A 57,671-nucleotide genomic window follows, 5' to 3' on the forward strand; every position below is an offset into this window, starting at 1 on the left:
CCAGAGCCAGTCAATGGTGAAACCGCGCGGCTACTGGCAACCCGTGATGGGGTCCGCTATTTCGTTGCGGAAAGCGATGATTCTAAGACTGCTTGCCTCGCCGTAGTTCCACCTGGTGAGCCCCCGAGTTGGTTTGTGGGATGTGGCCCGAATACCGGCACTGGTCAGATTGTCGAGTCAGCTGGAGCAGGCGTGTCATCGGCAAGACTCCTGGCGGATGGTTCGGATACGGCAAAGCTAGAACCTGGATGGACCAAAGTTACGGAAAACATTCTCGTCTTAGATCCGTAAGAGCCCATCAGCCTCGGCAACATTACACACGAAAACAGTAAATCGAATCTGTTGCCGCAAACCGAACGCTCACTGTGGTCTCATCTGCGTTCTGGCCGCGGGCACTGGCACGTTCTTATGAAGGCACTAGGCTTGTCTTACGCAACTTTATTGATCGACAAAAAACACCCAACAGCATCTAATAAAACGCGCTTGAGCAACTAGGGCAAGAGCGACGGCTCGTCCCAATCATGCAGTGATGGACTATAGACCTCTGGCCGTTGTCGTTATCTAGGGCGACAACGGACTGAGCTGGACGTATTCACCTACACACTCACTCTCCCCCGAGCATTGGCCGGAATCCGGCTGTGGTATTGGATTCAATGTGGCCTCCTGTTTAAGGGAATTGATGCTTGCTGTAACCGGGAGGTTTTCGCTGCATCCTTTGGTCCACTGTTCATCTGGAGAGACTATAACTAGGCAAGTCATTTTCGCAGAGGAGTTCTCGGTCAATGTCTGAGCAGCAAAGTAATCGACGCCGTTCTTGCTCCGCCCGAGGTACCTACTGCTTGCACTATCGATGTCATCAGCTGTGACGATCGAGGGCATAGTATCTGCTTGCTCTTGGACTTGCTCGAAAAGTGGCAACGTCTCTGCACTCGAACAGCCACCCAGTGACAAAGTAATCAATCCTCCCATCACTAGGGCGATAGAACCTTTTCTAAAATCCCTGACCATAATCTCATTCCCTCTCGACGCTGAAACACATCCGTAGTTAGAGATCTACCTTACTTTGCCCGGCCCTGCGCCACATCGTGCCACGCAGTACCCAGCGAGACTGTTCTTGGTTTTGTTTGTTCTTATATTCAAAAGACGCCACAGAATCCAGCACCCATCTGTAACTGCGCTATCGGGCTCCGCAGGAAGCGGTGAAACGAGATTGTTTCGAGTTCGACGGGCCCACATAGACGCTTTCGAGCCGTTATGTAGGAGGGGACTGAAACGGAGCCGAGGATTCATGTACGCACCGAAGCTGAAAAGCCGCATCATGGCGGTTCCAGAGAGGAAGGAACTGGGAGACTTACTTGGTTTGCATCTTGGGGAACTTTCTAGGCAGTTAGCTGCTGTCTGCGGGAATAAAAACGAGGTGGCTAACCACTGGCACGGTCAGCTCTGCTCAGCTACCTCTTCTTTACTTTTATTACCGGTCCCCCCGGCTGAACCTCCAGGCAACACGCCAAATCCGGCATGTTCTTTAGAATTGGCCATCGGACGGCTAAATATTTGTTTTGCAAACTGTTCCCTGAGATTTTGAGCAGTGTCCTCTTTCATGTTTGCCAAAAATGGCTCCAAGGCATTTAGGTCCAGCTGCATCCGCTTTGCATCTCTGGCGTCCTTGCGGTGTCCGGCGGATTCACGCCCCATATAGGTTGCAATAGCAACGGTCAACGCGGAAAGGCTGGTTTTCCAGATTGCTTCCGCAGGAGTGATGTTCTCAATGCCACTCATCATGGAGAAGAGCGCAATCAGTCCCGTCACTGCCACGGCAACTGCGGCAATACTCCATTTGTTTGCTGACGCACTTAGTTTTTGGGCGTGAGCTCCATATTCCGTCGAAATACTGTGTTGAGCTGTTGCTTCCGTCAGTTTGCGTGCCTGTTTCTCTAGCTCTTTCAGCTGGGCAATGTGTTGTTTTGCCTCGTTTTGACTTACAGCAAGATGCCGCTTGGCCATCCCCCTCGCTTCCTTTCGGTCACTCTCAAAAGAATCCTGCCACTCTGTCATTTTGGTAGTGAGCGCCGTGCTGTTCGTGGTGAGTGCTGTGTCTAAGCGGGTAGCCTGAGCCGAAACAGCCGCTTTCTCGACCCCAATGGTGTTTTTTAGATCTTCTATCTGTTCAGTCAAAGTGGCGATGGCGGCGTCCTTGGCGGTAACCACTTTCTGAAGTTCCTCTTCGGCTTCGACAGTGAACCCGCGCGCCAGATCTATGGCCTCAGAGATTCCGATTCTGTACTTCTCAGTTACGGCAGCCGCCTCGACCAAGTGATTAGGAGACGTAATCGGGCTGGGACAGTTCAATAAATGGGAAGAAATCTGCAGCAGGTGCGCCTCAATCGAGTCTGCAATAGATACCTCGGGGTTTTGGATCAAATTCAAAAGTGGTGACTTAACTGATTCCAATTGGGTGTCTAGTGCCTGGGGAGCGCCAGCGTCTGGGAAACGCCATGCTGAGATATGGCGGAGACTGGCGATTTCAATTACAGCTTCTGACAGGCGGTGGAGTGAAAGAAATTCCTGTCCATTAACATTCTTGATGGTCTGAGTGATCAGACTCTGAACCTCTTCACACCTGCCCCAAAGAGCGTAAGCCTCAAAATCCTCTTGCAAAACTGCCACTGTTACCTCCGGTTGATGTTCTCCCTACTTCACCTACGTTAAAGCGCTTGGGGCGCGGTTCAGTAGCGTGTCGCATCTTGATCCTATGGCTTCAGGAAGTAACACCAGCGTGTGACTCAAATCTAAGAAGTGAAACGGGGCACGACGGTTAAAGCCATGAGACCTACGCCGGTAAAATCGGAGCCAGCCGTTAAGTAACTGACGGGGCTAGGGAGCGGGCTGTCGAAAAGGACGATTTGCTATAGGAAATAAGGTGTAGTGGGAGGATGGGGCTTCACCAGGAGAACATCGATGCGGACATGGTTAGGACTCTTTTGAGAGAACAGCATCCTGACCTTGCCGAAGAAGCGCTATCTCTCGGAGCGCTGGGCTGGGACAACCAAATGTGGCGACTCGGAGAGCACCTCGCCGTAAGACTCCCGTGGGCGACTGACGCTGCAGATGATCTAATTTTGAAAGAGAACTCTTGGCTCCCTCGGTTGACGAGGAATTTGCCTCTTGCAGTGCCAATGCCGCAGCGAGTCGGGAAGCCGTCGGAACTATTTCCGCGCCCTTGGAGTATCACAACATGGGTAGTAGGTGAGCCAGCAGATAAGGCCCCCATCCAGGGGAGCGCAGGAGGCGAAGCCTTGGCGGCTTTTCTGACCGCCTTCCACCAACCTGCTCCGTCGAATGCACCCGTGGGCCGTGACAGGGCGGGGGCACTTGTCGAAGTGGCGGATCGATTTGTTGGTTCTTTATCCTCAGCTAGTGACCTGGGATTGATACCGGAGCCCAGAAAGATTCGGGCCATTTGGGACGATGCAGTGTCAGCTGAATATTGGTTTCTGTGGGCTCCGCCGGCGGTGCGGCTGCATGGCGACCTCTATCCGGCTAATGTGATAACGACAGATAGCGCGTTGACCGGAGTCATCGATTTCGGCGACCTATGCGCCGGTAATCCTGCCTTTGACCTCGCCGCGGCGTGGATCTTACTTCCCGATCGTGACAGTATTGGGCGCTTTAAGGAGGCGTACTGTCCATCAATCGGAGACGAGACGTGGCGTCGAGCTAGGGGTTGGGCTATTTGGCGCGCAGTTGCGAGTATCTTCATTTCCGAAGCCGGTAAGCGGGGCGAGCCGGGCGGGAAGGTAACATGGGGGGCGCCGGCTCTGAGATCACTTCGCCGACTCGTAAATGAGCCGATTTGACGTGGGACGCGGAGCCATTCACTAATTCACGGGTGCATCATAAAAATTTTTGGCGCAGTCCTTCCACTAACTCAGGATGTCATTTCTGGCTGCACTTTGGTGTGATATCTAAAAGTCTTACCATGGGTTGATCATGACCTGCAGCTCCTGCTCTTTCCCCACCAATCACCTGTAGGGCTGCGTTGCCGAAAGTGGATCTTATTGCCGGATTTCTCCATCCCGCGCTGTGAACCTGTCAGAGGTCCGATAAAGTGCAAGGGAAGTTCGGTGATCATAAAGGCCAAGCTGTTGCCTACACCCGCAGCTATGGCCTCATCAGAATCATCGAGAAGCGCGGTGTGACCACGTTGGAGTGGCACCCCGCCGCAAGCATCAAACAAGTGAACCCCATAACGACTTAGCCGGCTCTTCATAGGGCTTCAACGGGTAAGTTTCCCATGGTCCAAGACAAGGCGATGCCGAGTCACCAACCAGCGGGGCCAGTTCTTTTCAGCCGATGACAACCATAGGACGGGGAGCGGGGGAGTCCACGAGCGCCCGGTCACATTCACCAGGTGGTGAGTTTTCATGCGCCTGTGGGGATTCCCAGCGAGCTACTATCCGTTCATACACCACACTCACCGAGCACCAACGCCCACCAATTCTAGACAATAAATACCTAAAATTTCTCTATATCTAGAGACAAAACATCTATCTATTCATATGAATAAATAGTATAATTGAGGTATAAGCACGGCAGATCGAACCTAACTAAAACCCATACGTAACCAAAAGGATCTGAACCCGATGACTATCACCATCTACACCAAACCAAGCGGCTGCTTTGGATGCAAGAAGACCAAAGACGTCTTCGATGCCGCAGGTATCAGCTACGTAGAACTCGATATCACCACGAACCAGGCAGCGCTTGAATACGTCACCGAAGAACTCGGATACTCACAAGCCCCCATCGTTTTATACGAACGTGAAGGCACCCTCAATCACTGGTCAGGGCTGAACCCCACCAAGATCAACCAGGTCATTGCACTAGAGCTGGCAGCGTAGGGGAGTGGACGCCATGAAGCCCAGGATCACCCGCCTTGAAGACGTCAGCTACTACCTTCCCCTCTATGACGAGGACGGAGAGCAGGACTACGAAGCTTTCTACCACCGGAACCTGCTAGCCCTAGGCCGCGACTTCGGCCTGACAGGCGTCAGCGATGGAGCAGCCTCCGAAATTCGAAGTATCTTCCCGGAGATTGAGAACGCCGTCGATACCACCCCAGAAATCCGCACCGCTTTGATCGCGATAGGCAAGCTCATTGAGCAAGAGAACCCCGAAGATCCCCGTATCCGGGATCGCATTGAAGTCGCTATCGCGGAACTTCGCGATCACCTCACCATCAAGTAGAACCTACACACAAGGAGCAAGATCATGGCCGGAGAAACAACCATCACCGTCATTGGCAACCTCACCGCCGATCCTGAACTACGGTTCACACCGAGTGGATCTGCTGTAGCTAACTTCACCATCGCCTCAACCCCGCGCACCTTCGATCGGCAGTCCAACGAGTGGAAAGACGGAGAAACACTGTTCCTCCGTGCCTCGATTTGGCGTGAAGCTGCCGAGAACGTGGCCGAGTCACTCACCAAGGGAACCCGCGTGATCGTTTCGGGCCGGTTGAAGTCCCGAACCTACGACACCAAGGAAGGCGAAAAGCGCACCGTGATGGAGCTTGAAGTCGATGAAATTGGCCCCTCGCTGCGCTACGCCAACGCCACAATCAACCGCACCCAACGCACCACCAACAACCAGAGCAACCCGGCAGCCGCACCGGCACCCGGTAGGCAAGGAAACCAGGGCTTCCACGCCGCAGGGTCTAGCGCATACGCCCCTTCGTCCCATCCAACCGCGAATGACCCATGGGCCATTCCGCCAGGAGAAGGCAATGATGGCTGGGGGAGCGGACCCGATCAGTCCGAACCACCGTTCTAGAAAAGATGTTGCGGCGTGGCCAGTCAAGACACTGGCCACGCCACACGCTCTTTAATTCTTCTTTCAGAATCAAGGATGTTTGAGATGACATATGAAAAAAGCGATGAACGCTAAGCGAACACCCCCAAGTTTCAGCGTCACCCTCCCGGATGATGTGGCGAATCAGGTGCGCGCAGCACTGCAAGCCACCGGTATTCAGGAAGGCTACGCCTCCGTGAATGACCTGATGGAGGGAGCGCTACGTAGGGAGCTGCGCAGACTCCAACGTAAACACAATGCAGGTAAAACATGGCCCGGAATTCCCGCCGGGATACTCCGCACAGGACGCCGCACAAAAGAAGAAACACGATCAGGTATAGCACCAGAACCGGCACAATTCCCAGACGCCCAAAAAGGGAGACTAGACCATGAGAGATAAGCCCTATGCAGGGCCCAGTGACACCAACGACTTCGACGGCCTTAGCCCGGATGAAATGGCTAAAGCCATGTATGAGTACCAGTTGCTAGGGGAGTGCTTTCGAAATAGTTAGTGACGAGGACATGATGGGGAAGGGGTGGGCGATTGACGACCCCCTCAGCCTGGTCAAAGGCCACGGCGATAATATACGCCGGCAGAGCGCGATGATTGCAATCATCAGATATGTCTTCGCAGGTCAGAAGGCCACATGCGATCCTCCCGATTGCATACATCGAGGTGTGTCCGACAAGGCGCCAAGGTAATCAAAAAATCAGCAAACTCACTGGCCACGACCGTAAGGGAGGGACTTTAAAGAAGGTCTCCGAAACTTCACTATGTGCGCCCGCCGCACATAGAGTAACTTTTACTTTACATAAGGTAAATTATCGGCGTTAAATAATGGCTACTTTGAGCTAATGCGATAACTGGCAAATCAGTGACATTTTCCAGAAAAACCAAAGCATCCATGTTCTGTCTTACGCGCCGGGAGTGATCGTGGGTTCCTCGTGCTCTAGGGCTGCGCGGATGGCTGCTGGAGATGGCAGTGTGGCCTGTTCATCGGCAGGAAGTGCCTCGTAGGTGTATGAGGTGACGGTGAGGGGCTGGGTTGACCCGTCCAGTGCGTAGCGTACGGTGCGTTCGTTTTTTGATCCGCAGACGAGGATCCCGACGGTGGGGGTTTGGCGGGGCAGTTTGAGCATGTCGTTGACGGCTGCGACATAGAAATTCAGTTGGCCCAGGTGTGCGGGTTTGAATTTGCCGGCTTTGAGTTCCACGACGACGTAACGGTCGGATGGCACGTGGTAGAGCAGTAGATCGATGAAGAAGTCATCTCCATCGATGTCTAAAGGATATTGGCGTCCGACGAAGGCGAACCCGGATCCGAACTCGGCCAGAGTCTGTGCCATGCGCAGTGTCATGGCTTCTTCCATGGCATGTTCCTGGGCTTCTTCGCTTAGGCCGAGGAAGTCAAAGATCAGGGGGTCTTTGGCGATCTCCTTGACTAGGTCGGTGCCTTCTTGGGGTAGTCGTGCCTGAAGGTTATTCGGGGCCGCTCCGGTGCGGCTGTGGAGGTTGGTGGAGATCTGGTGTTCGAGTACGGCTACTGACCAGCCATGTTCGAGGGCTTTGAGGGCGTACCAACGACGTTGTTCTTGGTTATCGAGTTTGTTGAGGAGCGCGATGTTGTGACTCCAGCTCAATTGTCCAGACGGTGTCTGGACAATTGGTTCGGTATCAGTCCATGCGGCGGCGAAGGCTCGCATGTTGTACATGTTGGTTCGTGAGAACCCTTTCATGTGTGGGAATTCTGTGCGCAGGTCGTGTGCGAGTTGGCTAAGAACGCTACTGCCCCACGGTTCGTTGGCTTGCCTGGCGAGAATGGTCCGTCCGATGTTCCAGTACAGCTCGATCATGGCTGTATTGACGACGCGCTGTGCGCGTTGTTGAGCTTGGCGTACGAGGTCTTTGAGGGTCGTCAGTGCGGCGGCGTACTCTGCGGTGCGGTCCGGTTCGAGCTCGGTCATAGATCTACCCTAGTTCCCGGAACCTACTCCCCCACACTTGATGGGCCAGGGGCCTTCGGGTTTAACAGGAGTAAATGGCATGGGTGGGTTCCGGTTCATCGATAGTTGAGAAATTCAATCTGATTGGGGCCCACTTTGGGGTGGAATCGCAGTTTGATTGGGTACCACCCATGACGTCTTGTTGAGCTTCGGATGTTGATCAGATTTGAGTCGTATATGTTTCGTGGGATTGCGACAGATGACCATCTAGACGGGGCACTACGTAAGTGCATCCGCTTCCCAGTTTGTCTGTGTGATCGATTGCGAGTGCAGTGCGATTATGCGGGGCACTGTCCGCAGCGCCCGAAGATTTCAAGGATGTGGCGGGTGACGGTGAATCCGTTCTTCTTCGCGGACGCGTGTATCCAGCTCTCGTCAGGCGGATCGATCTCAATGGCCATGCCGCAGCCCTGGCACACTAGATGGTGGTGGTGTTCCTCAGGTTGGCACGCCCGGAAGAGCTGTCCACCAGGCACTGGGATTGTGTCAGCGTGTCCAGCTTCGGCGAGAGCATTGAGTTGCCGGTACACAGTAGCCAACCCGACCTCGTGCCCGTCTTCAATGAGTCGTTTGTGGAGCTGTTGAGCTGAGATGAAACCGGAAGTCTTCTCCAACCCGCGCAAAACTGCCTCTTTCTAGGTAGTACTACGCGGGTGGTTTGTTTTTGTGGTGGTTACATCACAATCCCCTCAGTCGGAGCGATTTGAGAACGTATCTCAATAGTATAGTAACATTGCAATATGTTTATGTATGTGTTGAAATGTTCCTATGGAACTAGAGCCCGGCCTGCCCGAGGCGGCACAGCTATTCAAGGTCCTTGGCAGCGAGTCGAGACTGAGGCTGCTGCGATCAATTGAGAAGGATCCTCGAACGGTTGGGGCCTTAGCGAGAGCAGCAGGTCTGTCGCAGCCGTTGGTGTCGCAGCATCTGCGGACATTAAGGCAAGCCGGTCTGGTGGTCACGGACCGGCAAGGCAAGGAAGTGACGTACCTGGTAGCTGACCGGCATGTAACGCATATGATCTCCGATGCTCTCACCCATGTCTTAGAGCCTGCCCGTGCAAGTGCGGAAGAATCACCATTATGGAAGGAAGCATTATGACCACCACCGACGTCCACGCAGAGCACACTACGAGCGAACATGAGCATGGCGCCTCCTGCGGTCACGAGGCTGTCAAGCATGGCGACCATGTCGACTATGTCCACGGCACGCACCACCATGCCCTGCATGGAGATCACTATGACGAACACGAGTCCGTCGCTGAGCACACCTTGTCCGATCACGAACATGGCGCGGACTGCGGTCACGCGGCGATCCAGCATGAGGACCACGTTGACTACGTGCATGACGGACACAAGCATGCTGTCCATGAGGGACACTACGACGAGCACTGAGACTGCACCGGCTTTATGTCGTTGGGATGCGTGAGAACTCACAGCCATCCCAATGGCACCGCCTGCCACTAGGACGATTTTCTGGTCCCCATGACGTACGTGTCATGCAGCTTGTCTTCAGGGGGCGGTAGTGACCCCGCGCTGGGAAGTCCGCGGACCCGATGAGGCAGGTCTCCGGCGGAACGCCACGGTATTGACCGTTTCAGGGGAGATAGGGGTCGGCGAAGAGCGTTGTGGTGTCGTTGCCATCGCAAACGGGCGCCTGCCGCACTGGACGCAGCGGCGAGAGCGGCTGATCTAACCGTCGCATATTCGACCGGCGAACACCCGAGATCATGAAAAAGTAGCGCCCCCAGCCCCCGCTCGCATCGAGATCTCGAAAAGTTCGAAACGATGGGCAATGTTGTGCAAAAAAATGGATTCAATCAATAACGAACCGATGTCGCTCTTAATGATAATGATTATCATTTAAGATACGATGTGAAGCATGAACGCTTCCCCTCGCACTATCCCAACCCTGCCACGCCCTGTCGTGGCGCTTGCCCCGGCGCGAAGAGCCACTCTCTGGCGGAGGTGCGGCGCGACAGCATTATTGTCTGCTGGCATTGTGGTCGTCATTCTTCTTTCGGCAAGTACCGGGCCGTTGACTACGAGCCTTTCGGACGCCGCGAAAATCATTTCCGGGCACTTTCTCCCGGGAATGGTGTGGATGCAGGACGGCACCATTTCGGTCTCGCAGGATCAGGCCGTCTGGAACTTCCGTCTGCCGCGTACCCTGCTGGCCGGCATTGCCGGGGCGAGCCTTGCTTTGGCCGGTGCGTTGTTGCAGACCAATGTCCGAAATCCGCTAGCCGAGCCCTACATTCTTGGTGTCTCGGCCGGTGCCGGGGTCGGGGCGGTGCTGGCGATTGTGTCGGGATCCACCGCGGTGGCCGGGCTTGGCCTGAACGCCGCCGCCTTCGTCGGGGCCGCCGGGGCCACGGTCTTGGTATACCTGCTGGCCCGGCAGGGTGGGGTAATCGCACCTTCCCGGTTGATCCTGGCTGGCGTGGCCTTGGGCTCATTGTTAGCCGCCATCACCAACTTCCTGACCATCACCACTGAGGCGCAGAACGTTTACAGTGTGCTCTTCTTCCTGCTCGGTAGCGTCTCCGCGGCTAGTTACCCGCAGCTGATCCTACCCGGGATCGCCTTGGCGGGGGTAGGACTGTATGCCATGTTGCGCTCGAGGGCGCTGAACGCCATGCTCGCAGGGGATGAGACGGCCATCGCGCTGGGTGTGAATGTCACGTCCATGCGCCGGACGTTGCTGCTGGCCACAGCCTTACTGACCGCCACCACCGTTGCGGTGTGCGGCGGCATCGGCTTCGTCGGCCTAGTGGTGCCGCATGCGGTGCGCATGATTGTCGGCTCGGACCACCGGCGGATGCTGCCGCTGGTCATCTTGGGCGGTGCTCTGTTCCTGATGATCACCGACCTGTTGGCCCGCACCGTGGCCCAGCCCGCGGAGATCCCTCTGGGCATCCTCACCGCAGCTGTCGGTGCCCCCTTCTTTCTCTGGCTCATGCGCTCTTCCGGCGCCCGTGCGGCGGGGGTTGATCGATGAACGTCTCCTTTGACAACGTATCGGTCACCCTCGGGGGCCAGCGGATCGTGAACCACGTTTCCCTGACGGTGCCCTCTGGCACCGTGCTGGGTCTGCTGGGTCCCAACGGCTGCGGTAAGTCCACTCTGCTGCGCACCCTGTACCGCGCCCAGAAGCCATCTTCCGGGGTGGTGCGTGTGGACGGGGACGATGTCAGGTCCCTGGGCGGGCGTGAAGTGGCTCGACGGATCGCCGTCATGGCCCAGGAATCCACCCAAGAATTTCCCATCACCGTGCGCGAAATGGCGATGCTGGGCAGGGTGCCGCACCAGCGCGGATTCGGAGCCGACTCCACCGCTGACCACGAACTCATCGACACTGCACTTCGCGAGGTTGGGGCCGTACACCTGGCCGAACGCTACTTCGCCGGACTCTCCGGCGGCGAAAAGCAGCGCGTGCTGCTGGCCAGGACCCTGGTGCAGCAGACGCCGGTGCTGGTGTTGGATGAACCCACCAACCATCTGGACATCGCCTTCCAACTTGAACTCATGTCACTGGCCACTAGCCGCGGGCTCACCGTGCTGACCGCCCTGCACGACATGAATTTAGCGGGTGAATACTGCCAGAACGTGGCCCTGCTGAAGGCGGGGGAACTTCAGGGATTCGGCCGCCCGCACGAGGTGTTGGAGGAGAACGTCATCCGAGCCGGATTTGGTGTGGATTCACGCCGGCTCGAGCATCCACTCACCGGCCGGCCGCTGATTGCCGTCGCCCGACTTGACCCGCAGCCCGCGTCTGCAGCGCAACAACAACATATTAACCATGAAACCGACACAGTCAAGGAACACGCATGAATATCAAACCCCTCTACCTCATCTCCGGCCTGCTGCTGGGCGGAACCCTGCTAACAGGCTGCGGCCAGGCAGTCTCGGCCACTGGGTCCAAGGAATCCGCCGGCGCCGCGGCAACCATCGAGAACTGCGGCCGCACACTGTCCTTCCCCGCTACCCCACAGCGCGCCGTGGCGATGACGCCGGGCCAGTCCGAGATGCTGGTGCGCTTGGGGCAAGCGGGCAAGGTCGTAGCGGAGGCCCAAAGTAAGGGACGGGAGCTCCTGCCAGAACTTGCGGATCTGGGCACAGCCAAGCAGTTGAGCGAACAGGGCCCACCCTCGCGCGAGGTATTGCTGGGTGTTGCCCCGGATCTGGTCTACTCGCCCACCAGCTACGAGTTCACCTCTGAGCAAGGTTTCGCCAGCATTGACCAACTCAAGGCCGCCGGCGCCGAGGCCTATGTCGCCACCGCTGGCTGCCCGGAGCGGCGCAGCAGCGCCGAGGTAACGGACTTACTTACCGACCTCAAGAACATGGGAACAGTTTTCGGCGCTGCCGAGCAGGCCGCTACGCTGACCGGCGAGGCGCAGGGCACGCTAGATGATGTGAAACGGCGGGTCTCCGGACTCACGAAACCATCCGTGGCCGAGCTTTTCGTGGAGGGCAACACCATTGCCGCGATCGGCGCGGGCATCGAATACAACATGATCGAACTCGCCGGGGGCGACAACGTTTTCAGCCCCGATGACAAGGCCTTCGCCCAGTTCTTCTCCTCGGTCATCTCCCCGGAAACCTTGGTCGCCAAGAACCCGCAGGTCATCATCTTCACCACGATCGACAAGGCCCACGAGCAGGCCACCCTCGATTACCTACGCACGAAGTTCGCGCAGCTGGACGCGGTGAAAAACAACCGCCTGGTAGCCATCGACTCCGACGACGTCATGCCGGGCACCTGGGGCAACATCCGGGCTGTGGAGCAAATCGCCAAGGGGCTTCACCCCAACGCGTTCTAGGGCCGTCGCGTACACATTTGCCATGACTTCGAGGTCCGCCGTGTGGCGGACCTCGAAGCATTTTCCGACCGAAACGTATCCGGGACTGCGTACTGCAAGTACCAGAACGCAAAGATGTAGGCGCAGCCTGCCCGCGATTGCGGTCTGGCTGCGGCCTATTCCCGTGTTCTCCCGCCGCTATGCTGGCAGGGATAGGGGCTGGGCGTGCAGGTTGTCCAGCTCGATGCGGCGGTCGCAGCGTGCCAGTGTGGATTCCCGGTGCGAAATCGTGATCACCGTAGTGTCCCCGGCCAGCGCCGCCACGGCGTCCAGCAGGATCGCTTCGGTGGCTGCATCGAGCGACGCGGTGGTCTCATCTAGCACCAGCACGCGCGGCTGCACTAACAGTGCACGGGCTAGGGCGATGCGGGCGCGTTCTCCTCCGGAGACGCTGGTGCCGGCCTCCCCGATCATGGTGTGAACTCCATCAGGCCAGCGCCCGGCGTCCAGCACAAGCCCCGAACGGCCCAGTGCGTCCAGAGCCTGTCCCTCGGTGGCCCCGGGGACCGCCAGGCGCATGTTTTCCAGCACTGACCCATGGAAGATTATGGCGTCCTGCTCCACAAGGGTGACCAGCGAGCGGAAAACCCGCAGGTCCACGGAAGCGGCGTCCACGGACCGGCCGGTGCGTGAGATCAGCTCGATGGAACCGGCATCCGGAGCCCAGAGCCGGGCCAAGAGACGGGCCAGGGTAGTCTTTCCTGCCCCTGAGCGACCTGAAATGCCCACATGCTCACCCGGTGCCACGGACAGCCAGCAGGGCTCCAAAGCTGGGGCACCATCGGCATAGGAGAAACACGCCCCACGGACGTTGATCCCCAGGGGCCCCGTCGTGGCAAAGGGAAGCACTGGTGCCGCGGATAGATCCTCCGCGGCCATGGAGATTCCCTCCAGCACCCGGGCCGCACTGGCACGGTGGGGCTGCAATTGCGTCAATACCGCGACGGCATCCATCAGGGGGGAGAGCAGCGTGAGGGTTCCGGCCACCACAGCCGGAACCCACAGCGGATCCAGGTCTGGCTGGTTCCACGCCGCAAGGAAGACAACGAGCAGGATGGCCAGGGAACACAGCTCACGCACACTGGCGGCGGCAGCCTCACGCACCTTTAAGTGCCGTTCGGCCCGGGCCACGACTTCGGTGGCCTCGGCCAGCTGACGCTGCACCTGCTCCTGCAGCCCGAAGCCCAGGATTTCACGGGACCCGGAGAGCAGGTCAACGGCGAGGGCCGATTGGTTGGATTTGGCACGTTGCACAGTCTCTCCCAGGCGGACGTTGGTGCGCAACCACGGCAGGGTCAGCAGCACCAAGGTGGCCAAGCCAATCACGAACCCGGCGGCAAGCGACCAACCGATCTGATATAGCGCCGTGGTGCCGCCGAGTAGTAGCACCACGGCTGCTGCCAGCTGGGTCAGTGTGTGGGCATAGAAAAACTCGAGCTTCTCTGTGTCCCCCATGGCGGTGGCCGCCAGCCGGCCTGTGTGCTGCCCGGGCGATCGGGACGGCACCCCGCGGGAAAACCCGTCAAAGAGTCCCATGCGCAGGGCTGCGAGTACCCGGTAAGCAATGGAGTGCGACAAATCCATCTCGTGCCAGGTCAGGATCACGCGCAACAGCACGGCCCCGCCCCCGGCAATCCACCACCCTGGGCTCGCCAGTTGCCCCTCGGCCAAGGCTAGGGTCACCACATAAGACCCGGCCACGGCCAGGAAGACCAGGGCTAGGTTGTTGGCCAGGCCCACCAACCCGGTCCAGGCCAAGGATAGGCGATGTGCGGCTAGGTACGGGATGAGCCCCCACAGAGGATCAGCCCGCAGGGTGGCGGTGTGCGTGTGTTGCGGGTTCATGATGCCTCCGGGCAGGTTGACAGGAAGGTTTCGTGCAGGGCGCCCTCGCGCAGGTGAAGCACCCTGTCGGCGGCTTCCAGAGCATCTGTGCGGTGGGCGATCATCACCACGATGCGCTGTCGGGCCTCGGCACGCAGGGTATTCATGAGTTCGGCGGCCAACTCCGAGTTCAGCGCCGAGGTTGGTTCGTCCAAGAGCAGCACAGGGCGGTCGGCAAGGATGGCGCGGGCGACGGACAGGCGTTGGAGCTGGCCGCCGGAGAGCGAGTGACCGGCCTCTGAGATGACGGTGTCCAACCCTCGGGGCCAGGCAGCGAGTTCGGCACCCAACCCTGCACGGTCCAGCACGCTACGCATCCAACCATCATCTGCTCCGGGCTGCACTGCTTGAAGGTTCGCCCGGATGGTTCCGGGGAACAGGTAGCTGTGTTGGGATACCACGCTGACGTCCCCAGCTTGCAGTGGCCGCCCGTCCAGTAGGCATTGGCCGGTGAAGGGCAGGAATCCGAGCAGGATATCGAAGAGCGTGCTTTTCCCGGCACCCGAGGGCCCGGCCAGTGCACTGATTCCACCGCTGCGGATACTGGCTGTGGTACCAAGCAACACCCACGGGGAGTCAGGTTCGTAGCGGAAGGAAACGTTCTCCAGCTCCATGGTGTGGCCGTGCGGTTCTCGTTTGCCTGCGGCGTGGGCGGGGCGCACCTCTGGGCGGGCAGGGGGCCCGGAATGTTCTTTGCCATCGCTACCGATGACTGCCTCTATGCTGCCTAGTGCGGAGATGCCTAGATAGCCGGCGTGCCATTGGCGTGCCAGGTCACGGATGGGCCGGAAGACCTCTGAGGCCAGGATGAGGGCGAAAAAAGTCAGGGCTGGTTCCCCGCCGAGTCCAGCGGGAAAAGCCCCCAGTACGTCCAGCGCGGTCAGTGCCGCGGCGGCCAGTAGCCCGGCCTGGATCCCGAGGTCCGCCAGTGCCGTATCGGCCAGGGAGACCCGCATGGTGGCCACGGTGGCCCGGTGCAGCGCTTCGGAGCGATCATTGAGCCGGGTACGGAAGCGCGGGACTGCGTCGAGGATCTTCAGCGTACGCATGCCCTGTAGTGCCTCGAGGAAGTCGGCGCTCAGGGCCTCGTAGGAGTCCCAATGCGTGGCGCTGCGCCGGGCCAGAAGCCTGCCCCAGAGCCGGGGAGCGCCCACGGCCACCACGACGGCGGCCAGCAACGCTGCCGCAAGCACAGGGTTTAGCACTGCCACCCCGGCCAGCAGGATCGGGCAGAGCAATTGCAGCTGCAGGGCATGGGGTATGTAGGCGGTGAGATAGGGTTCCACCCCGTCCACGCTCTCGCTCAGGGCCAGCCGACGCGCCCCGCTGCGTTCAGAACTATCGCGCAGCCGCTCCGGGAGTAGCAGCGCTTCGGCCAGGGTGGCACGCAATTCCAGGCGCACCGCAGTGCCCAGGGCGCTAGCCAGCCGGACCTGCACCTGCTGCAATACCGCGCGCACCAGACCGCAGCCCAGAACGGCCAACAGGCTTCCTACCACCTGGGCTGCGGAGTGGTTCTGGCTCGGCAGTAGCCCTGCCAGAGCATTGGCCAGGAACCAGGCCTGCCCCCAGTAGCTGGCCGTGCCCAGGCACACAATAAGTGTGAGTGCGTTTAGGGTCCGGCGGTATCCGTGAGTCAGTGACATCAGGCGTTTATCAACCAGCATGGGTGTTTCCTTCTGATCTGGGCGCCCGAAATCCGAGCGCATGCAGCGTGGTGAACCCGTTCAGGGTCCCGGTCCAACCGGATACCGGACGGAAGGTGAAGTCCAGCTCGGCGCTCAGGGAGGAATAGAGCACATGGGCGGCGGCCCCGGCAGCCCACCACAGGGCCTGCGGGTTCGGTTCGGTATCGGTGCGAAAAAGCAATAGGCCATCTAGTGATTTGATCCAGTGTTGTCCCGCGCAATCCAGGTGCAACTTCTGTTCGCGGATACGGCCCCGGTCAAGGACCAAGACCCCACACCCGGCCGGAGCTGGCAGTGCGAAGCTCTCCAGCAGTCTTTGCCATGGAAGTGGCGTTGGTGCGGCCGGCATTTGTGTCGCCGTAGCGGCAAGCACCAGGCTTCGTCGGCGTAACACTTGCCGTGCCGTGACACCGGTGCCCCGCCCCAGCTCTAGTGGCTCCTCCGGGTGGCGGAGCCCTGGCCCCGTCACCCAGCGCGCCACCGCAGCGAGTGTGTGTGGTTGTCGCTGCGGGCACGGTTGCGGAGGATCAACAGGCTCAGTGGAGCTGACCCAGGGGGCCAGCTCGGGCAATTTGTCTCCGGTACCCACGGCGAGGGCGGCCAGAGCCAGTTCCGGTCCGGTGTCCGGCCAGTGTTCTTGCCATCGCGCATAGTCCGGCAGTCTGGCCGCAGCGGCCAGGGAGGCTGGATCCGCGGTGAGCCACCGGCTCTTCAGCCCCCGGGAAGCCGCATGGTGGAGTACTCCCAAGAGCGCATAGGCGGTGTCGGCCAGCAGCAGCGGCAGGGCCCGGTGATGGTATTTCGCTAGGGTGCGTTGGGGCAGCACGGTGAAAACGACGATGGCACCGGCCATATCTGGCGAGGATCCGGCACGGCGGTGAGTGGTGGAATCCTGGGGATGATAGGCGTGGATACCTGGAGGTACGTCGCAGCCGGCACCGCAGAGTAGATGCACCTGCACCGGATAGCATGCACCCGCCGAAGGAATGGCACGTTGGGCGATGCTACCTGGTGCACCGGTGGCTGGATTTGCATGGAAGCCGCGGGGTTTCCAGAGCGTATCCAGAACTGCGGCGATCGGCACCAAGGCGCCAGAAGGTGCGTGGTCCGGGCTCGCGGACTGGCCCCACGTGTTGTGCCGGGGCCCGGGGTGCGTCATGGCCCCGGGGACGCGCTCGGACCAGGCGGCGGAGAAGCCCCCGCCTGGTCGTGGATAGTAAACAGGAGTCATGGTTCCTACATGTGAGGTGGTGGGGCAAGAGTGAAGTCATCCGGTCCGTATGGCGGAACGTCCCGCCAGCCGCGAGCCACTGCAATGTCGGCGATGCGCGGGCAGCCCAGGTAGGCGAAGGCAGCCGGGGCGTTGGGGACCAGCCCGCCCACCACGACTCGCACCACGCTCAACCCGGTCAGGGCGACGTCATTGGTTGTCAGCTCGCGGGTGTAGACCTCATGTCCGGCGCGGGCCAGACGCCGATGGACTGCCTCCATGGGTACCGCTGCCACTTTCTCGATGTCTACGAGCCCGCCCGTTGGTGTCCTGAAGCGCTCCGCCAAGACATGCATTCGGGAATCGAGCCACACCTGCACATGCGCACCCAGATCCCGCACGGCCTCGAAGTGCTCCCCGGTGTCCTGCAAGTAGCGGCGGTCCACCCGATGTTCTAGGTACAGGCCCCGGGCCATGAGCCCTGCCTCGACGGCTTGGAAGACCCAACCGTCGGCATCAGTGGCGCCTTGGGTGTAGATCCACGTGTGGACTGCTTCGAGCACTGCCTTGCGGGCGGCCTCAGCCGGGTCGCTCTTGCAGGAGAAACCGGCGGCGTAGAGTCCGGTATCCGGGTCGAAAACCAGTGCGGCCATGGCTGGGGCGAATTCGCTGGGCATTTCGACAACCCAGTATTCAAGACGGCACCCTTCCATTGCCTGCGCCAGCCCCGGGATCGAGTCGGTGCGGATGCCCCGGGTGGGGCCATCGAGGTGCCACCACAATTCCAGGGCGTCTCGTTCAACGGTTTCCAGCAGGGCACGGTCCCTTGCGTCGGCGAACCCCTGCCCGGTGGCGATTCCGGCGTAGTTGAGGTGGTGGATCCTGGGCAGCTGGGCGAAGCGCCGCTGCCGCCAGTTCAGGTAGACCAGGCTGGCGGGCAACCAGACCTCTTCCCCGTCTCCGTGTCGGCGGCAGGAAGTCCAGAGTGTTTCTGTGTCCTCCGCCAGGTTCCGGTAGGGGAAGCCTGGGCGTTCCAGCTGCCAGGGAGCGAAGCGGGGCAGCTCGCGCAGTGGCACGACGCGATGCCCTGCCGCCTGGGCCTGCCGGGCGGTGCCGATGAAATGTTCGGCGTCGGGGACATCGGCCGGGATGAAGTTGCCGCAATAGCGTTCCATGCCTTCGGCGACCGCCGCGATCCAGGCCTGTCGCTCATCACCAAAGGTGGTGCCCAGCGATACCCGGTCGGCAGGCCAGTCTCCCAGCCAGCGGGCATCGGAGACCTCGGCGGTCATGGAAGTGTAGCTCGACGGCGCGTTTTCGGGTGTGAGCACCGAACGGACACGGCGGATAATTCCGGTGTGTTCATCCACCAGAGTGTGTAACGGCAACAGGCCAAGATGTTCGGCTGTGCTCATGAGGATGATTCGCATTCTGCTAGGACGGTTGGTTTGCTCTGGGCAGAGCGCCGCAGCGGGGCGGACGGCGTCCAAGGATCGCCGCCCTCAGGGCATGGTGTGAACTCCCGGGTGAACGGGCGCGTATCAGGGCGGTCAAGAAAGTCCTGAATCTGGGCCATGAGGCCGCCGTGGCGGCGCAACATGGCCGCAGTGGCCGCATCCAGATCTGCGGTAAGCCGGTGTCCCCACGGGCCGGTCAGGAACCCGGTGTTGCCCGCGTCCCAGGCTGCGGCTAAATTGAGGGCCTCGTAGGTAAAGAAGTCCTGATGCCCAGAAATAACCAGCAGGGGCGTATGGCAGCTTCCGTAGCGGGCGCCAATATCCAGCTGGGGCGCGCGCCATAATCTGTCCCACTGGCCCGGGGCGTGCGTTCCGTAGATGTTCGCGGGCATTGTGTCGGCCAGGCCCCGTTCGGTGGCCTCGTGGCACCGGCGATCCAGGTCGGCGGGGGCCAGCGGATTGCGCGATTCGGCGGTGAATCCATGCATGTGCCACCAGCCGATCCGGTCGCGCAGGCGGGCGGTGCCGTCGGGGTTCCTGGCGGTCTCAAAGAGTCCAAGGGCGGGGACCATGGCAACCACCCCAGTGAGGGGCACTTGGTGTCCGTTGGTTTCGAGGCAGCGTGCGGCCTCCAGTGCGCAATGGGCATCGTAGGAGGCTCCGGCCAGGATCAATGGACCGTTCAGCAGTCCCTCGCGTTCCAAGAAGCGCGCGGTTTCGGCACCGTCTTGACCCTCGGACGAGTAAGGTAGCCACACCCCGGTGGAACCGTAACGGCCGCGTACGCTCTGGACGAGCACGTCATGGCCTCGTCCCAGCCAAGAAATTGCCTGGGCTTGGTATTGCTGGCGGTCGTAGGGGGTGCGAATCAGCACCGTTCCCCGGCCAGTACCTTGGTCGCAGAGATAGTGATCGCCCGTCAGCTCGGCGTCGTCACCAAGAGCTATATTCAGTAGCCGGGGTGTGGGGAGGGTTCTGGGGTTCATCGTGGACGGACCGGGCTCTTTGCTGGTTCGGCAAATCCGAGAACGGGGTGTTCACTGCTGCACAGCGTCCGTGCATCTAGCCGCCAGAGCGTGCGACGCAGGGCTGGGAGTTCCGAGGTGTCATACTGCCACGCTGAAATCATGGAGCGGATGCGTGCCCCAAGGAATTCGGTGGCCAGAGGCGGCAAGTCAGCAAGAGTGGCATCGCCGGGCCGGTCCGTATTGAGCCAACCATCCAGTTCGTGGGCGGCCGCGGAGGCTGCCAATCTGCGTCGCAGCACCTGCGAGCCGGTCGGATCACAGGAATTCAGCGCCAGCGGATCCACAAACAAGATTTCTCCTTCGCGGTAGCAGCGCAGCACCGCAGTTCCTGCTGCCGGAAAGTCATCTAACGCGACTCGATCCGTCCGGGTGTGAGCCATTTGGAGGACCAATTTATAGGGTTCTACCGATATCCCTGGAATATCAGCCGGGTGGACGTCGAGTCCAGTCAGTGCGGAGATGACGGGCTCCCACCCGGCGTCCGGGCCTAACAGGGCAAGGCGTTCCCGCCCGGGATGCGGATGCATTTTTTGCACCGCACGAGCTTCCAACTGTTGCCTGATTTGGCTGTGATAGACCCCTAATAGGGGCGCCGGCGCCCCGGCGGGGGTCTGAACGCGTAGGAATCTTCCGTCAAAGGAACGCACCGTTAAGCGTCCATTGAGTTCGAAAACGTCTATTGCCGGGCTACTCATGGGTCCTTTTCAAGAAAATTGATTTTGTGGAGCACCACTGCGGGGTGAATGCCAGGCATTCACCCCGCAGCAGAGAAGGGGGGATTAGTCGAACGGGTTCTCGACGAGCGCGTTCGAGTGAGTGGCCGACAGGTGGGCCAACTGCTCGGTTTCTTCAACTTCTGCAAGTACCACGGTGTTTTCCATGGGGTTCCTTTCGCTGGTGTTATGGGTGCTGCCGGTTTGGCAACAAGATAGACACTATGCTTAATGAGAATCATTATCAAATACGTATCATGGAGGCGTCATGCAACAGGAAACACTTGTCGTGGTCGATCAGAAGGCCGAAACTATTGGCTTCATCGATCCCGAGACCCAAACGACGACTGGCTGGATTCCAGGCATGGTTCTGGCCGAGCACGCCGGCATCCTGCCCCTAGGCAACGGCACATGCGCCTGGGTTGACGATGCGGGTGGATCACTTATCGTCATGAATCCCTTTATGGCTACGGACTCCGATCCAACGCTGGCGATAGAGCACCGAATCTCCGTTGCTATCCCGGGAGAACACCTCGCGTGCGATGCCACGGGCCGATTCGTTGCCGTCAGCACGGGCTTGGGGAAATCATGGGAGCCATGGAGTGATCTGCTCAGTGTCGTGGACCTGCAGATGCCGGGCGGGCCGCGCTCGCGCCGGATCCGGACGCGAGCCGGCGAGCCGGGAGTCGTGGTCGCCAGCTGCCCGGACGGCCCTCAAGTAGTGTTACGTCACCGCGAACCCGGGCAGATCGAATCGATTTCAGTCGATGCCATCCTCACCGGGGGTGTCCATTGCCCTCCGCTGCGCGGGGAGAGCATCGAAGCGGTTGGTGCCGCCGGCCATGGAGACGCCTACGACCCGTTAACAAGCACTCTGTTCGTGGCCACCGAGCGCGGCCTTGAGTGCTTCAACGTGCGTGAACCGGTTCCCTACCCCTTACCGTTACGCCCCTGGGACGCGCCAGGGCGTGCTTATTTCCTGCGCTTTTGCCCCCGGCGGCGCCTGCTCGTGGCCGTGTTGCGCGAAGGTGGTGAGCACCCGCGCAAGTGGGACACTTGGGGCAATACACTCTGGATTCATGACATCGACGCCAATACCTCACGCACCGCACCGCTGGGCGATGGGATGATTTTCCGCTTTGCACTGACCCGAACAGCCATTGCCGTTGCACGCATCCACCCAACCGGAGACGACCTGTGCGTTTACGACACCGAAACCCTGCACGAGCGCGGCCAGTGGGCCCTGCCACCCATGGAGAAGGCACCGCGTCGCGGCGTCGAACCATGGGACGACGCGGACCGCCGGGCAGTGGCCGCCTCCGGCAGCAATGAATGGGTTGCCGTAACTCGCGGCGGACACGGCGAGGTACATCTGATCAATACTTCGGTCTCCGGCTCGGAGCTCGCCACCATGCAGCTGCCCACGCCACTGAACGACGGAGGCCATCTCGCATGGCTCAACCGCACAGACGCCGGCCCCGGAGACACGGTGGGACGGTGAACCGGTCCACCGGTGCGCAACAGGCCTCAGGCGTGATTACGGCCTCGCTGGAACTAGAACAACAGCCCCGGCACTACGAATATTTTCGAAACCAAGTATGGCATTGGGATTCCACGGCCCGGCAGGGCATGCCCCAGCTCGCCGGCGGTCATGCCGTTTACACCTGGCGGAGCCCCGAGGAGGAATTCCCCGCGCTATACCAGGTATCCGAGGCCTGGTTACGCCAAATTCTAGCCCCGCGCAACGCCCCCGAACCCCCTCCGGAGGGATCAGCGCTCCCGTTGCCCGCAAACAAGGTGGTGCGTGGATTCGCCCTCGATCCGGCGGGCACGCGCGTCGCCGCACTGCTGAGCAGCTCGGATACCGAACTAGCCGAAATCTGGCAGCTCTCAGCGGGCGCCGCGCCCGTGCTGCTACCCGGCCCCCGGTCCTGGCATGCCGCCCCCGTATGGTCACCAGATGGCAAGACCCTATGGATACTTTCAGGAAAGCCCCCAGAACAAACCATCTGGCGATGCGAGTTTGACGTCAGTGGCCCCGTAGCACCACCCGAGACCCTGCTTTTCCCCGAAGAACTAGGAACCCCGGCAGCAGGAGCTCGGATCCGTCTGGGAATCAAAGACGGCACACTGCAACTCACTGTGGGCACCCCCGGATCCGCAACACGGAGCTGGATTCACCGAGACGGCATCTGGATCCCGTGGACCCTCTCGGCCGCGGTTCCCGAGGAGGTCCCAGGGCACAAAATATTGGCTCAAGTGAATGGCCCGCACGGAAATATGCAGGCCATCGAGGGCCCCGCCGGCACCACAGTGACCCGTGACGGAGCAACGCTGTGGAAGCTGGGGGCCGCCGAGCAACTCACAGCCCTATCGGTCAGCACGGCTCCCTGCGGGGGCGCGCTCTGGATCCAGAGCGCTTCCCCGGAACGAGCTTCAGGAGTCGTCTGCCTGGAGTTCCCGGAAGTATCCGGGAACTCCCCAGAGCCGCCCCCACGCAAGAATACCGGAGCGTTCGCGCACCTGCGCCTATTGGTCCAGGCCCGGGACGGTGTAATGATTCCTGTGATTATCTCGGCACGCTCCAAAGATCTGGCTAGATCCCGGCCCGTTTCTCCACGGCCACTGCTGCTTTCCTGCTACGGGGGCTTTGGGATAGTGCACCGCACCGAGCCAGAACCCAGCGTGGCCGCCTGGATTGCCGCCGGCGGCATCCATGTAGCAGCCCAGATACGCGGGGGCGGAGAACTGGGCCCGCAATGGCACGAAGCCGGACGCGGGGCCAACAAGATACACACCATCCACGACCTCATCGATGTGGCCCGCGAACTCGTAGCACAGCGCTGGACAAGTAAAAAGGAACTCACCGCCGTCGGTGCCTCCCACGGCGGCCTCGTGGTCAGTGCCGCCGCGCTGCTAGAGCCCAGCGCTTTCGGCCGCGTGATAGCCGTGGCCCCCTTGCTGGACACCGTGGACCTGCAGCGACACGGGTTGGGAACCCAGTGGCTCCACGAATTCGGGGCCGACGGGGAAACCACCGGGCAGCAACGAGCCGCCCATTCCCCTCTCCACTTATTGACCGCAATGGATTCAGCCGATTCCCTTCCTCCAATACTGTGTTGCATACTAGGCAACGACGAACGAGTCGATAACACCGTGGCAGAGGAATTCGTCTCAGAAATCAGGCGACGGGGCGGCCGGGCGTGGCTGCACCAGGAACATCGCGGCGGCCATGCACAGCGCGCCTCCAGCACCCTTCTAGATTTCTCCGCCACCATACTTTCCTTCGCCGCCGGCTAGGGAGCACTGGATACTCCGATGATGGGCCACGAAACCTATCAAGTGGACCCGCGGGCACACCACCATCGAGCACTCGGAGGTGATGCCCGTCTTGACCAGCATCGTGGACAATGAAAATGATCGAGCAAAAGCAGCCCCCCACCCATCTTCAATGAGGGATCGAAATGCCGCAGCCCTGACATGCCACGGTTCCTCCCACTCCAAGGCCAGAAAAACACCAACTTCACCCGCGACTACACCAGGCCCGCACCAACCACCTCAAACTAGGAAACCGCAGACCACTAGGACGCGTGAGAAAACTCTCGCGACCGATGTCTCACTACCAGTAGCCACCCCGAGGGTTAGGCGCCGGTGTGTTGTTGGTTTTTGGTGTGGGCGAGGCGGTAGGAGTCGGTGCCGGTTTCGATGATGGTGCCTTTGAAGGTGAGTCGGTCCACGATGGCGGCGCAGAGACGCGGGTCGGTGAAGGTTTTCGTCCAGCCGGAGAAGGACTCATTGGTGGCGAGGGCCACTGATGCTTTTTCCTCGCGTTCGGTGAGGACTTGAAAGAGGAGCTCGGCACCTCGCTTATGGAGTTCCATGTAGCCCAGTTCGTCAATGCAGAGCAGGTCTACCCTCCCGTACCTGGCGATGGTCTTCGCCAAGACCTCCTCGTCCTCAGCCTCGACAAGTTCGTTCACTAGCCGGGTAGCGAGAATGTATTTGACCCTAAACCCCCTTCTCCGCGGCCGCGGTGCTGAGCCCGATGAGCAGGTGGGATTTCCCTGTTCCTGAGTCACCGATGAGACACAAGGGGAGGCCTTTGCGGATCCAGTCCCCGGTGGCAAGGGTGTTGATCGTGGCCGGGTTGATGTTCGGATTCGCCTCGTAATCGAAATTGCCCAACCATTTATCGCGCGGAAAGTTCGCTGACTTCACCCTCCGGATAGAGGAGCGCCGGTCCCTGTCATCTCACTCGGCCAGTAGCAGTTCGGCGAGGAAGCCTTGGTAGGAGAGTTGTTCCTTCCCGGCCACGGCTAGGGCTTCATCGAGCACTGAACGGATCGTGGGCAGCCGCAACCGCCGGCAAGCCTGATCAACGGCATCAGTGGCTGCCTGCTCGGTCAGGCCGCGGCGCCGACGAAGCGTTTGAGAGACAACAACTGGGACGGTGGGACTCATGAAATCTGCTCCTTAGAGGGAGGGTTCGGTAATGGCTGGGGCCGGAGTCTAAGTAGCTCGTCATAGCCGGCTACAGAGGGCAACGGTCGTTTATCTGGTGGCAGACCGGCGATGACAGCAGCAGGGTCTGCCAGACGGCGTTGAGTGAGACTGACAACGCGGTGCTCAACGACTTCGCCTTTTGCACCGGGATGGCAATCGGGGCGGGCCCACCCAGCATTCCTTTCGAACGCCACACGCCTGGCCTCAACAGTGACAACGTCTGCGATCACAGCGCCGACCAGAAGCGCCGCTGTGATCCCGTCAATGACATCGCAGGCTTCCATGGAACGATGGAGCAGCAATACCTCGATGAGCTCTTTGGTTGCTGCCGTATCACCATCGGTCCTTCGTGCAGCGGCCCAGAAAGCATCATGAGCAGGAGTGAACACCCCTGATTCACGAGCCTGAGCAATTCCTGATGCGGTGGATTCTGGGTTATTGGTCTGGGTTTCTTTGTTTTCAAGGCGGCACGCTAGGCCGCTGACGGGGGTTCTTCTTGGCCGCAAAAAATGGGTCAGTACCGGGTGTCGACCAGTGACCAGATGTGTCACTTACCGCCGGGCTGCCGATCACTTAGTCGTTTCAGGGGTATCTCTACATGACGGGCTAGAGGATTGTGGTGTGATTCAACCACCGTAGGAGTTGCTCTCTTAGAAGGTGACTTGCAGACTGCCGGCCTAGGGGCCGGATGAGACCATGGGTAGCAATTATTTGGATCACCCTTTTGTGTGTCTGATTTGGTTGGTGAGTAGGTCTCGGACCTGGTGTGGGTGGAGGGTTTTTTTAATGCGCCGGGGCCGGTGACGGCATAGTTGAGCGGTTAGGGTGCCAGTGCTATTTGGTGCCGTCACCGGCCCCGGTTCCCCACTGTCGCTGGTGCCGGCATGGCGCTAGGGGGATCGGTAGTAGTGGGAAATGTGTGGCCGCCTTCGGCGGCCATTTTTTGGTGGGTTTCTGGTGGGGTGTGTTTCCCCGTTTCCACAGGTGGACAGCAAAAGATTAATCCTTCGGTCTTTTCCTGCCCACAGGTGGATACCGGGACCCAGAGGACCGGCTGCACACCGTCGACAGTGGCAGTGATGCGCTCAGTGGTTATGTTGGGTGGGCCGTCGCCGGTGCACAGCCTCGTGGATCATGGGGCAGTGGTGAAGTCAGGTGTAGATCTTCAGTTTAGGACGTGCGGAAGAGGCGGTCTTCCGTTCATGATTGGTGGGCTCATCTTGTGGGTTTCGTTGGTGAGCAGAAGCGGATCAGAGGCCGTGCACATCCACCGGTAGATCTGGTGAGTTACTTACCCAGGGTGAGCTGGTGGTTGTGTGCGGGTGTTCATTTGGTTCCTGCTGTCCACAGGTGTGCGGGAAAAGACCGGAGGATGAATCTTTTGCCGTGCCCCTTGTGGTCAGGAGGCTACTCCCCCACCCTGATCGGATGCGTAGCTTCTTTTACTCAGCGACCGGAGCAGGTGAAACTTTTTTTGGTCTTCCGGTTGCTTGTTTTGTGGCTGGTTCGATGCCGAGTTCTTTCAGGTCTTTAGCACTCCACCCTTGGCGCTGTGCGGCTGCGTGGGTGAGGTTGTGTTCACGCTCGGCGACGCCTAATTCTTCCCTGGCTTGAAGGAGAGCGGCGCCGGTTTTCCCGGCGGCAACGACGGAGGCGACCTTGTTTTCTCGGTCGCGGGTGAGGCGGTGTTCAGCTTCTTGGGTGAGCGCGTTGATGTCCATGGGGGAAGCGTAGCTTTCTGCCTACCGGGGATGCAAGGCGAAAAGCATAAACCCAAATCCAGCAGAGCAAGTTATCTAATTTGACTAGTCAAATTACTTGAAACTCTGGTTGGTGGCCTGTGTTTGTGGCAGACTGGTGTCTGCGGTCTCCACGGTGTGGAGTCGCTGCGCTGGGCCATGGAAGGGGTGAGATTCTTGTCGGAAGTTGATGTCGCGGATGTGTCGTGGGGCAAGACCAACCGTGATGACGTCCAGGGTGGACGCAAGAAACAACACACTTACCGGGTCTCGGTGGCTGAAGAAGCGGCCCTGAAAGTAAGGGCTCAGCAATACGGTATTTCCGTCGCTCGTCTGGTTGTTGAGTCGGCGCTGTCGCGGGAGGGTGAATCGCACTCCGACCGTCAAGCTCTGATTCAGGAATTGGCACAGGTGAGGACTCTGCTTTCGCGTGTCTCATCGAACATTAATCAGATCGCTCGGCACGCGAACGCGACCGGGGATTTCCCTGCCGATGCGGCCGCGAGTGTGGCTGCGATGCGCCAGCTCATGCTGCGCATTGATGACACGGTGCGGGGAGTGGCGGGGCGATGATTGGGAAGATCAAAAAGGGTCACCGCATGATCGGGCTCATCAGCTATTTGGCTGGCCCAGGACGAGCCAACGAACACACCGACATACATGTCGTGTGTTCCTCAGAATTGATTGCCACCGTCAGCGACGGCATGGAGCTGGACGCCCAGATCACCATGGCCTTGGGTCATGAAATGAACCACCCCAAAAAGGTCTACCACCCGGATAACAGCAAGCGTGCCCAGGTCTTCCACGTCTCCCTCTCCTTGGACCCCACACAGGGTGTCAAGGATGATGACTTCTGGGACACGATGGTGCGTGAATACTTGCACGATATGGAGATGGACGGCACGGACGGTAAGCCGCCGATGCGCTGGACTGCCATCCGCCACGGCGTCTCCTCCAACGGCAACGACCACGTGCACATTGCCGTCTCCATGATCCGTGAAGACGGCACGTGGTGGAACGCGGATAAGGACTTCATTAAAAGCTCTGCAACGTTGCGGACCATCGAGAAGAAGCACTGTCTGCGCATCCTTGGACAGGGAGTGAAGACCCGAGGCTATGCAGAGGGTGAACTGCAATCTGTGGCCCGTCGTCGTGCCATGGCCAAACACACTCGCGAGGCTAACCAGAGCGCTGGGATGGTGCCCTGGTCGATGCTGGATGCGACTTCACGCGAACACCTGATTGCTGAGCAAGCGTTGGTAGAACAACCCCGCTTTGAGATAGCTCTCAAGGTACGGGCAGCAGGAGCAGGATCGCGTTCGGAAGCCGAGTACGTTCGCCGTCTACGCGGCAATTCCTTACTGGTCCGTCCATACTTCGCCAAGGGTGGAACGGGTAAAGTAGCAGGCTACTCTGTCGCCATGCGACCCACCCACGGTGAGAGGCCCATCTGGTACGGAGGAGGAACGCTTGCCAAAGATTTAAGCTTGCCTGCACTGCGTGCTGGCTGGCCGGTGGACAGTGCTGTCGAGGCGATGCCGGAATGGACAGCCGCGTCTAAGAATCGTGGCTTTGCCACTCCCGACAGAAGTGCCGTTTCAGGGGTCGAACTACGGGCGTATTTCAACGAACTCGACACCTACGTGAAGACTCTGGCTGACGCCAACGTCAACGATCCCGCACAGTATGCACAGATCGCTCGTGAAGGAGCCGGCTTGTTCTCCGCATGGGCCGTAGCCGCAGGGGATGAAGGGGATAGAAGCGCCAAAGAGTTGCGTGAAGCGGCAGCTCTTTTCGCACGCCACGCCGAACTTACCGAGAAGCCGGTCCGTGCCGTCACTCCCCCATCAGCGGTGTACGCAGACCTGTGTACTCATCAAACCATTGGTATGTCTCGCAGGGCAGGGGCGGTGGCCGTCGTTCGTGCCTGGGCGAACATGGGCACCAAGCTGGGCGGCGCGTTCGAGGCGAAGGGCTGGGGGCAACGCTCTGAAGCTCTCGCTACCGATTTGAGAGAGCGACTGGATACCGTGCATGATGCTTACCGGGTCATCAATCCACTCCCGGCCCGCACAGGTGCCAAGGGGCCGGCTAAGGGTGGCACGGCAGTACTGGCGGCACGACCGGAAACTGCGCGCAGGGCGATGCCTCGAGGGGAACAGATAGAAGCTTTGGAGGCACGACTGCGTGCAGCTGGTGTGGACGAAAAAGCCATTGCGGCCCGACTGTTTGCCGAACAGCAAACCAACACCACAGCTGGCAAACCCCCACCGGGGTCCAGACATATCCGCAACACTCCACGGACTAAAGACCGTGGCCCAGAGAGAGGTATGCAGCCATGAACGAAGCAGACGAAATAGACGCACCCCTTGAGCAAGTCCTGCAACACGGTATGGCCATCTCCGCTCAACTGGGTCGAGAAGTCGCACGCGTGTGGCAGATGAACATGGAACAAAAGTCCCAAATGAACAGCCGTGAAGCGGCACGGCTGGACATGGCGTTCGACAGTGAAAAGCAAGCTGCCGTGGCCCTGCTGGCACCCACCCAGGAACAACAATGGTGGGATGCGGCGAACCCGCGAGAACTCATAAACGCCTACCGTGTAGCCACGGCATGGAAAGACCACGCACCAGAAGCCGCCCACGCCGAGAAACACCTCCGCACCGAGGCCAGCACCCGCTACGGCATCGACGCCAAAAAACTCGCCCACGAGACTGCGATCAACGACTCACCCATCCTCGACTCGGAACTGGCCAAGCTCGCCAAAGCCCAGGGCTGGGCCAAGGAAACAGGACACACTGACATCCTCCCTAGCTTCTACCCAGAGGCCACACGGATGCGTAACCTACTGAACGACTACGAGGCAAGCGAGGCCGCAGCGAAAAGGGCAGAGGAAGCAGCCACCGTTGACCGCGAACAAGGTGACGTTCAGAACCGGGAAGCCGCAGATGAGTTCGGGCAGTCCAGAGACGACAATGACCACGCCGCAAACGTTGACCATGACGGCCCATCCGCCGCTGAAGAAGCTTGGTATCGGGATCTGTTCCTGACCGAAACACCGGAAGCCCAGGAAGAGCGAACCCAGGCATCCGCGTTGAGGGAAACAGCCGAGCAGCACGACCAACAAGGCGAACGAGTCCTCGTCACCGCAGGGGCCGCTTATGACTCAGCAGAGCGCCAAGAAGCCCTCGCAGACAGGATGCGTGCAGCTGGGGCACCCGAGAAGGGAATCGCCGCACGCCAGTTCGCGGAATCACAACAGAAGCACCCCATCAGCCACGCTGCAGCAGGCAAGGGAAAAACCGTGAACAAGGTCAAAACCAACTCACCGAAGAAGAACCAGACGCAAGCTAAGCAGCACAGCCGGTGACAATGCCACCCCCGCTCATCCGAGAGTTGCCAGCGCCGCGATTTATCGACTGCGTACGTATGCTCTGGTGGATGGAACGAGGGTTCTGGCACGGACTAGGAAAGGGCAACGTCGTCGACAGGGCCCTTTCCCTTTTTCCACAGTCATGTGGTGGCCCATGTACCCGCTTCTTGCCGTCCTGCAGATCACACTGGTCTACCGTCCAGGGGCGAGGTACTACATGAGCGCCGAACGGAACGCCGTCATCGCCATAAGCGCCACCCGCAAAGGATGGCACGTAAGCGACCACGCAAGCGCAGGGCCCGGCACAGGACAAGGGAAAAGGTTACGAGCTGCACTGCTCCCGCACCTGACCGAGTACGCACGCAACAACCCCATAGCTATCCACGCCACCGCCGCCAACGCGAAACTGGCCGCCATCTACGCAACAGAGCTACCAGGGCTTAAAGGCGTAGGCGTAGGCGCAGGCTTCCCACGAGGAAGAAAACTGCGCACTCCCAAGTAAGGGCCGTGACTTTAGACTGGGTGGTGTTTGTCAGGGAGAGGGGTCCTCCCCGGAATCTTCTTCTGGGGGAGTTTCTTCGTCTAGCTCTCCGCTGCCTTCCGCCACATCGAGGGCCTTGTGGATGGTCTCGATGGCGTCCATGGTTCCGGGAGGTAGCGTGGCTCCGCTGGCTTGCTGGGCGAGTCGGCGTAGGGCCTCCATGGTTCCAGTAGGTGTGGTGAATCCGTTCCGGAGTCGGTCAGCCAAGGCTGGACCAAAGTCGCCTAGTTCCGGAAACCCAGTTTGATCCAGCAGTTCCCACATCCAACGGTTCGGGTCATCGGGAAGTGCTTCCAGCTTGGCAATCTCAAACTTCTGTACACTTCCTTGCTTCCCGAACGTTACTGTCCCAGAAGCCCGGAGTACTTTGTTGTCGGTTGAGCGGCTTTCTTCCGCGTGGATGGAGTAACCGAGCACTACTGCTTGGAAATCAACTACATATTTTGCGGTCCATTCCGTTTCGCCGTTCTTGGCCTCATCCGAGAACTTCCACTCCAACGCGGGAGAAAGAATCTCGCTAACCACGGCAATAGATACGGTTGGATCAAGGGCGATATCTCTGGCAGCGATCGTCATAGCGAGGACTTTCTCGTCCAGCCAACGTCTCAGTTCGTCGTACTGGACCGCTGCTGTCAGTACATTGAGCTCTTCGGTGTCTATCGGACCGTAGATAGAGGATATATGCTGCACCAGGTCAGCAAGGTTCTGCGCATACTTCACCCGATCCTGAAGCCCCAAGCTCACCAGCTCTTTATGGAGCCCTTGATGAAACTCTTTCTGTACCTCGTCAGTAGTACTGTTGCCCTTGATACCGAAGTCATCATGGTTTTCGCTGACAAACCACACCTCATGTTCCGGGTTGTTCCCAGCAGCCTCGATTACTGATAGCCATATGATCGTGTCTCGATAGTTGTCTTTGCTGGATTTGTCCTGGTAGGGAGCCGTGCGTTTGGCTGCACGTTTAGCGACTTCAGTATGCGAGACCGCAGGGTCAGGGAGTATTTCAGCCCCGAGCTCGGACAGTCTTTTTTTCAGGTCATCTTCATAAGACGTGATATGAGTGTCGATGGCCTGAACGATCGTGTCTACTTCCTTCTGTAGACCGAACCCCCCGACCTTTACCCTGCTACAGGCGTTCCTGTCCGTGGTCCAATCCCGCGTGACGGTGTTGGTTGTTTCCATGACCACAACTTCCGGGACCAGAATTCTCACTTTCCATTCGTCCTTGTGAGTGGCGCACAACACCCACTCATTGCGGGAAAGGTAGGGCGATTTGCGGAGGATATTTGTGTCCAGGACGATGGCGATCATCGTTCAAGTATGGCCTGTCGAATCGTTACGTGGGTTGGGCCATGCTGCTAGGCGGGTGGGGTTAGAAGCGTCGGTTTTTGGACGCACACCTGATTCGCCAAAGGAGTCGCGCGTCTTTAGAGCGTCCAAGACCGTTCGAAATATTGCCGGCCCCTGCGTCAGGTTGGAAGGGTGAATAAAATTAAAGATTTCCATGCCAAAGCTGTGTGCGGCGCAGAAGAAATACGACGACCCATTCCAAAACGACCGTTTTTGACCATCCATCCAGGATGGCCCCCGTAACGGACCAATCGGTATGGCGGCCTGCCTGGCGATGTCAGGTTTGGTACAAGGCCTATGGTCCGTACGACGATTCAAATGCCGATGGCTTGACGCGCGGATATATAGACCATGTCCTCCCACATCCGACGCATGCCCAGAACGAGAAGATTTCCTTTAGACCAGGCCCCCAGAAAATCCACAGCCAAGAATTTTGGGACCTAGGGGTCACCGGAAGAGTCAGCGAGGCTAACAACCGTATCGGTCGCTACTGCCGTTTCAGATAAGATGGGCAACGACTTAGGAAGCAAGGTTTGAATTGACAATAATCGACGTGGCCGCGGATCGTAAGCGGCATGGGAAGCACTACACGCCAGAGAACCTGGCATTTTTCCTGGCAAGCCGCATTGCCGGACATTTGCCAGATCAACCTAGCAGCCTTTCGATCCTAGATCCTGCCTGCGGCGATGGAGAGCTACTGTTCGCGGCGCACGAAGTGCTAAGCGCAAAGTACCCGGGCGTCACGATTGCGTTGCACGGCTATGATCTGGACGGCACTGCAATCTCTGTCGCGCATAGTCGGGCGATGGCCAAAGGAATCACCATCCAGCTTCAAGAAGCGGACTTCCTCGTCGCCTCGGACACAATTTTTCATGCATACGATGCCATAATTACCAATCCCCCTTATGTGCGAACGCAACAACTTGGCGCTGAGACAGCAAAGCTATTGGCAGATAAGTTCGGGCTTACTGGGAGGATAGATCTAACGCACCCATTCGTGTCAGTCTCCCCCCGGATCCTGAACTCGACAGGCGTTCTAGGTATTCTTTGCTCGAATAGGTTTCTTACAACCAAAGCGGGCTCCAACGTGCGAGCAATTATGGGCGACACTTTATCGCCTGTTGAAGTCTACGACCTTGGCGATTCTAAATTATTCGAGGCCGCTGTTCTTCCTGCCATTACTATTGCTGTCAAAAAACAGCCTCGTATTGAGCGTGAATGCTCATACACATCGACGTACGAGTCTCCATCTAGGGAAGTCATTGCAGGTGAGTATTTTGATGTGCTTTCGGAGCGATCCAGCGGCTTTGCAAGAATCGAGGATCGGACCTTTGAAGTCCGATCTGGAACTCTCGTTCACGGAAAGACCCCCAGTGAGCCATGGACGATGGGAAATACAGCTGAAGACGAGTGGTTTAAAGGAATCACCGTTCGAACATGGAAGACATTTGGAGAAGTAGCCAAAATACGAGTAGGAATTAAGACGACTGCTGATGCAGTATTTATCCGAGATGAATGGGACAAATTGGAAGAGGGGCTTCAGCCTGAGGAAGATCTGCTCCGACCTCTTATCACCCACCACAATGTTCCTGCATGGAAATTTGATCGTACGAAGACAACCTCTGTTTTGTATCCCTACGACTTGTCAGTACCTAAACGAACCCTCGTAGACATGACCAAGTACCCAAAAGCCATGGCTTATCTTGAAGAAAATCATGAGCGTCTCAGCGGGCGCAAATACGTCATCGAGGGTGGACGCCAATGGTACGAAATCTGGGTACCGCAGAAGCCCTCATTGTGGATGATTCCTAAGATTGTCTTTCCTGACATCAGTGAAGAGCCACGGTTCGCCCTAGACCGAACGGGGGCAGTGGTAAATGGCGACTGCTACTGGATGAGCTTGGACGACATTAAGGACGAAGACCTGGCGCTATTAATGATCGGCATCGCTAACTCGTCTCTTGCAACTCGCTTCTACGATCATGCCTGTGGAAACAAACTCTACTCAGGCCGGCGTCGCTGGATTACTCAATACGTGTCCAAGTTTCCTATACCGAGTCCGGATTCGGCTCACGCTAGACGAATAGTGGAATTTGCCTCGAAGTTTGCAACGTCAGATCTGCCTCCGAACGCAACTGAACTGGCTGAGCTCGATGCAGAGGTGTACGCTGCGTTTGCAGTAACTCGGCAAGTGGAGTTGGCCTCAGAGACACTTTTCTAGTTTAGAAAGAAGTCGCTGGGAAGTCTTAGTTGTAATTTTGAGTTTGAGACATTGCCGCCGAACTGCTGAAACTCATCAAAGAAGCGCGCACCCGACGTAGTGACCAAAGCAGTAATGGTGAAGGTCAGCCCATCAGGATCACGCTCTCCATAAAAAAGTGAATATCTGACATCCGCGGCGGTTAGCTTTCCCTCAAGGGAAGCTATCGGCGTGAGAGCACTGGGCAGCTCAAGGCCTAGATCCACCGTCCGCGCCAACTGCAATTTCACCTCCAATACCTGAGACAGAATGTCCGGGAATTGGCCGTGATCGGCATAGCCGCTCAGTCCCAGACGGAGACACGCCTCTCGGTGGATTACCGCCCCGCGATTGCGTTCTTGAATCATCCCCGGATCCGTGAACGTCATACCTACGATAGGGAGTAACGCTTCATGCACCGCCTCGATCGTCAAGGTTTTACCGTCAGCGGGCATGGCCACAGGAGAGATACCGCTGAGAAGCTCAGACTCGCGGCAAATACCTAGCAAGTTCGTAAATGCCGCGGTATCAGCTTCGTTAACTAGCTTTGACCCGCTATTTATGCGGCGCGACGCTTGAAACTTCTTGGTCAAGGTTCCAGTCGTATCGAACGCGACCAAGTCGGCACCAGCGATTACCTTCAGCCCAGATACGGTCTCATCCATGTCCAAACCGATAATTACATACCGCCGCGATGCGTCCAACTCTTCGTTCCACACTTGGAGATTGTTGGACTTTTGGACATAAACGTCGATGTTGGGATGCTGAAGTCGGGGTTGGGTCTTCTGAAACGACTTTGGAATTCGATAGCCCAGGAGGTCGCAGATACGCTCTTTGGCTCGTTTAGACCGTGTCCGGACAGCCAAATTCGCGAACTCCCGGCTTCCCAACAGTCTCGATTTTAGATGCGCCTCGAGCAGATCAGGCGGATAGAAATAGGGGGACTCTGCTTCGGCGACTGCCCCATATAAGGGCACTAGGTCTCGTGCAATGTTTTCGCGGATCGAATCAACGCTCAGCATCAGAAACCCCTCGTAAGGTCTTCGAGGGGGAGCCCCAGCCCCTTTGCGTACTTTCGAAGGGAGATAAACGTGGGGTTACGTTCGCCCCGTTCAACCGCGCCTACGTATGTGCGGTGAAGCCCGGCTTCATGGGAGAGAGCATCTTGGGAGAGACCCTTGCTTTCCCTCATCGTCCGCAGATGTTTGCCGAACTCAATCAGAGCGGAACGTTCGACGTCGTCGAATTCATCGCTATTTTCAGTAGTCACCACCCATTGTTCGTTTTATTCATCCAAGCTGGCGACAGTCTATGAGTAGCATTCACACTTAAAGACTGCGAGTTCGATCACAGTCAGTTGATAGCTACTCGGCCGATTCCATCCATGCGGGTTACGGATAGGCAATATGGCCATCCTCGACGGTGCATGGCTTCCCCAATACCATGGTCGAATGAACTCTAACGACCGTTTAAGACAGTCCAGCAAGGCTGACGATTAAACTGGGCCGCCCAGTCACAAAAGTTTGTGTGTGGCCAGTTTTTCCATGACTTTTACTTGTCATAACTCAACTCCGTAATCTATTGTTGGACTAAGTAGGTGGGAAGCATTCAAAAGTCTTGGACCATTCGTTTGTGACTGGGGAGGAGAAGCATGAATTTGGTGGGTTACGCGAGGGTCAGCACCACGGCGCAATCTCTCGATGCGCAGACCGACGCTTTGGAGAAGGCCGGTGCGATCAAGGTCTACAGCGACCACGCCTCGGGAGCGACCATGGAACGACCCGGGTGGGTGGACTGCTTGGCGTATTTGCAGCCGGGCAATGTATTGCTGGTTAATGACTTGACAAGGCTTGGCCGCAGTGCGGCCGACCTCGCCTCGATTGTGACCTTGCTGGCGGAAAGAGAGATAGGGCTGCGTTCCCTGAACGAGCCCTACTTGGATACGTCTACTTCTCATGGGTTGATGATCTTCCAGATTTTCTCGGCTCTGGCTGAGTACGAGCGAAACCGGCTGCGGGAGAGGACTCTGGAAGGTCTGCAGGCTGCCAAAGCACGGGGTCGTGTTGGTGGGAGGCCGACGAAGATGACCCCTGACAAAGCGGCCACGGCGCATCAGATGAGAGCTAAGAAAAGGACCATCAAGGACATCGCTGCCCTGATAGGGGTTAGTGAGTCGACCGTAGTGCGTGAGCTTGCCAGAGAACGCAAGTCGCTGCGCGAGGAAGGACTAAAGAAGAAAGAATAAAACACAATGCCTCGGCACTCTATTACGGTGGTACGAGAGTATCCATCGAATAGGGGAACCTGGCGTGGCGAAGAAGTCTAAGTACTTAATGGATGGCCAAATGAGTTTGGACTCGTTGTGGTCAGAGCCGGAGGAGCAGCGAAATGAACACGCACGGGCAACACGCCATGGACACTATGAAGAACCACGACCCGGAGACGTTCTCCCAGATTCAGAATCCCGAGGAGTACTTTTCGACCTTGGGGCAACAGATACAGGAACAAATCTGGCAGACGACCGAAGGACTGCTACCTCAAAGGACCGAGGAGCAGACAGCGATGGAGTTCGTGGGACTCTCGAACATGGCACGGTTCAGGGCGCGGGAGATCGTGTACCAGGAGATGATTTACGGCTCGATTCCCCCGGAACCGGAGATCATGGAGAACAATCCGCTGCCGGACAAGAAAGAGAGCTAAACGAGGAACCGGCCACCGCAGCGGATCAGCGCTCACAGACCCCACCGGGGCAAGGGCAGTCTTTCCGGCCGCTGAGCCAGGATGATCTGGCACCCTCAGGCAAGAAGTCCCGGTTCGAATCCAATTATGAGGCGATTCGGATCGTTCGCTTGCTTGAGGCAGAGCAACGAATTGCTACGCCTGATGAACAGCGCAGCTTGGCGAAGTGGTCGAGTTGGGGAGCGGTGCCCCAGCTTTTCGACAAGGCCGATTGGGCTGATGAGCGAGCCAAGCTTCGAGAGGTGCTGACGGAGAAGGAATACAGCGCAGCCTCTCGCACCACCATCAATGCCCACTACACGGATGCGGCCATTGTCCAGCAAATGTGGCGGGCGGTAGAGAACTTAGGCTTCACCAGCGGAGACGTGCTGGAACCTGGGTCGGGATCAGGAACGTTCATTGGCATGGCCCCCACAGGGGCGTCCCTGACCGGTGTGGAGCTGGACCCGCTGACGGCCTCCATCTCCCAGGCACTGTATCCAGAGGCCACGATCCGCAACGAGTCGTTTGCGGATACGCCCATCCAACGCAACAGCTTCGATCTGGCCGTAGGCAATGTCCCTTTCGGTAAAAACTCGCTTCTTGACCCGTCGTTTAATGCTGGCAAGCACTCGATGCACAACCACTTCATCATCAAATCCCTTGAAGCGGTCAAGCCCGGCGGCTATGTGGTCGTCCTGTCCTCCAGCTTTACCCTGGATGCGGCCAACCCCTCCGCGCGGCGTGAAATGAGCGCCATGGCCGACCTCGTAGGAGCGGTAAGACTTCCCACGGCAGCACACCGCCGAGCAGCCGGCACGGACGCCCTCACTGACGTTCTGCTGTTTCGCAAGCGCGAATCAGGACGGGAGCCGGCCAACACGGATTGGGAAACCGTGGGGCCAAAGATCGTCGATGGAACGAACATCAAGATCAATAACTACTACGACACCCACCCGCAAAACGTACTCGGCACGATCACCGTGGGCACAGGCATGTATGGCCCAGGAACCGTGACCGTCAAAGCCGAAGGCGAATTGTTGGAAGTCCCCGCACTGCTGGGGACACGACTGGAACACATCACCGCGGAAGCGTTGGCCGAAGACAGGGCTTTCACCCCCAGCCAACAAGCCCACAGCGTGCAGCCCGCAGCACTACTCAGTACTAGTCAGGACGTGTGGGATGGCACGCTCAAGGCAGAACGCGACGGCACGTTCACCATTGTAGAAAACAACAGCTATGTTCCCTTCAAGTTCGCAAAGGCGCACGCCGCCGAGCTGCGCCAACTTCTGGGCTTGCGTGATGGTGCACGGACCTTGATGGAGCTAGAAGCCGCCGATCAGGAAGACACACCCGACCTCGCGGTAAAACGTGAGGACCTAGCGCGAGCCTATTCTGTTTATTTTGAGAAATACGGCCCAGTCAACCGCTACACACTCACCGAACGCACCAACGCCAAAACCGGTGACGTGAGCACATCCCGCAATACTCCCACCGCAGTAGCAACTCTGCGCAGGGTAGATCCGTTCGGTAGCCTGCCCGGTGCCCTAGAAAGCTTTCGTGATGAGACGCAGCAAGCCTCACCTGGTGGGCTGCTCCAGCACCGACAGGTGCAGGTGCGCAAGCCCATCCGAGGGGCAGAGAACATTGATGAAGCCCTGGCCATTTGCCTGGACACCGTAGGCGTCCCAGACCTAGAGACCATTGCCGACCTTGTTGGCAGCACCCCGGACGAAGCCCGCGTGCAGCTGGGCACACTCGTCTTTGACGACCCTGCCAGCAGCAAACTTGTTACAGCACCGGAGTACCTTTCCGGGAATGTGCGTATCAAGTTGGAGGAAGCGCGCGAGGCAGCGAGCAAAGACCCGCAGTGGAATACCAACGTCGCGTCACTGGAAAAGGTGCAACCAACACCAGTAGGCATGGACGATGTTGAAGCGCGTCTGGGCGCGGTGTGGGTCAGCCCCGAGCATCACCAAGCATTCGTGCGCGAGATCCTCAATGATCCCTCAGCGACTGTAACGGGGATGGGTAGCGGGATTTGGAGGGTGAAAGCCAACAGGGGAACGCTGAAAGCGACCAGTGAGTGGGGCACCAGCCGCAGGCCTGCCCCTGACCTGCTGCAGACCATCTTGGAGCAGAAGACGATTCAAGTCGAAGACAAGGACGACGAGGGCAAGCTCGTTGCCAATATGGAGGAAACCGAAGCCGCCAATGAAGCCGCGAATCAGCTTCAGGAGCGCTTTGCCGAGTGGGTGTGGGAAGAGCCTGAACGTGCCAACCAGCTCATTGGTGAGTACAACAAGCGCTTCAATTCCATTGCCCTGCGTGATTACACCCAAGAAGGCCAACGGCTCACTCTGCCGGGGCTTGCAACGTCCTTTAAGCCTTACCCGCACCAGCGCACCGCAGTGGCACGCATCATTTCCGAACCAACGGTCGGTCTCTTCCATGAAGTAGGGGCCGGAAAAACGGCGGAGATGGTCATGGGGGCCATGGAACTCAAACGTCTGGGCATGGTGAACAAGCCACTCATCGTGGTGCCTGGGCACATGCTCGAACAATTCACTCGTGAATGGCTAGAACTGTATCCACAAGCTGTTCTGCTGTCGGCGGCCACCGACGACCTCAGCACCAAGGGCAGCAACACCAACCGTAGGCAACAATTCGTTGCCCGGGCAGCAGCCAATGACTGGGATGGCATCATTATGACCCAGACCGCTTTCGAGAGTATTGGTGTGCGCCCTGTAACGATCGAGGCCTACCAAGACACGTTGATCAGCGACGTTCGCCAAACGATCAACAACGCACTGGACGCCGGCGAAGACCGGACGACAGTGAAGAAGCTCGAAACGAAACTGCAGGCCGAAGAAGAGCGCATGAAGAAGCTCATGGGAGCCGCCCCGGACCCAGGCCTGTGCTTTGAAGATATGGGCGTGGACTATTTGTTTGTGGATGAAGCCCACGACTTTAAGAATCTGCGCACCGTTACCAATATCAAGGGCGCAGCGATTGATGGTTCTGAACGAGCCACCGATATGCACCTGAAATTGGAATACTTGCGCTCCACCCATGGTGAACGAGTCGGCACCATGGCCACCGGAACTCCGATTGCCAACTCCCTCACCGAAGCACATGTGGTGCAAAGATTCCTTCGCCCCGATCTGCTCCGAGCAGCTGGTGTGGATAACTTCGACGTGTGGGGGGCAACCTTCGGTGAAACCGTGACGGCCATTGAAATGGACGCCGGAGGTCGATTAAAGAACAAGGCCCGATTCGCCAAGTTCAAAAACGTCCCCGAAATGCTGCGCACCTTTCATGTTTTCGCAGACGTGAAACTGGCCGAAGACCTCAACCTCCCCACCCCGGCCCTGGCACCACGCGAGAGCGACGGGGCGCGCCAGCCCGAGCTAGTTCTCCTGCCCCGCCCAGCTGAACTTGGCCAGTATATGGAAGCGTTAGGGAAAAGGCTGGACAGCCTCAGCGGCTGGTCGCAAAAGGGTGAGGACAACGCACTAACTATCTACGGGGAGGGCCGCAAGGCTGCCCTGGACATGCGCATGGTTGGCATCGAACCGACCTCGACCACGAAACTTGATCTGGTCACGGACAAGATCCTCAAAGTCTGGGAAGCCAACCGAGAAAACCAATACACGATCGACGACAAATCCGAGGTCATCTCGGAGAGGCGCGGGGCATTGCAATTGGTGTTCTGCGACGAAGGAACACCCTCAGATAAGAAGGACCCGGACGGCAGACCTGTTTGGACTCCCTACCAACAGATCAAAAACCAGCTCATTGCTGGTGGCATCCAGCCCGAGCAAGTCCAGTTCGTCCATGACTTCCCTAAGCCCGAACAAAAAGGGGCCCTGTTTGAAAAGTGCCGCACCGGCGAGGTTGCCGTGTTGCTTGGGTCCACGAAGAAAATGGGCACCGGGACGAACGTGCAGCTGCGCGCCAAAGCGCTCCACCACGTCACCTGTCCCTGGCGACCGGCAGACTTGACTCAACGCGACGGACGGATCATCCGCCAAGGCAACGGCAACGCCGAGGTCAACATCTACCAGTACGCCACCGTCGGCAGCCAAGATAGTGCCGCGTGGGACGGTATCCAACGCAAAGCCACCATGATCAACCAAGTCTTACGTGGCAGCCTGGACGTGCGAGAGATTGAAGATGTAGGCGACCAAGCACTGAACGCGGCACAGATCAAAGCAGTCACCAGCGGGAACCCACTGCTGATGGAAAAGATCGAAGCCGACGCCACACGGACCAGGTTCGAACGCCTCAAGCGCAGCCACGAACAAACACACACCAATGTCCGCTGGGCCAAATCGCGATCCCTCACCAGTATTGAGACGGCCGAGCGGAAACTGCCCGCCGTGCTGGCAGCCATCCCGCTAGTGACTCCCACCAACGGCGACGCTTTCACAATGCGCTTTGCCAGCGGCACAGTGGACAAACGCACCGACGCCCTGGCAGCGCTGTACCAATGGACGAAGGACAACACCACCGACTACGGGAACTATGGCCGTACTCCCAAGGACTACGGCACCGTGGCCACCCTTGGTGGCCACGAACTCGTCGTCTCTAACGCCTTCCACCAATCCCGCCTCGGTGAGTACCAAGACCTGCTCATCGAAGCGAAAGGCGTACCAGACACCGGCCTTGTTCTGGCGCGTAGGGAAATCATGGAGAGCGGGGCTGGCCTCATTACACGACTGGAAAACCGGGTCTCATCCATCCCCGACATAGCCCAAAAGCTCCAAACCACGATAGCCAACGAACAACTGGCCGTCGTGGAAGCGGAGGAACAACTAGCGCGGCCTTTCAAATACGAGAACGAGCTGGTACAAGCACGCGAGACCAGCAGAGACCTCGACGCCAAACTCAAAGCATCCCTCGAACCTGAGAAAGCACCCGCTCAAACCCCGCCTGCAGAACCTCAGCAGCCCCAAACAGCCGAGGAAAGGATGCTGGCCAAAGCAATGGAAGCGAAAGCCTTCGCGCAAAACCAATACAGCTCACCACGGCCCCAACCCGACAAAGCCGCGAAAAGGGACCGCACACCACCAACCCCCACCAGGACCACCGGCCCGGCCAAAGCGCCGCAGCGTCCAGCACCAGAACGGGGTGCACGGTGACACTGCAGAGTGTAGAAAAGAAAGAGCGGCTCCGAATCTATCGCCGAAGGCCGCTCTTTGCGTGCCACAGCAAATGTTCTATCCGAAGTAAGAGGCAAACCATGCCGTGATGATCGACCACGCAGGTGCAAATGTGTCGGCGGCGACCAGCACACCACCGACACCCACCCACGCGAGTGGAAAGTTCTTATAGTCGTCTTTCAACGGCACGTTACTTTCCTCCATCAGGCGGTGTCTGATGGACACAAACCCTCCGATTGCAACACACGTTGCCCCCACGAAAGTTACTCCGAAAGGCCAGATGGGAGCTGAGGCGAGGATGAAAAGGACAACGAAAGCAGCGATAAGAATTATCGTGTTCTTCCGAACTTTCTTCCTCTGTTCGGGTGTAGGGGATGTCTCATAGTCGGCAGTGACTGAGGCGTTAACAACGGCCGCCGAGCTGGCAGTGACAGTGACGACAGCAGCGGCCCTGCTGTGCCCATCGTTAGTAGTAGCTGAGGCGTGCGCCGTGACGGCGGGGCCAGCAGGTAATGCCATGAAGAACTCCTTGGTTTTTGTACACCATTTGTACCGTGTCTATCATTGCCGCATATGAGGCGTTCCCTAAACGGCTATCCGAATGTGAACGGCAGGCAGGCTATCTCGCCAGGCCGGGTTGTTGGCGCTGGCGCTGTTCCGGAGCGCTGCCGCGGGTCGTGGTGGCAGTCTTTCCTTTACCTGCTGCGGCGTGGGCCACCGGAAATTGATGCTGGGAGGATGCGAAGGATGCAGCTTGCATGGCCTTTTGGAGAACTTTGTCGGTCCTGTACTGTTCTTTCAGTTTCAACGATGAAACTACCGAGTCGAAGTAGACCTGATTGGTCCCACGGTCCAAGTAGTCGATGGACTTCTCCTCGACTGTCGCTGCTTGAACGAAGGGGAGGTTCAAATTCTCGCGGAGGTCTTCGTATAAGCCCGGGTCGTTGACTACTTCTGACAAGTTCCCGCCATGCTCGATAACAGAGGTTAGGGCGAACGGCTCAGTGGGGTCATCAAGTCCGTCGCGCATCAAGACAGCCTGGACGGCTTGTGCAGCCTCCAGCCTGCGCGCGTTGTCCTCTTTGCTGTGTCCCTCCACACCAAAGTGCATCTCCGTGCCCAGCTCCGCAGCCTTAGCAGCTCCGCTGGCCACTGCGGCTGCCCTGTCCTGGGCAAGAAGTCCAGCCTGGCCAGCGAGGGTACCTCGCATGAAAGAAACAACCTCCCTTGCCGTGATGAGGGGATTACCGTCGCCGTCGGACAAGCCAAACTGCTGGTTCTGCAGCATCGCGTCTAGTGCCTGTTCTAGCTGCGGATCGGCAATGACTTCTTGCGGGTTTCCACGGTGTGAAACAACGAGTCTGTGGATCGGAAGCAGGGAGGTTGCAGCTGTGGGTAGCGTTGAGTTGGGGTCCAGGCACCGCTCAACCATCTTCTCGGCCTCAACCGCTCGACGAACGTTTGCTACTTGGTTAGATTCCTCGAGGTTGGAACCCATCGCGTGGAGGATGAATTTGGCCGCATCCTCAATTTCTTCTTCTTCGATGGTCACCATCTTCTGGCCCCACTCGATGATTTTCTCTGGCTGATGGCCGGACCACACGTCGAGAGGCACATAGTCAAAGTCGAGGGTCGAGCTGATCTCCACGACTGGCCATTGAACGTTCTGGTCGGGCCCAGCAAACTGATCCCACCCTAGATCAGGGACGTCGTGTTCATTAAGGGCGATGACACGGAACCGAATTGCCTCCGCTTCCAGAGCGATCAGAGTTGCTCGAGTGGCACCTTCGGGCGCTCCTGGTACGTGGAATACATTGGCGATTCTTGGAAGAACGAGGCGGGCCTCTGAAGCTTCCTGATTCTTCATTTCTGACATGGCTGACTCCTTTACTCGTTGCTAGAGAATGTGTGTGTGGGCGTTCAGCCGCGAGATCTTCTTCATGATAAAAGCTTGTCCGCTGGCGGTGACAGTAATCGCACGCCACTGCTGCTTGCTGTTCCAAGTCCTCATTGTTGCGTCCCGATGTCATGGTCGGCTTTAGCTTCGTCATGCAACCTGAGTGAGTCGGGTGCAGCAATGGTCCGGTACTCGTCGAGGTCGTCGGTGTGACCGCTTTTGCATTTTCTGAAGGGTCCTTCTTCGGACATGACCCGGTCGTAGTGCCGGTCCGCGTGTTCGAGTATCCAAGAGGACATTGCCCCTCCCCCGGCAGCGAAGGCGTCTTCCCAGGCATACCAGGCCGCGACCATGCGCCCCACGACGGACTTGTGGAGCCACCACTGATCACACCACGACATGAGTGGACTATCGCGTTTCAAAGCGCTCATCCTGGCGTCAGCCAGTTCGTAATAGGGGCTGTAAGTGCGTTCAAAGAACTCGTACACGTCTTGGTGTTTGGGTTCTGCCGCTTGAGCTTCTTCACCGTCCTGTGAGCCCCCATCGTCGATCACTTCCCCGGTTTCCTCATCGAATGCTTCACTCATGCCGCTACCCCGGCTACGGCGTCAGGATCACGACGCATAGCTTCTATAGATTCAGTGGCTTCCTTGATGGTGTTTTCTGCCTGCGGATCGTACTTCTTCAACGATGCCCGGATTCCTTCTTGATGCTTAGTCACCATCCACGGCACAGTCCGCAGCAGCGCAGCCCGGTTCCCCGAGGAGAGCAACACTGCCCGTCCCTTGGGAAGCGCAGAGAGCTCTGCCGGATCAAAGACCTTATCTTTTTGTTCCTGGCGAGGCCCGCGCGGCATTCCCTGGGATCCCGGGGAACCCAGGGTCGAGTAGTAGTAGTCACCGATAGCATCAGAGAACAAGGACAGAAGATGTCCGGGCTTGTTCCCTCCTGCGTAAGCCACCCAGTTCGCAGCCTCCAAAAGGGCATCCATTCCTGCCTTGCCCCACACACCTTCGCCTTGCGGGTAGGACTGGAGAAACGTGTCGATGAGAATCCCGCGCGATCCGTAATGGGAGTACAACTTGGGAAGTTTCGGCCACCGGCACACGTTGGCCGCTTCATCCAGAACCACCACCAAGGGCGTTTTTAGCCGGCCCCCAGGAAGGGTGGAGGCTTTGAACTCCCCAGCATCACAGACCGCCACCGTGAGTGCGGTGACCAACGCCTTGGCTGAACCTGAACCATCTTTGGAAAGGCTGTAGAGCGTATTAGAGCCTTCCAAGAACTTCACCGGGTCAAAGAGCCTCCGGCCCGCACCGTTCTCTTCACCGGCGGCAGGATTCACCCAACTGGCAATTTGGCGGTTGGATAGGCTTTTCGTCATGACCTGGGCGGTGGAGAAAACACCGGAGCGTTCCTGCGGGGCCGCGTTGTAAATACCGATCAGCTCATTCAAGACTTCCTTGTACATGGTGCCATCGAGCAGTTCCACCGCCATCGGCGCTTCTGCTTCGGGAGCGGCTATCCATTCTTGAACATCACGGAGCCAATACTTCGGCCCTGCCTCCCCTGTCTTGTGTGGCAGTGCTTGGCCTTGGCTGATCGCTGCGGCTAAGAACAATCCGCGTAGCAACGTCGTGGCTCGTTCTTCAAAGAACCCTCCGTTAGCCGAGGATGACACCGCCTCCATCTCGGCCTTGGCGAACAACTCGGCCAAATCATAAGCCTTAGATTCATCGGTGACCGGCGCCAAGGGATTGAACCACCAATCCGCTGATTCCCCCACAATCGCCTGCGGGTCAAAGACGAAGACCTTTCCAACACCCTCTCTGACGCCCCGAGTGTGATCGTGAAGCCCACGCTTATTCTCAGTGACCAACACCGGCCCGGTGGCATCCAGAATGTGCGGGATGCCGAAGCAGGAAGACTTACCCGTACGAGGGCCAGCGAACAACAATCCCACATCTTCTAAAGAGGTATAAAGCATCTTCCCTGCCGGTAAAAGCGCCCCGAGGGGAAGACCCACGAAACCCTCTGTACCACCACCCAAACGCTTTGCCGTGGCTTGGGCCGACTTCTGCGTCAACGACTTCACTTCCGAAACTGAAGCCATATGAGGTGCCGCGGAATCTACCCACGCAGACCTGCCCCCCATTTTCCGCCACACGAACATGCCTGCAAAAACAAGAAGAAGAACGAGTAACGCGGCCACGCCCATGCCGATCAAATACAGCGGTGTCCACGTCGCCTCTTTTTTGGTCAGGGTGAGAATGACGGCGGCCGGAGAGGCCCACACACTCGTGCGGAACCACTGTCCGAGGGAGAAACCGGCAGTAATCGAAAGAGCGATAGCAACGACGATGGAAATGAGAATCGTCGTGGCACGATCACGACGGCGAAGGTAGCGTGCGCGTGTTGGGGCACCCATTTAGGCCACCAAACTTTCCGGGGTAGTAGAGATACGGCTTCGAGCGTCCGTGACGTGTTTTTCATCCTCAATCTGAGTCAAGGTCATCTGCACAGCAATGCCGACTCGTCCCGGAACTTTCAGCAGGATCTTTCCCGCCCCTGGTGGAGGTGTCGGGCTTCCATCAGCGGCGGGTTTTTGAGCCCATGAGGGGGGAACGTTGAAACCGGCAACGGTGGCGACTTCACGAGCGTTTAAGGGTTGAACAGCGCTCAGAGCGTCCAGGTCATCAAGGGTGAGGGCCATCAGGCCCAGCATCCCGCAACGCTGGGCGAAACCTTTCGCTGTCTCTCGATCTTTAGCGTTGGGTAGGGACAGGAAATCTTTGGGGCTGTGAGTAATTTTTAGCTCGCTGACCCCTTGGCCACGGTTCGTGCGTCCTACCCGGTCAGCGCGGTCAATGATGCCTTCACAGGCACGCATGGGGTACCAAAATTCGTCCTGAATAGCGAAGTAGGAACCCCAACGCATTTTAGGTTCGTAGAAGTCCCCGCAAGCGGCCGCTTCGGCCGCTTTACGTCGCTCAAATTCGGCTAGTTCCCAGTGGGCATCCATGGCAGAGAAGCCAATATTCCATGTGCCCAGCATCGCCGCTGAAAGCATTTTAGAGTTTGATTCGGGGATGGATGAGGTATCGAAGCAGAACCCGCCCGGATTGCCCAAAGGTATCCGCACGCTCTTACGCCCTAGCAGCAGCGCGCCCATGCGGCCCTTGATGAGGGCTTGCAGAGACTGGCCGAGTCCCTTGAATTCTGCATGGAACGCAGTAGCAGTGTCACAACCAGAAATTTCCAGCACGTCTGGGGGAACGTGGTCAAAGGCTTGTAGAAGATCCGGCATCCACGGATCTTTGACTGTGTGAATGACGACCTTGACCAGTTCCTCTAGAACAGTTTCTTCAATATCGGAGAGTGGTTTGTTCGAGCCACGGTTGATCTGGGTAAACAAGATCACCGTATCTACCGCTTTATCAATAGCTAAGGCGTAAAGTTGGTCCCCAATTTCACCGCCAATCTCGGCGGCAGCATCACCGAGGGAACCTAGGTCAAGGCCGTTAATATGATCGGGCTTACCGGGGCCGAAACTGAAACGGTTCCCACCGATTGCTTCAATGGCCTCCCCGTACTCATTCTTGATCGGGTCAAAAGCTGCCGGGATAATCCCGCGTGCAGCCATGGAATACATGAACCGCAAAGCCATACTGGATTTACCGTTGCCATTGAGGCCAAAGAGCATCATCGACGGGGAAGAAATCAGACCGGCGTCGTACCAGGTCTTCATATCCCCACACACAGCAGTATTGACGTTCATATCCCGGCCCAAGGGTGTCCCCACGTTCGGGCGGGAGGTACCAGCGGAGAAAGGGTAAATCCCGCACAGCTGCGTAGAGGATGAATACCACTGGGGCGGTTGAGGAACTTTCCCCCACCGGCCTCCACCTAGACCAGTCAACCCGCGAGAGGTCTTATGGTGCTTGATGATGTTGCTGAAAATTCCCATCAGAGAACCCCTTCCATCCACAACGGCTTGGAACTGTACTTCCACGGCAACACACCAAAGGGCAGTGTGGTGTGGAACGCGGCCGAGCCAGCATGTTCCACAAAGCGGTACGGCATAATCAACGTATTCATCAACGACTTCACCTGATTCAACGCCTCCCCGTACGACTTCTTATCTGGGGCGAACGTGACCGTGACCATGATGGAGAACATCGCCAACCGTGCACCCTTTTGCAAGTCTGATTCGGTTTTAACGGCTATAGCTTTCCGGGCTGCATCAAAGGTCGTTGGCCGGCCCTTACGGGTACTGATCCGCCAATCAGCGGTTTTCGCTAAACGGTCCACCGTTTTAGCGGCCACTCCCCCATCCACCGGACGGTAGGTGATCAGGACCCGCTTACGTAGGAACTTAGCGTTCGGTCCGAACAAGCGATCAAAGGACTTCGCCGTGATGTGGGCGCCGGGAGGAATCGTCATCATCAACGTCATCGAGGCGACCCCATCATGGAAGACCACACGGCCGCGTGAGTCATCGAAGAAACTAGGACCGGCATGGGCCCATTTACTCTCCGATTGACGGCCCTGCAGCGCATCCAAGGCCAGTTCTTGATCCCGCCCTGGCTGATACGCCAACTGGGCAATATGGGATAGTTCAGCTTCCACTAGCGGTTTAGGGGCACCGGCACCGGCAGCGTCAAGGAGCTGGGTATGGCTGGGTAAACGCGAAGCGATTTCAGCAACGGGTGAGGAAATATCATCACCCTTACCCCCAAGGGCTTCAACGTCCCACACCAAAGTGGAGTACACATTCAACACCGAGGTGCGCGCTGGCAACGTACCGACAGCGGCGTCAAGGACCTCTTTAGCAAAGGCCGGGGCATGCGGGGATACCGCGTCACGGACGGCCGCGCACGTCCCAGCGGAGGATTCCGAGGCTGAGTCAACAACAATCGTTGCCCCACTCAGACCATCCTCAACACTCAGGGAAGAAACCCACGCACCGAAGTGACCAACTTGAGCATTCACCACCCCTTGTTCCTGCATAGCCGAACCATCCGGAGAGCAACCAAACACGGCGGCGATCTGGTGAACAGATTTATGATGCAGCAATGAATACGGACGGCCTAAACCATCCCTACCCGAGACGGTATCAACGTTCACCAACGCACCAGGTAAACGCTCTAAATCCTCATGAGGCAACGTGGATAAAGCCCCGGTTACGTAGAACGTTTCACCGTTGACCCGGCGCAGCGCCAAGGATGCCTTATCGGTGAGCCGGGAAAGCAGGGTGGCACCGAACCACTTCACCAACCCGAACAACACCACCGCAGCAGTAATAGCCACAATGACTAACGCGGGAAGGTAGAGACTTTTCATCAGGCACAGCAGCGTGAAAACAAGGCCAACGCCAGCAACAATCAACGCACCCAAACTCAGGCCAAACATCCCCGGAGAAGAGGGTTCAAGCCAGTTACCAAATTTCTCTTGGCCTACGTTCTCGCTCATTCGCCAATCACATCCGTTCCATCAGAGTCTTTTCCACCATCAGCGACAGTGCCGCCCAGTGATTGAGCCCCGGCCTGTAAACCAGACCGACTACCAGAAGATCCCTCAGCGGAACTTCCACCGCTAGAACTAGAACCACCCTCTCCACTGCCTGGTGCTGAGGAACCAGAAGGACCAGAATCGCCAGCGGTCCCAGAACCGTCGCTACCGTCAGCACCGCCCTCACCCTGTGGGCCCGAGGGGCTAGAAGAATCAGAACCGAGTGCCGAAGATCCTGTATTGGAGGCAGGACTGCTACCAGTGGTTGCGGCACCGCCCTCAGTCATGGCCGTGCCAGTGCCTTGAGCTGTCGAGGCAGTCGTAGTGCTAGTAGAAGCTGCCGTAGTTCCCGCGCTACCGGCCGTAGCGCCAGCACTAGACCCGCCAGTGACAACAGCGGCACCTACAGCAACACCGGCACTAACGACAGCGGCACCAGCAGCCATCGCCATTCCGCCACCAGCAGCCCCACCAAGGGCCGTTGTACCGGGGGAAACAAGTTTCATCAAGGCAGGAAGCGCCGCGACGGCTAACACCAAAAGCAACATTCCACTGATGACCCCGCCTACACCGTCATCCCCGGATTTCATCTTCCACGCGAAGGCATAAACGATGGCCGCTACCGGTTTGTAGAGCAAGAAAGCAACCAGCCATTTAGTGACTTTTGAAAAGGTTTCTTCCCCACCTTGAACCATCGAGGCAGCCGCCGAGAGCGGCCAGACAGCCACCAATAAGGGCAGAACAACGGCACGAACCATCATGATGCCCCACTGAAACAGTGTTGCTATCACACCGAATATTCCGGCGATGATAGCTATGCCAGGAGCCAGCCCGGCGGCGTAACCAATAACTTCGTAACCGTCAGAGGAAATTCCAGCGCTCTCAAGGACCCACGTGGAGAATGAATCCCCAGCGGCCAGAACCACCTGGATAAGAACCGTTCCTAATGTGGTGACCAGGAAGACCCGGAATAGGGATTTACTGACTTGGATAGCCTTATCCCCACGTGCATGAACCATCGTCCAGATACACGCGATCATGACCCCGATAACAGCGAAGAAGACGCTAAACGTATGCAGTTGTTGAGTCAGCCACGGCACCGAACCCGCATCCAACTGCACCATCAAACCAACATCAAGCCATGAAGTCAGAAAAGACTTCATCACCGAATCCCACGCAGTCATCATGATCTTGCCCATATCTTGGGCACCAGAATCAATCGCACCCGTAATGGCGTTCTCCAGATCCTCTTTTCCTTTGCAAACCACGTCGAATTTATTGCACGCCATTGCTACCACCCCATGGGATGAATTGCCCAGCAACAGGTTTGCTAGCTGCGCCAGCAAATAGTGAGCCGTCGTCGAGGAGTTTAATTTTCCAATCTCCGTCTACCCAGAGAAGAGTGGAAGGGAAGCCCACATATCCCGTAGAAGATCCCGCCACAGCAAGAACCAACGTCATTTGGGCTTCATCCGGAGTGAATGAATCAACGCTGAATCCGGCAAAACCAACAGGCACATCACTGGCCGTATCACTGGATGCAGCCTTTGCCGCTTCGAGTGCTGCTTTTTTCCTGTGGATTCTATCGTGTAGATTTCTACAGTCTTTTTTGAATCATGCGTATTCGTTAGACCAGAGAAAGTGGCCATGGTTAAGGCCGCTCCAAGGGGTGTCCGGGCGAAGCAGACTCCGTACCCGTCCTTATCCTGTGTGGGTCCGTAGGTGTCGGAGACAGGCCAAGATACTCCTTTTGCGGCTTCCCAGCGAAGGTCCTTTGGCATGGCTGGTTTTGATGAGGTATCCCCTAGTGGGACGTCGCAACCGCCAGCTGGTTTCTCTGTTTTGCTGGTGGTGGGCTGAGCGATTGGTTCAGGTGTCTTCGTGGCAGGTTTGACGAAAATCAGGACAGCTAGGAACGCAACAATCATCAGGATTCCTAGGGATATCCACCACCCTTTACCGAGTGTTTTGGATGTTTTCACTGCTTTGCTCATTGAAGAATCACCGCTTCTTTACATTGAGAGGAAGATAGGGGCGATCACGGCGGCAAGACCGAAGCCCATGGCCCCGACGAGCCACCAGCCGGCCTTACCCATGAACTCTTGACCATGGCCGTGCTTGTGAGCGAAGAACAAGCCCACGAAAAGCATCATGAGTCCGATAACGGCGATGGAACCACCGATGATTTGTACCCAGCTTTTGATGGTGTCCAGACCATTAGTGACTTCTTGAGGCAGTGGCTTAGCTTCGGAGGTCAAGTTCCCTGCAAAGACGGTGATGCTGGTGATGATGTTCATTTTGTTTCTCCTTGAATAGTGATGCCAGCCTCTGTCAGGGCGGCAGTAATCTTGTTAAGTTCTTTGAGGGAAATATCGTTCTGGCCCAACAGGGCTGCTCGACGGGCAAGTAGCGCCGGTGTCCAAGGAACGGCCACTATGGTGATCGCACCGGAAAGAACCTTGACCTCATCAGTGATCAATCGCGGCATCTTCCCTGGTCCCGAGGGCACCAGCAGAACGCAAGCGAACTGTTGATAGCCATGAATAGCTATCGCAGATTTCGCCGCATCTAAACCGTCGAGACTGGCTCGGGCTACCAACACAATTTCTGCTCCGGGAAGCAATGCCGCTTTCGCCGGGGTACTCAGTAGTCCCCCATCGACGGCCCCGAGGATATGTGCCCAGCTCGTTGCACCGGCCCCACCGTGAGCGGCAAGGAAGACCGGTAACTCACGCGGCACAGCCGGGGGCAGGACCTGGTGGGCAGGTTCTGGTGTGATGTTCTGTGCGGCCTGAACCCAAGGATTGAGGCTCTGATCGGTCACGTTCACAATCCGCTCGCTACCGCAGCAGCAGCCGCAAGCCACGCTCTCTGAGTTCGGGCCTGCAAAGCACCGTACCGGATCTGGCCAGACTTCAGCGCCGGATCAAAAGGCACGATCTTGACCGCCCGGACATAGGGACGAAACTTATCAGCGGTCGCGGATGACAGGCGTCCTTCCCCGCTTTGACGTTCGGAGACGACAACGACGGCGTTGGCAGCCAACGCAGCGGAGCGCTCACACCGAAGGTCCAGGCCCTGCAACGTCAGAAGGGCCGCCTCTACACGGTCTTCTTCGTTGGTCGTGGGGACCACTAACTGATCGGCGTGATCAATCATGCGGTTCCACTCAGCACTTCGATGGTTGTTCCCTGAATCCATCAGAATGAGCCGGTAATACTTCGTGAGGACTCGATGGAGAACGTCTACTTCTTCGGCGTTGACTTCGTGAGTACCGGCCACATCCGAGTCCGAGCGCAGTACGTCGTATTTATCCGTGCTTTGGTGATGCACGTAAGCGTTAATATCCGCAGATTGTGCCGTAGGTGAGAGCAAAGCATCAGCGGTAGCGATCACATCGAGGGCACTTCTGCTGTGATCACCCTTTTCCGTACGCCACCCCAAGGTCCCGGTCGTGGGGTTGTTATCCCAACCCACCACACTTGCCCCGTTACGGCCGAACACGGCAGCTAAGTTAGCGACGGTAGGTGTCTTATTTGATCCGCCTTTTTGGTTCACGACAGCCACCACGCGGGTCCCGGCGAAGTGCTTAGAGACTAAAGCAATGTCTTCGCGTTCGCTCAACTCCCCCGCTGAGGGTGCCAGGGAGAGCCCTAGATTGTTCAACGCTCCCCGAAATCCTTGTGAGGCTGGTTCATGAGCGGCTGGTGTAGCCAGAAAAGAACCGGCTTCACGCAAAGCACGCCGACTACTGCCAGCCTCCGGAGCACTCCCCTGTGCTACTTTTGGGGTGCTTACAGGAACCCGCGTCATAGAGGGTGGGGTAGCCGGCGCTTTCGGTATGTCCTGAACATCAAGGGGAAGAATTTTCAGTGCCGGTGCGGCCGGTGCTGGGGAGTCATCTTCAATTTCAACCTCACCAATGGGCGAGCAGATCAAGGTAGAAAGACCCGTTTCATCCATCGTGCTAACCCGCACCGGGCGGCCATGTGTGGCGGCCTCAGCAAAGACCCGGGCCATCAGAGACTGGCGTAAAGCATCGGCGGTTTCTCCGGTGTGGGCTTCCTCTGTGGAGTCGATTGTGAGCACTCCGGTGTCGTCACTGTTGATGATGGCGCTAATGACCGGAAGGGGTTGAACAAGAGATTTATCAATAGCCATAGTGATCTTCTTCTTTCGTTAGGGAGGGTTAGTGGAAGCCGTCAGGCATATTGATGTACTTGATCTTCCACTCACGATTAGCGCCTTGACGGTTCAGATCGAAGTCGAAAACACCGATGGTCGTGGGAAATTCAACATGAGCTGCGAAGCCATTTCCCTCATCTATGAGTAGTTTCGGGGCGCCAATGGTTTTGAAGACCGGGATGTTCGCTGGGTCTACGCCCTGATATTTAGCCCCGGCTTCGTTAGTCATGTATTGGGCCAGCTCATAAATCCACGTTTTGCTATCCACCGTGCGGCGGTTGTAGAGAATCATGGCCTGTGAGGCCACATCCAGAGCATCGGTCTTAGCCTGGTCATCCCATCCCGGATCACTGATCCCGGTATGGTCCGCTTGAGGTGACCCATCGCAAGAACCGCATTGGGTGGCTGTAGCTGTCACGGTGGCAGAGACTTCTTCGGTTTCTGCGCTTGGTGTGGCTGGTTGCCCGGAGCATGCAGTAAGTACGGTCACAGCGATTCCCGCAGCGGTCACGAGTTGGAAGAGTTTTGCTTTCATCAGAAATTCCCTTCTTAGTTAGGAGGCTTGAGCGAACTGATCGCTGGTAGGAATGAGTAGGTACCCAGAGGGTGAGCTAGCGGCGATAGTGCGTGTGTAGTACCCGCCTAAATGATCCGGACCCATGTTGTAGCCCTCTTCAAGGACCGTGCCGTCAGCGGCAATGGCCTTCACCACAGCCACATGGCCATAGAGAGGATCACCACCAGGATTGCCCGGGCCGTACCAAATAATGGCCCCAACCTTAGGTGTCATCGTTACGGTCCAGCCCTCGCGCTGCCACGTCGGTCCCCACGTCATTGCGTGACCAGGTCCCAGCGCCCGAGCGTCCATTTGGGACGGATCAGTAATGTTGAGTTGCTGCATCATGCGCCACCACGCGAAGTCCGTGCAGTTCTTATACGAAAACCCAGTCACCGGGTTATTGGCGTTGTATAGGCCATCCTTGAACCCGTAATCGTCATCCTTGCCTGACTCCCCCGGAATACCGGGTGAACCCTCACAAGATGCTTCCTCGACCGTGATACCAGCCAATGAGGCGATGACCGCGCTGGCAGGTTGGGCATATTTTGTGTAGTGGTCCGGGTCAGCGTTGCCTTGCACTACGTGCGCGGCCGCTGTGAGAGTCATGGACTCCCACCTGGACACTTTCAACAGAGCTTTGAAGAAGTTCGTTGCGCTAATCGTCGGGTCCATACGTTCCGTGTAGCTACCCCACGCGCCATTATCGCGCTGCTGGAAAAGACCGCGTGAATCAGGCCCCGGCCCGTCGCCATGATCCAGCACACGCAACCCGGACTCACCAATAGCCACCATGACTCCCACGGTTTGACCCTGAGTAGAGAGGTTCAGTTTCTGACCGGCATTGATAATCAATGCCGCATTCTTGAGCTGTTCCCCCTCAAACCCTGCAACCGGTGTTGTCGGCAATTTGGTGGTGTCAACAGAGGCACCGGGCAAGCACGCGGCTGCTGCTGGTGAGCTCGTGCTCATGCCCAACACGATCAGCACCACAAGTAGAACCGGCAACAGGAACGCACCAGCCAACAAAGCCACAGCGCCCGCTCCGGATTCTTCATTCACAGCAACACCGCTCCAAACTTGCTATCGCAAGCCGCAGAAATAACATCGCAGCCTGCTAGAACCATAGAAAAAGAGATCCAAGGCAGTGCGTTTTTTGTCGATCAAACAGGTGGAAGTCGCATTGAATGGCTCTAACAAAACGATACACGCCTGTAGTGAACATGTGCAACGCCTGTAGAGTAAATGGGTTGTCCATTTGGCTAGTTGTAGGCGACAGCTACGATGGTTTAATATTTCGCGGTACTAACGGACCACCACCGGAGGATGACTATCAGTGTTGAAGAGATGGTGCGGACTGTCCTGTTTGGTGTTGCTTCTGCCGACAGCGGCGCTCTCTGGATTCGCGGTTGTTTTGGCTCGGAAAATTGTTAAGCGGGCCCCAAAGGACTACAGACACGCCGAATTGACAGATGACGGACGTCGAATCCGCATCGATTTGGATGACTACACCAAGGCTCCTGGCATCTTTGGTGTGTTCGATCTTGTAGCCGAAAGATACACAAGAGTAGGTGAGGTCGCTCTGATCAATGAGGACAAAAAGTACTTAGAGCGGTGGATTGACCCGCCTGTCTCAAGACCTAACCATTTGGGGCCACTGGTCGATTGGACTCCGGATGTTTTCTTCGATCCATCTGCGGTCGGTGGACGATACGAAGAAGTGCTTATCCCAACCACTTACGGTGCGGCACCCGCCTGGCTATTCGAAGGTGATAACACGGACGTATGGGTGATCCATATCCATGGGAGCTGGACCGACCGCGCAATCATGTTCCGAGATGTCCACGCTTTTAGACCATTAGGCTTTACCTCCCTAATACCCTCATTTCGCAGCGACCCAGAGGTTATACCGCCCCAGGCCCAATCAAGTCACCTTGGGCAAACCGAATGGCATGATGTGGAATGCGCGATGGGCTACGCCGTTGCTCATGGAGCCAAAAGAATTATCCTCTCTGGCTGGTCCATGGGTGGGACCATAGCCCTACTTACGGCAGAGCGCAGCGCCTACAGGAGGCAGATAGCAGGAATTGTTCTAGTGGGACCTGTTACAAGCTGGCGTAAAACCATCATTGCAGGTGCAGCGCGCGCTGGCGTTCCTGCGGCTGGCGCCGGCCTTGCCATCCGTCTGTTGCAATTTTCTCTCTTCGCGAAGTTTGTCGGATTGAAGGAAGCAATCAATTTCGAAGAGCTCGAATGGGCCGTTGCAGCAGGCCGGGTAACCACACCGACGCTGGTCCTACACTCCAAATCTGACCAAGAAGTTCCCTGGGAAATATCAGCCGCGTTTCAAATGGCTAATCCCGACACTGTCACCCTCATCACCCTTCCTGAAGCACACCATACTCAGGAGTGGAACGCCTCGCCCAGTTCCTTTACCAACGAACTTAGGACATGGGTCAGTACAACAATTTCGGCTGAGCAGGGCTAAATCTGAGCGTTTAGCTTGGCTTCAATTTTGCGGATCCTGCTTTGAATAGGTTCCGAGAACGTCATCAGGCTCGCTCGCTCGCGGTTATGAACGTCAATGAGGCTCTTATAGATTCCGTCTTCGAGCGTCTCATTGAAGAAATCCCATACGGGCTTGAATCGAGAGCGGTTCACACTAAATTTAATTCTCATCGCAGTGAGCCAGAGAGCATCACCCATCAAGAGGTGCAGTCTTGGGAACTGTTTCCAAATAAACAGCACCAACCAACTGGCTGCTGTCACCGAAAGGCCGAGATAGAAAAGACGATAAAACCAAGAACCGATCGTCAAAGCGAGCTCATCCCAAGGGGTGAAATGGAAGAGCGCTACATATGCCAGGTGGCACGCACAGCCCACCGCAACTAAGAGCATACCCGTTGAAAATACTGCTAACAGGCCTCTTGCCTTGTGGCGAAGCATGTAGACAAGCCTGAGCACAGTAAATAACAATGCGAACATGTACGTACCGCTGTAAGAGGCAGTTGCTAGCTGTCCCATTCGGGGAAAGATAAAGTCCGCCGCGGTTGGTGCTTTATCTTCAATCAGCACGAAACAAGTGATCATGATGGGAATGCTTAGCAACGGGGCATAGTAAGTCCAGCTGAGAATGGGGACGTTCGCTAACTGTCGCACGCTGTCGTTGAAGAAGAAGATTGCCAGCAACGCGAAG

The 57,671-nt window shown here is 57.8% G+C and carries 51 protein-coding genes and 2 pseudogenes (1 of these 53 running past the window's edge); 23 read left to right on the forward strand and 30 right to left on the reverse strand.

The annotated features are described in order from the left end of the window. The coding region (locus tag QMG40_RS15440) for a hypothetical protein (RefSeq protein ID WP_283532008.1) at positions 1 to 291 on the forward strand (291 nt) is incomplete at its 5' end. A 1,146-nt stretch (positions 292 to 1,437) separates the two neighbouring features. Here the strand turns inward: QMG40_RS15440 and QMG40_RS15445 are convergent. Further along, positions 1,438 to 2,667 (reverse strand): hypothetical protein, encoded by a 1,230-nt coding sequence (locus QMG40_RS15445; protein ID WP_283532009.1) that lies wholly within the window; start codon positions 2,665 to 2,667, stop codon positions 1,438 to 1,440. A 299-nt stretch (positions 2,668 to 2,966) separates the two neighbouring features. Between QMG40_RS15445 and QMG40_RS15450 the strand changes: the two genes are divergently transcribed. From QMG40_RS15450 to QMG40_RS15475, 6 genes are all read left to right on the forward strand, one after another. Next, positions 2,967 to 3,857, forward strand: coding sequence for an aminoglycoside phosphotransferase family protein (locus tag QMG40_RS15450; protein ID WP_283532146.1), 891 nt, complete (start codon positions 2,967 to 2,969; stop codon positions 3,855 to 3,857). Between the two features lie 786 nt (positions 3,858 to 4,643). Continuing rightward, on the forward strand, positions 4,644 to 4,901 hold the full coding sequence (locus QMG40_RS15455) for a glutaredoxin family protein (RefSeq protein ID WP_283532010.1): 258 nt from the start codon (positions 4,644 to 4,646) through the stop codon (positions 4,899 to 4,901). A 13-nt stretch (positions 4,902 to 4,914) separates the two neighbouring features. After that, on the forward strand, positions 4,915 to 5,247 hold the full coding sequence (locus QMG40_RS15460) for a hypothetical protein (RefSeq protein ID WP_283532011.1): 333 nt from the start codon (positions 4,915 to 4,917) through the stop codon (positions 5,245 to 5,247). Positions 5,248 to 5,271: 24 nt separating this feature from the next. Beyond that, positions 5,272 to 5,832 (forward strand): single-stranded DNA-binding protein, encoded by a 561-nt coding sequence (locus tag QMG40_RS15465; RefSeq protein WP_283532012.1) that lies wholly within the window; start codon positions 5,272 to 5,274, stop codon positions 5,830 to 5,832. 103 nt (positions 5,833 to 5,935) lie between these two features. Further along, on the forward strand, positions 5,936 to 6,250 hold the full coding sequence (locus QMG40_RS15470; protein WP_283532013.1) for a ParB family protein: 315 nt from the start codon (positions 5,936 to 5,938) through the stop codon (positions 6,248 to 6,250). Continuing rightward, complete coding sequence (locus tag QMG40_RS15475) at positions 6,240 to 6,362, forward strand: hypothetical protein (protein WP_283532014.1); 123 nt, start codon at positions 6,240 to 6,242, stop codon at positions 6,360 to 6,362. Before QMG40_RS15470 ends, QMG40_RS15475 begins: the two co-directional genes overlap by 11 nt. A gap of 403 nt (positions 6,363 to 6,765) precedes the next feature. Here QMG40_RS15475 and QMG40_RS15480 read toward each other — a convergent pair whose 3' ends face one another. Both QMG40_RS15480 and QMG40_RS15485 read right to left on the reverse strand, forming a co-directional pair. Beyond that, positions 6,766 to 7,815: a PDDEXK nuclease domain-containing protein gene (locus QMG40_RS15480; protein WP_283532015.1), complete on the reverse strand. Its 1,050-nt coding sequence runs from the start codon at positions 7,813 to 7,815 to the stop codon at positions 6,766 to 6,768. Positions 7,816 to 8,132: 317 nt separating this feature from the next. Beyond that, positions 8,133 to 8,477, reverse strand: coding sequence for a Fur family transcriptional regulator (locus QMG40_RS15485; protein WP_283532016.1), 345 nt, complete (start codon positions 8,475 to 8,477; stop codon positions 8,133 to 8,135). 145 nt (positions 8,478 to 8,622) lie between these two features. Here QMG40_RS15485 and QMG40_RS15490 point away from each other — a divergent pair, with 145 nt between their 5' ends. The 5 genes from QMG40_RS15490 to QMG40_RS15510 all read left to right on the forward strand — a co-directional run bounded on the left by QMG40_RS15490 (position 8,623) and on the right by QMG40_RS15510 (position 12,679). After that, a complete protein-coding gene (locus tag QMG40_RS15490; RefSeq protein ID WP_283532017.1) occupies positions 8,623 to 8,955 on the forward strand; it encodes an ArsR/SmtB family transcription factor in 333 nt (110 codons plus the stop codon). Then, complete coding sequence (locus tag QMG40_RS15495) at positions 8,952 to 9,248, forward strand: hypothetical protein (RefSeq protein WP_283532018.1); 297 nt, start codon at positions 8,952 to 8,954, stop codon at positions 9,246 to 9,248. The genes QMG40_RS15490 and QMG40_RS15495 overlap by 4 nt, the downstream gene beginning before the upstream one ends. Before the next feature lie 487 nt (positions 9,249 to 9,735). Then, positions 9,736 to 10,854 (forward strand): FecCD family ABC transporter permease, encoded by a 1,119-nt coding sequence (locus QMG40_RS15500; RefSeq protein WP_283532019.1) that lies wholly within the window; start codon positions 9,736 to 9,738, stop codon positions 10,852 to 10,854. Next, positions 10,851 to 11,687: an ABC transporter ATP-binding protein gene (locus tag QMG40_RS15505; RefSeq protein ID WP_283532020.1), complete on the forward strand. Its 837-nt coding sequence runs from the start codon at positions 10,851 to 10,853 to the stop codon at positions 11,685 to 11,687. The genes QMG40_RS15500 and QMG40_RS15505 overlap by 4 nt, the downstream gene beginning before the upstream one ends. After that, positions 11,684 to 12,679, forward strand: a complete 996-nt coding sequence (locus tag QMG40_RS15510; protein WP_283532021.1) for an ABC transporter substrate-binding protein — start codon at positions 11,684 to 11,686, stop codon at positions 12,677 to 12,679. The genes QMG40_RS15505 and QMG40_RS15510 overlap by 4 nt, the downstream gene beginning before the upstream one ends. A 177-nt stretch (positions 12,680 to 12,856) precedes the next feature. On the opposite strand, the gene QMG40_RS15515 is transcribed toward QMG40_RS15510, so the two are convergent. The 7 genes from QMG40_RS15515 to amiA form a co-directional block, all read right to left on the reverse strand. Then, positions 12,857 to 14,563, reverse strand: a complete 1,707-nt coding sequence (locus tag QMG40_RS15515) for an ABC transporter ATP-binding protein (RefSeq protein WP_283532022.1) — start codon at positions 14,561 to 14,563, stop codon at positions 12,857 to 12,859. Beyond that, positions 14,560 to 16,269 carry an ABC transporter ATP-binding protein/permease gene (locus QMG40_RS15520; RefSeq protein ID WP_283532023.1) on the reverse strand — a complete coding sequence of 570 codons (1,710 nt, stop codon included), beginning with the start codon at positions 16,267 to 16,269 and terminating at the stop codon, positions 14,560 to 14,562. Before QMG40_RS15520 ends, QMG40_RS15515 begins: the two co-directional genes overlap by 4 nt. Then, complete coding sequence (locus tag QMG40_RS15525) at positions 16,259 to 17,521, reverse strand: nitroreductase family protein (RefSeq protein WP_283532025.1); 1,263 nt, start codon at positions 17,519 to 17,521, stop codon at positions 16,259 to 16,261. The genes QMG40_RS15520 and QMG40_RS15525 overlap by 11 nt, the downstream gene beginning before the upstream one ends. A gap of 5 nt (positions 17,522 to 17,526) precedes the next feature. Next, positions 17,527 to 18,915: a YcaO-like family protein gene (locus QMG40_RS15530; RefSeq protein WP_283532026.1), complete on the reverse strand. Its 1,389-nt coding sequence runs from the start codon at positions 18,913 to 18,915 to the stop codon at positions 17,527 to 17,529. Beyond that, a complete protein-coding gene (locus QMG40_RS15535; protein ID WP_283532027.1) occupies positions 18,912 to 19,943 on the reverse strand; it encodes a CocE/NonD family hydrolase in 1,032 nt (343 codons plus the stop codon). The genes QMG40_RS15530 and QMG40_RS15535 overlap by 4 nt, the downstream gene beginning before the upstream one ends. After that, complete coding sequence (locus tag QMG40_RS15540; RefSeq protein ID WP_283532028.1) at positions 19,940 to 20,680, reverse strand: hypothetical protein; 741 nt, start codon at positions 20,678 to 20,680, stop codon at positions 19,940 to 19,942. Before QMG40_RS15540 ends, QMG40_RS15535 begins: the two co-directional genes overlap by 4 nt. Positions 20,681 to 20,764: 84 nt before the next feature. After that, a complete protein-coding gene (amiA, locus tag QMG40_RS15545; RefSeq protein ID WP_243400284.1) occupies positions 20,765 to 20,866 on the reverse strand; it encodes a streptamidine family RiPP in 102 nt (33 codons plus the stop codon). 100 nt (positions 20,867 to 20,966) lie between these two features. On the opposite strand from amiA, the gene QMG40_RS15550 reads away from it, so the two are divergent. Next, a complete protein-coding gene (locus tag QMG40_RS15550; RefSeq protein ID WP_283532029.1) occupies positions 20,967 to 22,199 on the forward strand; it encodes a hypothetical protein in 1,233 nt (410 codons plus the stop codon). Continuing rightward, positions 22,196 to 23,998 (forward strand): prolyl oligopeptidase family serine peptidase, encoded by a 1,803-nt coding sequence (locus tag QMG40_RS15555; protein WP_283532030.1) that lies wholly within the window; start codon positions 22,196 to 22,198, stop codon positions 23,996 to 23,998. The genes QMG40_RS15550 and QMG40_RS15555 overlap by 4 nt, the downstream gene beginning before the upstream one ends. 341 nt (positions 23,999 to 24,339) lie before the next feature. Here the strand turns inward: QMG40_RS15555 and istB are convergent. The 3 genes and pseudogenes from istB to QMG40_RS15570 all read right to left on the reverse strand — a co-directional run bounded on the left by istB (position 24,340) and on the right by QMG40_RS15570 (position 26,922). After that, positions 24,340 to 25,159, reverse strand: a pseudogene (gene istB / locus QMG40_RS15560) (IS21-like element helper ATPase IstB). Next, a pseudogene (locus QMG40_RS15565) lies at positions 25,156 to 25,635 on the reverse strand (IS21 family transposase); the annotation flags it as partial. The pseudogenes istB and QMG40_RS15565, both read right to left, overlap by 4 nt. Before the next feature lie 1,008 nt (positions 25,636 to 26,643). Further along, entirely contained in the window at positions 26,644 to 26,922 is a 279-nt protein-coding gene (locus QMG40_RS15570) for a hypothetical protein (protein ID WP_283532031.1), read from the reverse strand. Between the two features lie 195 nt (positions 26,923 to 27,117). Between QMG40_RS15570 and QMG40_RS15575 the strand changes: the two genes are divergently transcribed. From QMG40_RS15575 to QMG40_RS15590, 4 genes are all read left to right on the forward strand, one after another. After that, on the forward strand, positions 27,118 to 27,513 hold the full coding sequence (locus QMG40_RS15575) for a plasmid mobilization protein (protein WP_283532032.1): 396 nt from the start codon (positions 27,118 to 27,120) through the stop codon (positions 27,511 to 27,513). Further along, the gene (locus tag QMG40_RS15580; RefSeq protein ID WP_283532034.1) at positions 27,510 to 29,282 is read left to right on the forward strand and encodes a relaxase/mobilization nuclease domain-containing protein; all 1,773 of its coding nucleotides are present in this window, start codon (positions 27,510 to 27,512) and stop codon (positions 29,280 to 29,282) included. The genes QMG40_RS15575 and QMG40_RS15580 overlap by 4 nt, the downstream gene beginning before the upstream one ends. Continuing rightward, a complete protein-coding gene (locus QMG40_RS15585; RefSeq protein WP_283532035.1) occupies positions 29,279 to 30,310 on the forward strand; it encodes a hypothetical protein in 1,032 nt (343 codons plus the stop codon). The genes QMG40_RS15580 and QMG40_RS15585 overlap by 4 nt, the downstream gene beginning before the upstream one ends. 157 nt (positions 30,311 to 30,467) lie before the next feature. Further along, positions 30,468 to 30,815 carry a hypothetical protein gene (locus QMG40_RS15590; RefSeq protein WP_283532036.1) on the forward strand — a complete coding sequence of 116 codons (348 nt, stop codon included), beginning with the start codon at positions 30,468 to 30,470 and terminating at the stop codon, positions 30,813 to 30,815. A gap of 30 nt (positions 30,816 to 30,845) precedes the next feature. Here the strand turns inward: QMG40_RS15590 and QMG40_RS15595 are convergent, their stop codons facing one another. Then, positions 30,846 to 32,165, reverse strand: a complete 1,320-nt coding sequence (locus QMG40_RS15595; RefSeq protein WP_283532037.1) for a PIN domain-containing protein — start codon at positions 32,163 to 32,165, stop codon at positions 30,846 to 30,848. A gap of 592 nt (positions 32,166 to 32,757) precedes the next feature. On the opposite strand from QMG40_RS15595, the gene QMG40_RS15600 reads away from it, so the two are divergent. Beyond that, positions 32,758 to 34,425, forward strand: a complete 1,668-nt coding sequence (locus tag QMG40_RS15600; protein WP_283532038.1) for an Eco57I restriction-modification methylase domain-containing protein — start codon at positions 32,758 to 32,760, stop codon at positions 34,423 to 34,425. On the opposite strand, the gene QMG40_RS15605 is transcribed toward QMG40_RS15600, so the two are convergent. Both QMG40_RS15605 and QMG40_RS15610 read right to left on the reverse strand, forming a co-directional pair. Then, a complete protein-coding gene (locus QMG40_RS15605) occupies positions 34,422 to 35,465 on the reverse strand; it encodes a hypothetical protein (protein WP_283532039.1) in 1,044 nt (347 codons plus the stop codon). The genes QMG40_RS15600 and QMG40_RS15605 overlap by 4 nt on opposite strands. Further along, complete coding sequence (locus QMG40_RS15610) at positions 35,465 to 35,713, reverse strand: helix-turn-helix domain-containing protein (RefSeq protein ID WP_283532040.1); 249 nt, start codon at positions 35,711 to 35,713, stop codon at positions 35,465 to 35,467. The genes QMG40_RS15605 and QMG40_RS15610 overlap by 1 nt, the downstream gene beginning before the upstream one ends. Positions 35,714 to 36,094: 381 nt before the next feature. Between QMG40_RS15610 and QMG40_RS15615 the strand changes: the two genes are divergently transcribed. The 3 genes from QMG40_RS15615 to QMG40_RS15625 all read left to right on the forward strand — a co-directional run bounded on the left by QMG40_RS15615 (position 36,095) and on the right by QMG40_RS15625 (position 42,305). Continuing rightward, positions 36,095 to 36,688: a recombinase family protein gene (locus QMG40_RS15615; RefSeq protein WP_283532041.1), complete on the forward strand. Its 594-nt coding sequence runs from the start codon at positions 36,095 to 36,097 to the stop codon at positions 36,686 to 36,688. Positions 36,689 to 36,831: 143 nt separating this feature from the next. Further along, positions 36,832 to 37,143, forward strand: coding sequence for a hypothetical protein (locus QMG40_RS15620; RefSeq protein WP_283532042.1), 312 nt, complete (start codon positions 36,832 to 36,834; stop codon positions 37,141 to 37,143). 224 nt (positions 37,144 to 37,367) lie between these two features. Next, a complete protein-coding gene (locus QMG40_RS15625) occupies positions 37,368 to 42,305 on the forward strand; it encodes a helicase (RefSeq protein ID WP_283532043.1) in 4,938 nt (1,645 codons plus the stop codon). Between the two features lie 78 nt (positions 42,306 to 42,383). Here the strand turns inward: QMG40_RS15625 and QMG40_RS15630 are convergent, their stop codons facing one another. From QMG40_RS15630 to QMG40_RS15690, 13 genes are all read right to left on the reverse strand, one after another. After that, positions 42,384 to 42,845: a hypothetical protein gene (locus QMG40_RS15630; RefSeq protein ID WP_283532044.1), complete on the reverse strand. Its 462-nt coding sequence runs from the start codon at positions 42,843 to 42,845 to the stop codon at positions 42,384 to 42,386. Positions 42,846 to 42,945: 100 nt separating this feature from the next. After that, on the reverse strand, positions 42,946 to 44,202 hold the full coding sequence (locus QMG40_RS15635) for a hypothetical protein (RefSeq protein WP_283532045.1): 1,257 nt from the start codon (positions 44,200 to 44,202) through the stop codon (positions 42,946 to 42,948). Between the two features lie 131 nt (positions 44,203 to 44,333). Then, the gene (locus tag QMG40_RS15640; protein ID WP_283532046.1) at positions 44,334 to 44,810 is read right to left on the reverse strand and encodes a DUF4913 domain-containing protein; all 477 of its coding nucleotides are present in this window, start codon (positions 44,808 to 44,810) and stop codon (positions 44,334 to 44,336) included. Then, on the reverse strand, positions 44,807 to 46,651 hold the full coding sequence (locus tag QMG40_RS15645; protein ID WP_283532047.1) for a type IV secretory system conjugative DNA transfer family protein: 1,845 nt from the start codon (positions 46,649 to 46,651) through the stop codon (positions 44,807 to 44,809). Before QMG40_RS15645 ends, QMG40_RS15640 begins: the two co-directional genes overlap by 4 nt. After that, positions 46,652 to 48,190, reverse strand: coding sequence for an ATP-binding protein (locus QMG40_RS15650; protein ID WP_283532048.1), 1,539 nt, complete (start codon positions 48,188 to 48,190; stop codon positions 46,652 to 46,654). Continuing rightward, positions 48,190 to 49,695, reverse strand: coding sequence for an SCO6880 family protein (locus QMG40_RS15655; protein WP_283532049.1), 1,506 nt, complete (start codon positions 49,693 to 49,695; stop codon positions 48,190 to 48,192). Before QMG40_RS15655 ends, QMG40_RS15650 begins: the two co-directional genes overlap by 1 nt. Further along, entirely contained in the window at positions 49,692 to 51,023 is a 1,332-nt protein-coding gene (locus QMG40_RS15660) for a hypothetical protein (protein WP_283532050.1), read from the reverse strand. Before QMG40_RS15660 ends, QMG40_RS15655 begins: the two co-directional genes overlap by 4 nt. Then, positions 51,010 to 51,252 carry a hypothetical protein gene (locus QMG40_RS15665; protein WP_283532051.1) on the reverse strand — a complete coding sequence of 81 codons (243 nt, stop codon included), beginning with the start codon at positions 51,250 to 51,252 and terminating at the stop codon, positions 51,010 to 51,012. The genes QMG40_RS15660 and QMG40_RS15665 overlap by 14 nt, the downstream gene beginning before the upstream one ends. Positions 51,253 to 51,746: 494 nt before the next feature. Further along, entirely contained in the window at positions 51,747 to 52,031 is a 285-nt protein-coding gene (locus tag QMG40_RS15670; RefSeq protein ID WP_283532052.1) for a TrbC/VirB2 family protein, read from the reverse strand. Next, positions 52,028 to 52,558, reverse strand: coding sequence for a hypothetical protein (locus tag QMG40_RS15675; RefSeq protein ID WP_283532053.1), 531 nt, complete (start codon positions 52,556 to 52,558; stop codon positions 52,028 to 52,030). Before QMG40_RS15675 ends, QMG40_RS15670 begins: the two co-directional genes overlap by 4 nt. Before the next feature lie 2 nt (positions 52,559 to 52,560). After that, positions 52,561 to 53,895, reverse strand: coding sequence for a MinD/ParA family ATP-binding protein (locus QMG40_RS15680; protein ID WP_283532054.1), 1,335 nt, complete (start codon positions 53,893 to 53,895; stop codon positions 52,561 to 52,563). 28 nt (positions 53,896 to 53,923) lie between these two features. Beyond that, entirely contained in the window at positions 53,924 to 54,454 is a 531-nt protein-coding gene (locus QMG40_RS15685) for a hypothetical protein (RefSeq protein WP_283532055.1), read from the reverse strand. Positions 54,455 to 54,472: 18 nt separating this feature from the next. Further along, positions 54,473 to 55,537, reverse strand: a complete 1,065-nt coding sequence (locus QMG40_RS15690) for a CHAP domain-containing protein (protein ID WP_283532057.1) — start codon at positions 55,535 to 55,537, stop codon at positions 54,473 to 54,475. Between the two features lie 274 nt (positions 55,538 to 55,811). Here QMG40_RS15690 and QMG40_RS15695 point away from each other — a divergent pair, with 274 nt between their 5' ends. Then, positions 55,812 to 56,963 carry an alpha/beta hydrolase family protein gene (locus QMG40_RS15695; protein ID WP_283532058.1) on the forward strand — a complete coding sequence of 384 codons (1,152 nt, stop codon included), beginning with the start codon at positions 55,812 to 55,814 and terminating at the stop codon, positions 56,961 to 56,963. On the opposite strand, the gene QMG40_RS15700 is transcribed toward QMG40_RS15695, so the two are convergent. Continuing rightward, on the reverse strand, positions 56,960 to 57,671 hold the 3' portion of the coding sequence (locus QMG40_RS15700; RefSeq protein ID WP_283532059.1) for a hypothetical protein. The gene runs 146 nt beyond the window's last position; only the last 712 of its 858 coding nucleotides appear in the window; its start codon lies beyond the right edge, outside the window; it ends in the stop codon at positions 56,960 to 56,962. The two genes, QMG40_RS15695 and QMG40_RS15700, sit on opposite strands and share 4 nt — an antisense overlap.

The sequence above is a fragment of the Arthrobacter antibioticus genome (genome assembly GCF_030063205.1).
Classification (GTDB): domain Bacteria; phylum Actinomycetota; class Actinomycetes; order Actinomycetales; family Micrococcaceae; genus Specibacter.

Bases quoted from the DNA above. Each gene is read 5' to 3' on its own strand.
- QMG40_RS15450 (WP_283532146.1), top strand. From the start codon at position 2,967: ATGGTTAGGACTCTTTTGAGAGAACAGCATCCTGACCTTGCCGAAGAA.
- QMG40_RS15455 (WP_283532010.1), top strand. From the start codon at position 4,644: ATGACTATCACCATCTACACCAAACCAAGCGGCTGCTTTGGATGCAAG.
- QMG40_RS15460 (WP_283532011.1), top strand. From the start codon at position 4,915: ATGAAGCCCAGGATCACCCGCCTTGAAGACGTCAGCTACTACCTTCCC.
- QMG40_RS15465 (WP_283532012.1), top strand. From the start codon at position 5,272: ATGGCCGGAGAAACAACCATCACCGTCATTGGCAACCTCACCGCCGAT.
- QMG40_RS15470 (WP_283532013.1), top strand. From the start codon at position 5,936: ATGAACGCTAAGCGAACACCCCCAAGTTTCAGCGTCACCCTCCCGGAT.
- QMG40_RS15475 (WP_283532014.1), top strand. From the start codon at position 6,240: ATGAGAGATAAGCCCTATGCAGGGCCCAGTGACACCAACGACTTCGAC.
- QMG40_RS15480 (WP_283532015.1), bottom strand. From the start codon at position 7,815: ATGACCGAGCTCGAACCGGACCGCACCGCAGAGTACGCCGCCGCACTG.
- QMG40_RS15490 (WP_283532017.1), top strand. From the start codon at position 8,623: ATGGAACTAGAGCCCGGCCTGCCCGAGGCGGCACAGCTATTCAAGGTC.
- QMG40_RS15495 (WP_283532018.1), top strand. From the start codon at position 8,952: ATGACCACCACCGACGTCCACGCAGAGCACACTACGAGCGAACATGAG.
- QMG40_RS15500 (WP_283532019.1), top strand. From the start codon at position 9,736: ATGAACGCTTCCCCTCGCACTATCCCAACCCTGCCACGCCCTGTCGTG.
- QMG40_RS15505 (WP_283532020.1), top strand. From the start codon at position 10,851: ATGAACGTCTCCTTTGACAACGTATCGGTCACCCTCGGGGGCCAGCGG.
- QMG40_RS15510 (WP_283532021.1), top strand. From the start codon at position 11,684: ATGAATATCAAACCCCTCTACCTCATCTCCGGCCTGCTGCTGGGCGGA.
- QMG40_RS15515 (WP_283532022.1), bottom strand. From the start codon at position 14,563: ATGAACCCGCAACACACGCACACCGCCACCCTGCGGGCTGATCCTCTG.
- QMG40_RS15520 (WP_283532023.1), bottom strand. From the start codon at position 16,269: ATGCTGGTTGATAAACGCCTGATGTCACTGACTCACGGATACCGCCGG.
- QMG40_RS15525 (WP_283532025.1), bottom strand. From the start codon at position 17,521: ATGACTCCTGTTTACTATCCACGACCAGGCGGGGGCTTCTCCGCCGCC.
- QMG40_RS15530 (WP_283532026.1), bottom strand. From the start codon at position 18,915: ATGAGCACAGCCGAACATCTTGGCCTGTTGCCGTTACACACTCTGGTG.
- QMG40_RS15535 (WP_283532027.1), bottom strand. From the start codon at position 19,943: ATGAACCCCAGAACCCTCCCCACACCCCGGCTACTGAATATAGCTCTT.
- QMG40_RS15540 (WP_283532028.1), bottom strand. From the start codon at position 20,680: ATGAGTAGCCCGGCAATAGACGTTTTCGAACTCAATGGACGCTTAACG.
- amiA (WP_243400284.1), bottom strand. From the start codon at position 20,866: ATGGAAAACACCGTGGTACTTGCAGAAGTTGAAGAAACCGAGCAGTTG.
- QMG40_RS15550 (WP_283532029.1), top strand. From the start codon at position 20,967: ATGCAACAGGAAACACTTGTCGTGGTCGATCAGAAGGCCGAAACTATT.
- QMG40_RS15570 (WP_283532031.1), bottom strand. From the start codon at position 26,922: ATGGACATCAACGCGCTCACCCAAGAAGCTGAACACCGCCTCACCCGC.
- QMG40_RS15580 (WP_283532034.1), top strand. From the start codon at position 27,510: ATGATTGGGAAGATCAAAAAGGGTCACCGCATGATCGGGCTCATCAGC.
- QMG40_RS15585 (WP_283532035.1), top strand. From the start codon at position 29,279: ATGAACGAAGCAGACGAAATAGACGCACCCCTTGAGCAAGTCCTGCAA.
- QMG40_RS15590 (WP_283532036.1), top strand. From the start codon at position 30,468: ATGTACCCGCTTCTTGCCGTCCTGCAGATCACACTGGTCTACCGTCCA.
- QMG40_RS15595 (WP_283532037.1), bottom strand. From the start codon at position 32,165: ATGATCGCCATCGTCCTGGACACAAATATCCTCCGCAAATCGCCCTAC.
- QMG40_RS15605 (WP_283532039.1), bottom strand. From the start codon at position 35,465: ATGCTGAGCGTTGATTCGATCCGCGAAAACATTGCACGAGACCTAGTG.
- QMG40_RS15615 (WP_283532041.1), top strand. From the start codon at position 36,095: ATGAATTTGGTGGGTTACGCGAGGGTCAGCACCACGGCGCAATCTCTC.
- QMG40_RS15620 (WP_283532042.1), top strand. From the start codon at position 36,832: ATGAACACGCACGGGCAACACGCCATGGACACTATGAAGAACCACGAC.
- QMG40_RS15630 (WP_283532044.1), bottom strand. From the start codon at position 42,845: ATGGCATTACCTGCTGGCCCCGCCGTCACGGCGCACGCCTCAGCTACT.
- QMG40_RS15635 (WP_283532045.1), bottom strand. From the start codon at position 44,202: ATGTCAGAAATGAAGAATCAGGAAGCTTCAGAGGCCCGCCTCGTTCTT.
- QMG40_RS15640 (WP_283532046.1), bottom strand. From the start codon at position 44,810: ATGAGTGAAGCATTCGATGAGGAAACCGGGGAAGTGATCGACGATGGG.
- QMG40_RS15645 (WP_283532047.1), bottom strand. From the start codon at position 46,651: ATGGGTGCCCCAACACGCGCACGCTACCTTCGCCGTCGTGATCGTGCC.
- QMG40_RS15650 (WP_283532048.1), bottom strand. From the start codon at position 48,190: ATGGGAATTTTCAGCAACATCATCAAGCACCATAAGACCTCTCGCGGG.
- QMG40_RS15655 (WP_283532049.1), bottom strand. From the start codon at position 49,695: ATGAGCGAGAACGTAGGCCAAGAGAAATTTGGTAACTGGCTTGAACCC.
- QMG40_RS15660 (WP_283532050.1), bottom strand. From the start codon at position 51,023: ATGGCGTGCAATAAATTCGACGTGGTTTGCAAAGGAAAAGAGGATCTG.
- QMG40_RS15670 (WP_283532052.1), bottom strand. From the start codon at position 52,031: ATGAACATCATCACCAGCATCACCGTCTTTGCAGGGAACTTGACCTCC.
- QMG40_RS15680 (WP_283532054.1), bottom strand. From the start codon at position 53,895: ATGGCTATTGATAAATCTCTTGTTCAACCCCTTCCGGTCATTAGCGCC.
- QMG40_RS15685 (WP_283532055.1), bottom strand. From the start codon at position 54,454: ATGAAAGCAAAACTCTTCCAACTCGTGACCGCTGCGGGAATCGCTGTG.